This window comes from Alteromonas lipotrueae (assembly GCF_019249255.1).
GTDB classification, from domain to species: Bacteria; Pseudomonadota; Gammaproteobacteria; order Enterobacterales; family Alteromonadaceae; genus Alteromonas; species Alteromonas lipotrueae.
On the sequence record NZ_JAESDJ010000006.1, the window covers coordinates 230,686 to 288,356 of the forward strand.

A 57,671-nucleotide genomic window follows, 5' to 3' on the forward strand; every position below is an offset into this window, starting at 1 on the left:
GTTAAAAATGGCGATAAAGACGCCATTAATCAGTGGATGGAACAAGCGCAAGTAGTGGCTGAAGCAGGCCATCTAGCGCAAACCCAAATAGAATATTTAGATTCGCAGCAAGCCTACGATTATGTGGTGTTTAACGCCAAGCGCCAGCTATTTAATGAAGCCTTTGAGGCCCGTTATTATGCGCTTGAAGATATGGGTAACTTAAAAGATGAATATCCAGAGGCGTACGACTTGTTCGAACGTACTGAAGCTTTGCTTGAAAAACGCGATGCGATTATTGTTCAAATGGCACAAGCCTTATCGGGCACTAACCCACCAAGTGACGCGGCATTAAACGAAGCAAAACAGCGCTGGCTGGCACGTGCCGAAGGTGATTCGCTATCGCTAAGCATAGATGAGCCCCAGTAATCGTCTGACTCTGTTAGCCAGCAGCAATATCAGCGGTTTTGCCTTGCGTTAAGTTAATGATGCATTGCGGGGGGATTTCTAGCTCTAAACCCCGCTTACCTGCACTCACGTAAATAATGTCGTGTTCTAATGCACTCTCATGTAACACGGTTGCTAGGCGCTTTTTCTGCCCTAAAGGGCTCACTCCACCTAATAAATAGCCAGTGCTGGCGGTTACCGTGTCGTTTGGCGCCATGGTGATTTTCTTCACGCTTAGTACTTTGGCAAGCTTCTTTTCGCTTAACTTCGTGTTTACGGGTACTAAAGCAACGGCTAATTTGTTGGCTTCATCGCACACGACCAGCGTTTTAAATACTGTATTTGGGTTAAGGCTTAGTTTGTCGGCTGCTTCCAAGCCATAAGACGGCGCATTGCTGTCGTGCTCATACTTTAAAATAGTATGCGCAATGTGCTTTTTTCTTAATAAGGTAATAGCAGGTGTCATTACGTTATCCTTCGTCCTTCGGATACCACTGGCGCAAATGAATTGGCTTGCCAGGAAGCAATGGGGTAGCGGCTTGTGTGGCGTAGTCGCTAAAGCCTGCTTTAAAAAAGGGTGATAGAGGGTGACCAGACTGCGCCCCAGGCAAGGTTAGAATGGCATCATCTAAATGCCCTGGGCTAACAAAAAAGCGTTCTGACGCGCCGAACGTTGATGATTGAACCGCGGGCATATAGGTATCACCAAAGCCTTCAACGGTATCCATATTAAGCTTATGCCCTACGAAAGGAATTTGTGCGGCAAACGGATGCTTTACCGTAAGCGCGTTAACACGGCCCCAGCGTAAGTCTTCCATATTGGCTTCAATAGGGGAGTGCTCATCTAATAGTGCATGCTTGGCGCGGCGATAGGCATCAACAAGCAAATCATCAAACGATTCAGTACCTTCAGGCAGCCAGCTATCGGGCTGGGTGTGTATTAATTGCCATGTTGCTGGTTCTATACCGCGAAGTAGCGAGCGGCTTTGTACGCCTTGGTTGTCGATGCTAGACAGTATTTTACCAAACAGTTGGCTTACCACTTCTTTGCGAAAATGTTTTACTAGGGTGTAACCCACAGAGTCTTCGCACGCGCATTCACCCCATTTTCGTAGGTAAGCAAGGTCGGCTTTAAATTCAATGTTGTCGTTCAGTAACAAGCCAGAAAGTAACTGCTGCCATGGAAGTAGAAATTGTGCGTGATTGTCTAATTGAATAGCGTAGAAGTCGTTTTCGTTAAAGGTATCTTTTTCAAATAAGCGATCTCTTATTTGCTGGCCTCTGGCACCAAGGGCATAACCACCATCGCCCAATCTTGCTACGTCATTGGCGGAAATTACCCGCGCATTGGCTGTCCATATTCTGTCGCTGCTTGGGTTTTTCACTACCGGAAGGTTGGTGGTGCGTGAGGGCGCTATTGGCGCAACGGTGCTTTCGTCAACGGCGGTAAACGAAGCTTGCTCTCTATGCATTACTGCGCCGCCGGGTAACCATGCTGTGCTGCCAGAATCATCTACTATCACCATATTTTGGGTAGGAATAGCAATATCTTTACCTACGGCAATAGCATCGTCTACGGTATTCGCCGTGCCCATTTCAACAATAGCAAGGTTTACCGCAAAAGGATGATGTGCCACCCAATTTAACGCGTAGCGCTTACCGTTAACGAGTTTTACCGGACCGTATTCGCTTATTTCTAGCGTGTAGGTATGCGACACCGCTTTACTTACTATTACCTCATCTACCATTTTTGTCGGGGTATCGTCGGCAAGTGCTATCCAATCTAGGTTGTCTAAGTTGGCATTCGTGAAGCCCCACGCTACTTTGTTGTTGGTGCCAACTATCACGCCGGGTAATCCAGGGAGTGATACGCCGGTTACCGACACACTTGTAGCGGATGTACTTTTAGCCAATAAATCAGAGCTTGGGTAGGTGTCGCCTACCGAGCTTCGGTGTGTGTCTTTGTAATTAAGCTGTGTGCGATACCAAATAATAGGTACACGTAAACCTAGGTGCATATCATTAGCCAGTAAACCACTGCCAGTTGCCGTAAGGTTTCCGGTAACCGCCCAATTGTTACTGCCTATATCTGGTAGCTCTTCAGCGTTGTAAGACTGTAGTGATACTTCTGAAATAGTAGGGGGGCCAGAATTATAATTGCTGCCACTAGGTTTAGGTGCTTGCTCAGATGGGCTACTTTTAGATGGGCTAGGCTCAGGTGAAGGCTCAAATGTAGGTTCAGACAAAACCGGCTCAGATATTATAGGATAAGGCGGTACGTCGGCGTGGTAAAGCGCCAATTCACTGCCATCCAATGCGGCTTGATAACGGCTGGGCTGGGTAATGAAATTGTATAGCGGCGTGCCGTAGGTTTCTTTTAAGGCCGTGCGGGCTAAATCAATTTCAATTTGGCTGCCTTGTAAATCTAAATACATGCTGTAGGCCACCAAGATACTGTCGGTAGGCTGCCAGGGTGATAGTGTTAACCCAGCTGCAATGTATTCAAAGGGGGGCACGGTATATTCGTCTAGCGCAGCATTTACCCCATGAGAGTAACTCACAAGCAATTGTTTTTGTGTAAGTGGCAGACTATCGAAAACGGCTGCAGCGCGTTCTGAGAACTGGTGAAAACGGGCATTTTTATCAATATCTAGCGCCACATCACCTACCCATTCTGCCAACCGACCCGACGCGCTTCTGCGTTGTAAATCCATTTGAAAGAAACGGTCTTGGCCGTGGGCAAAGCCTAGGGCATAAGCCGCATCGAATTTATCTTGCGCATTAATCACCGCGTGACCCATAGAGTCGCGGGCAAGTGTTGCGGGCGCGGTAATGCGAGACGTGGCGTGATTACCGTCTAATGTGGGTAAACTTAGGTGCAACGCCATGTAAACGCCACCCAGTGCTAAAACGACTAATGCAATTGCACCAAAAACCAACCACTTAATCCAATTTAACACGTGTATTACTCCATTTTTTTCTCTATCCTAACCACACTACCCACAAATTTGAAGTGATGTTTTATGACACGTTTGCGAGAAACACGATGGGCCCGTTAATGCTTGACTGTCAGGCAGAACGTTTATTGCCTGAAGAGAGAGAGAAACTAGCACATCCTGTGGTGGGCGGCGTCATACTATTTAGCCGTAATTATTACGATTGCCAGCAACTTACGCAGTTGGTAAAAGAAATTCGAGAAAGTGCCCAAAGGCCTTTGTTAATAGCGGTCGATCACGAAGGGGGCAGGGTACAACGCTTTCGTGAAGGTTTTACAAAGCTACCTGCTATGGGTAAGTTAACGGGGTTGGTACAGGCGCAAGCAGCAGGTAAAGATATCGACTGGGCAGATTTACTGGAAATAGAGCCGGAAGCAGAAGAGACAATAGTCAACGAAGCCACGCTAGAACTAGCTAAAGCCTGCGGCACAATTATGGCCCATGAGCTAAAGCAGATAGACATCGATTTTAGTTTTGCCCCTGTACTTGATATTAACGGTGTATCGAAAGTGATTGGCGACAGAGCCTTCGCTGAAACCGCAGAAAAGGTGATTCCCTTAGCCACAGCACTTATAGAAGGCTTACAGGTTGCCAATATGCCAGCTATTGGAAAACATTTTCCTGGGCATGGCAGTGTGGCCCCCGATTCTCATGTGGCGTTACCGGTAGACGAAAGACCGCTTGAAGAAATTAAACAAACTGATATGGTTGTTTTTGAAAGACTAATTTCTAAACAGTTGCTAGATGGCGTAATGCCAGCACACGTTATTTATTCACAAGTTGATAGCAAGCCAGCCGGTTTTTCCGAGCACTGGTTACAAAAAATATTAAAGCAAGACTTGGGGTTTAATGGCGCAGTGTTCTCTGACGATCTGTCTATGCACGGTGCCAGTGTTGCCGGAAATTATGTCGATCGTGCTATGGCTGCATTATCGGCAGGTTGCCATATGGTATTGGCATGTAATAACCCGAAAGGGGCAGAGTCTATTTTAGATGCTCTGCCGCATTCAAATGATACTTTCGAGGCTTTAACCTCACTTTACGGGCGCAAACCAGCTGTGCATGCCAGTGCAGCTTATGAAAACGCATTAAAGGTGTTGTCGCGCTATGGAACCGGTTAAACCGAAACTAATAATAATATCCTTGGTTAGCGCAGTTGCTCTGTATGGAGTGCTGTTGTTTGTAGGTCTGTCACATATTATGGCCATTAGTGCCGCCATTACTGTGCTGGTGGCCATGCTGTGGGTTACCGAGGCATTGCATATCGCGTTGCCCGCACTCATTCCTTTCTTCGCCTTTCCTATGGCGGGGGTTATTAGCTATCAAGAAGCTGCATCGGCGTTAGGTAATCACGTTATCTTGTTGCTGATGGGCGCGTTTATGCTGTCTAAGTCGCTAGAAAAATCGGGCGTACATCAACGTTTAGCGGTTTACCTTATTCGGTTAACTGGGGCTAACAGTGCCCGCAGGCTGGTATTTGGCTTTATGTTTACTTCGGCCATTTTAAGTATGTGGATTTCAAACACCGCCACCACGCTTATGTTACTGCCCATAGCGCTAGCCATTATTCATGCATCTAATTCGCCCAAACTGGGTGTAGCTGTGTTGCTGGGTATTGCTTACGCTGCCAGTGTGGGCGGTGTGGGTACGCCTATTGGTACACCACCCAATATTATTTTTATGAGTGTGTATCAGCAAAGCACGGGCACAGAAATTAGTTTTATTAACTGGATGAAAACCGGAGTGCCTATTGTATTGGTAGCATTGCCCTTAATGGCGTTGTGGTTAACCCGGCATTTAAAAGGCGAGAAAACCGGTGGGTTACCCGATGTTGGCCCTTGGCGAAGTGCAGAAGCGAGGGTGCTATTGGTATTTAGTTTTGTGGCCATGGCGTGGGTATTTAGGCCATATTGGACAGCGTGGTTCGGTATGGATTTTGTGGGCGACAGCACCATAGCCTTAGCGGGTGTGGTACTAATGTGCGTTATTCCCAACGGAGAGCGCGAAGTTACGCCTTCTGGCAGCAAACAAGGCTACTTGCTTGACTGGAATACCGCGCAGCAAATTCCTTGGGGAATGCTGCTGGTGTTTGCTGGGGGCATTTGCTTGGCGCAAGCGTTTACCGCGTCGGGCTTAAGTGAATTACTGGGGCAGGGCTTAACGGGCTTAGCCGTATTACCTTTATTCTTATTGGTTTTAGTGCTGTGCTTGTCGGTAAGCTTTGTAACAGAAATCACATCAAATACGGCTACTGCTACCTTATTAATGCCAATATTGGCCAGCGCGGCGGTGGCTATAGAGGTCGATCCGCTTATTCTCATGATGCCAGCAGCCATCAGTGCAAGCTGCGCGTTTATGATGCCAGTGGCAACCCCCGTAAACGCCATTGTGTATAGCAGTGGTGAGCTTACGGTGAAAACCATGGTGCGCGAGGGCGTAGTACTGAATATTATTGTGGCGTTTGTGGTCACCGCTGGTGTGCTGTTAACGCGAACTTAAACGGCTACTTCATCGAACCCTGCTTCTGCATTTAAAAAGCGGGCGAAGGTAAACAAGTAATCAGACAGCCTGTTTAAATAAGCGGGCACTACGGCAGGTACATCGTAGTGCTTAGATAGCACTATTACGGCCCGTTCAGCACGTCGGCATACAGCACGGCATACATGGCTTTGCGCCGCCGCTTTGCTGCCACCAGGCAGTACAAACGTGGTTTGCGGCCCCAAGGTGGCCGTCATTTTATCAATATCACTTTCAAGCTTTACAACATCGTCTTGCGTTAGGGTAGAACTGGCTGAAATAGCAAAGCCAGCTTGAAACAAGTTTCGCTGAATAGTGTAAATATCTTCTTTTAAATGCAAGGCTACCATAGCGGCCAATAGCCCCAAGTGGCTGTTTAGTTCATCAATATCACCGTAGCTTTGTACTACCGCATCATCTTTTTCGACTCTTACTGGCTTGTCGGCATAAATCTGAGTACTGCCTTTGTCGCCCGAACGGGTATAAATTTTCATGCTGGTCTTTAATCCTTTTTCTTGCCTTTTAAAAGCCTAGTCTTCAAGAGCGTAGTCTATAAAAAAGCTTTGCTTCTAAAAGCTTACTCTTCAGGCGCGGTTGGGCGTTTGTAACGGCGAATTTGTACCACCATGCCAAATAAGGGGTGATCAAAATAATGAAGCTGGTTGCTTATTACGCGGCGCTGTTCACTAAAGGGTAACGACACTAATTGATACTCCGGCGTAGCGTTGGCGGAAACATGGCTAGCGCTGACATTTTCATTGTTGCTGTTTATGCTACTAATAGAGCTAGATGAGCTGGCTGCCGCTTGTCCTTCAACAGGAATAGGCTGGCGATAGAAAAGCTCGCTATCGATATGTAAATAGGGCACACGGTTTATGTATTTTAAAAATACCTTCATGTTGCCATCTACTTTCCAAATAGGCGCGCGAAATGCGGCGCTTATATTACTTTCATCGGCATCGTCGATAACATCGGCGTTATCTAACGCCAATAAATCTTTAAACAATATGGGCGCCGGGCTAGCAAGGCGTGCATCTAAATCGTAGAAGAAGTCGCTTGTTATAGTTTCGGTGCTGCTGGTATTCAACCCAAGTGGTTGGCTGTTACCTTGGTAATCATTTAACCCGCCAGTCGCACTAACACCACTGGTGGTAGAATCTAAACGTTGAATTTTTTCTTCTAAATTCTGATAGCTGTTTTCATCGAGGCCATTTTCATTGAAGCTGTTTGAACCAGAGGTGCCAGAGATTGACGCGGTGCTGCCAAAGCGCAAAGGTGGCTGCGGCGGGCGCTGTACGCCTTCTTGGTCAAACTCATCTGAAAAATTGTTACCGGCAAAAAGGCGAACGTTAAAGGCTTCGTCTTTACCAAATTTTACAGGTTGGCGCCACGTTACATGTAACAAACGCGTTAGGTCGCGGTTTTGCCTAATTTGACGTGACAACGACGTCATTTCTTGTGCGTTCTTAGTTAATAAATGGGCATGGCTAGCTAATGGCCAATCGCTGCCTTCAGGAGTGATTGGCAGCTCTTTGGGCGCTGGTAAACGGTTGTCGGGGCGATGAATATGCCATTTACTGTCGTAGTAACTTAACCAGGGTTTGTGCACCACGCAATACGGCTGGTTAGGTACAGTAACGGTTTCTGTTTCATCTAACCCCAGAAATTCTGCCCAATAACCGGCAATTTCTTCTGCCGATAAGCCATTTCCTGATAAATCGTCATTTGATAACGCGTCGGTTGAAGCCTGTGTGCCCATTAATGATTGGGAGCCCAGTTCATCGGCAAAGTTGGTTTGAGTAGATTGGGGGTGATTTGAATCGGTATCTTCAGATATTACCTTCGATGTCTGGTTTGTTGCTTGCGCAAGCGATTGCCCAGATACATAGTCTGAAGAACTTGATAGTGCATTCGCTTCACTTGAGGCATTGGCAAAATAATCGAATTCAGGCCACTCAAGGGTGTTAGTTTCACCACAAACCGCTATGCCTTGTTTTAGCATGTTAATGTCGGGGGTAATAACCGCGCCTATTACATCGGCATCGGTAGCAGGAACGGCTAATGAATCAGCTAAATCGAACTGTTCTTCAAGGGCAGACATTGCCACCTTTCTTTCAAAAACAATAACTTCAACATCGAACCACCAGTCGTCATTTGCCAACAACGGGGTAGAAGCCAATACAGCAAGTAGTGGGCTCCAACGAAAAAACCTCATGTTATCGCGACTCCTTTGCAAGGTCGGCAATGATATCGCTAATAAACGCAATACGCGCTTTTGCAGTATCAGTCTGTTTTACTAAACGCAGTTTCTGGCTGCCTTCAAATTTGAAAGTGTTTGGCTTGGTTTGTACAAGCTTAATAATATAGCCAGGGTCAACCTTGGTGGTATCTTTAAATTCTATGGTACCGCCTTGTGATGACAAGTCTACTTTAAGCACGCCAATGGCTTCTGCTTTTATTTTTATTTCGGCTACTTCTACTAAGTTTTTAGCGGGTTCCGGTAGTAAACCAAAACGATCGATACATTCTACTTGGAATTCGTCTATATCGTCTTGGTTTTTACAGCTGGCTAAACGTTTATACAGCGAAAGCCTGGTATTGACGTCGGCAATATAATCATCTGGCAGTAAAGCAGGAATGCGAAGCTCTACTTCGGTGTGGCCTGCCATGGCGTCGTCTAACGAAGGTTCTTTACCTTCTTTCAGTGATGTTACCGCTCTATCTAGCATGTCCATATACAGGCTGAAGCCTATGCTGGCAATTTGGCCAGATTGGTCGTCGCCCAATAATTCACCTGCACCACGAATTTCAAGGTCGTGGGTGGCTAACGCGAACCCTGCACCTAAATCTTCCAATTTCGATATGGCGTCTAATCGCTTCGCCGCATCTTTGGTCATGCGTTTAGGATGGGGTGTGAGTAAATACGCGTAAGCTTGATGGTGCGAGCGACCCACACGGCCACGTAGTTGGTGCAGTTGGGCTAGGCCTAAATGATCGGCTCTGTCCATAATAATGGTGTTGGCACTGGGCACATCAATACCGGTTTCAATAATGGTGGTACACACCAACACGTTGTAGCGCTGGTGGTAGAAGTCGCTCATTACGCTTTCCAGTTCCCGTTCGCGCATTTGGCCGTGACCCATTGCAATACGCGCTTCAGGTACAATTTCGGCAATTTCTTCAGCGGTTCTGGCAATAGTATCTACTTCGTTATGAAGGAAGTACACCTGTCCACCACGTAGAATTTCCCGCATTATCGCTTCACGAATAGTAGCTTTGTTGCGTTGTTGCACGAAGGTTTTAATGGATAAACGCCTTGCTGGCGCGGTAGCAATAATCGATAAATCGCGCATGCCAGACATGGCCATATTCAGCGTACGTGGTATAGGCGTGGCAGTAAGGGTCAGAATATCTACGTCGGCACGCAGCGATTTTAGCTTCTCTTTTTGACGTACCCCGAAACGGTGCTCTTCATCGATGATCACCAAGCCTAAATCACTGAATTTAATGTCGTTCGACAGCAGCTTGTGCGTACCTACTACAATGTCTACTTTGCCTTCGTCAAGGCGCTGCATGGTTTCTTTCTGGACTTTGGCGCTAACAAATCGGCTCATGACTTCAATTTCAAACGGCCATGCGGCAAAGCGATCTTTAAAGTTTTCGTGATGCTGTTGGGCAAGTAGGGTAGTGGGCACCAAAATAGCCACTTGTTTACCTTGGTTCGCAGCTAAAAACGCCGCGCGCATGGCCACTTCGGTTTTACCGAAGCCTACGTCGCCGCACACCAATCTGTCCATGGCTTGCGGGCTGCCCATGTCGTGAATAACCGCCGCAATGGCTTGTGCCTGATCGGGTGTTTCTTCGAACGGGAAGCTGTCGGCGAATTTTTGGTATTCGTCCCAGTCAATATTGTACGCAAAGCCTGGTTTAGCGGCACGACGTGCGTATACATCAAGCAGTTCTGCGGCCACGTCGCGTACTTTTTCAGCGGCTTTTTGTTTCGCTTTGCTCCATGCATCAGAGCCTAGTGAATTAAGCGGCGCATGATCGGCATCGCCGCCCGTATAACGAGAAATAAAGTGTAACGACGCCACTGGCACATACAGCTTGGCCTGTTTAGCGTATTCAATGCACAAGTATTCAGTGGTAACGCCACCGGCATCTAGGGTTTGCATGCCAATGTAACGGCCCACACCATGATCTAAATGCACAACTGGCTGGCCGGTGGTAAGCTCGGCCAAGTTGCGAATAATGGCGCTTTCGTCAGTGGCGGAGCGTTTGTCGCGGCGTCGGCGTTGGCTAACTTTGTGACCTAATAGCTCGGTTTCCGTGATAAATAGCAGTTCACCACTGTCACTTCGCCAGTTAAAGCTATTTTCAACCATTCCCACGGTAATGCCGATATTGTCGCTACCACTAACAAAAGTATTGAACGATTCCGCCGCTTTGGGCTTAATGCCCGCTTTTTGCAATACGGTAAGTAGCCCTTCACGGCGGCCTTGGGTTTCAGCGCAAAACAGTACCTTGGCACCGCGCTTTTTGGCGTTGTTTATCGTGGCAATTAATTGTTCAGCCGGTACTTTCTTTTGCGTGTTAATGGCAATGTCGTCAAGCTTGTTGCAGCCTAAATTCACGCTACCGGGTTTCTCTTCAATCACGTCTTGGGTTAGGGTTACCCGCGGCCACTGTTTAATTGCACCGAATAAGGTATTTATCGGTAAAAATAAATCTTCAGGTGGCAACAATGGCCTTGCTGGGTTGTATCTATGCTGTTCGTAACGTTCTTGAATATCGGCCCAGAAAAATTCGCTGGCATCTTGCACATCGCCGTGTAACAACAGCACACTTTTGGGGTGTAGGTAGTCGAAGAGCGTAGCCGTTTTATCGAAAAACAACGGCAAGTAGTACTCAACCCCGCTGGGCATAGTGCCTTTAGTGACTTGGGAAAATACCGATTCTGAGGCGTTGTTTGCGTCAAACTTTTCTAAAAAGCGCTGACGAAAAAGGGTGATAGATTCTTTATCGGTAGGGAATTCTCTTGCCGGCAGCAGTTTTATCTTTTCAACCGCATCACCAGAACGCTGGGTTTCGGTATCGAAAAAGCGGATAGAGTCTACTTCGTCATCGAACAAATCAATACGAAATGGCTTGTCGCTGCCCATGGGGAATAAGTCGATAATACTGCCGCGTACCGAAAATTCGCTATGGCTCATCACCTGGCTAACGTGCAAATAGCCTGCTTGTTCTAGGTTTCGCCTGAATTGGTCTCTATCAAGGGTGTCTCCCTTATTCAACATTAGCAAATATTTGGCGAGATAATCAGTAGGCGCCAAACGTTGCATTAACGTGTTTACCGGCACAATGAAAATGCCATTTACCTGCTGCGTGAAGCGGTATAAGGTTTCTAAACGCTGCGAGACAATATCTTGATGCGGTGAAAACGAATCGTAGGGTAGGGTTTCCCAATCGGGGAAAACCGTAATAGGTACGTTGCTTTGTTCTGCACTGGTTTTGGCGCCAGCATTGGGCATAAAGAACGCTAACTCTTTTTCTAATTTTAGCGCCGAAGGTGTGTCGGCAGTTACCAGCACAATGGGGCCGTTGTATTGAGCTTGTGCTTGCGTAATGCAAAGTGCCGCGCTGCTACCTTGTAATTGACCCCATTGCTTGTGGTCTTGTACAGAGGCAGATTTTTTCTGGGTCGGCAAAGGCAAAGATAAAAGAGTTGCTGTCATGTCGTCCTTTAAACTACATATTCGGTTTAAGTGTGTTGCTGGCTTTTTCTTTAGCGCTAGGCTCCGGTAGCCTTTTCTTGTGCTCGTTTTTTCAATTGCTGAGTTTGCAAATGCAAGCTGGCACGAACAAGCAATTCTTGATCTTGCTCTCGGATGCTATTGAAAATAAAAGCTATATGGTAGCTATCCTCGACGTTCTCGCAAGTAATAACTTCCCCGTAGCAAAATATTGCGGCCGCTTCAGTATCAAGAAATAATTTGAGTTCAGCTTGGCTGCCAATTTCCATGGCAGTTGGGCTTTTAATAATAACGCCACCGCCACCGAGCTTTATTGTGCTAAAACGATGATCTGGTTCATCTTGCTGGTGTAAAATAAATGACATCATTAAATCTATCTTGCGAGCTTGGTGATTTAAATATTCAGCTAAGGATTCAGCATGGTCGCTTAAATGACGTAACGGGCGAAGTGCTTGGGCTTCAATGCTGGCCATTTCGCTAGCTACACGAAATGCGTAGGGCATGGCTTGCTCTAAACCCGCTTCAGAAGGCACGGTTTCACCTTCAGCAAGTGGCTTCACGTTAATGTTAACGCTGTGCTGAATAGAGAAATATTCATCGAACTGGGCTTTTTTTTCTTCTAGGCTTAGGTTTTCCATCATATCTCCCGCCACTTATCTTGTACGGCCAGTAGCTTACACGTAGTATACGCACTTTACTATTTTGAGATTGCCCCGTCATCACACCTTTGGACTAAGCGCGCATTATGTACTTTCCTCTTCCCGCTTTTATCGCTTATCGGTATGCGAAATCTGGCCCGGCGCAGTCGTCTAGCCAAAATAGCTTTGTTTCCTTTATAAATCGCTTTTCGGTAGCAGGTATTGCCCTTGGCCTAACGGCGCTTATTATTGTGCTTTCTGTAATGAATGGCTTTGAAGCCCAATTGAAACAGCGCATTTTGGGTATAGTGCCGCATATTGAAATTAATGCGCCTATTGAAGAAAGCGTTGTAATGGGCTTGCCCAATGTGGTGGCAAGTATGCCGTTTCGAGAAGCCGAAGCGGTAGTGCAGTCTCGTTCAGATTTACGTGGTGTACAGTTACATGGTGTGCAAGCAGACAGCATGTTGCAGCACACTATGGTTGCTCACGAAATGCAGCAGGGTAATTTTGCAAGCCTAACTGACGGTAGCTACAACGCCATTATTGGCAGGGCGTTGTCTATGCAATTAAATGTGCGTGCTGGCGACAAACTTCGGGTAATGGTAGCTGGAGCCAGTGTTTACACGCCATTTGGTCGCATGCCAAGCCAACGGTTGGTGACTATTTCAGGCGTATTCGATATGGGCTCGCAAATGGATGACAAAGTTATTTATATGCAGCTTGATGATGTGAACCGTTTACTGCGAGATGTTTCAGGTAAAAACACGGCCACTCGATTATTTTTAGACGATGCGTTTTTGTATCAAGACACGCTGAAGCCTATTGTTGAGGCTGATTTGCCTGTACGTACATGGCGAGAGCGCCAAGGACCTTTGTTCGACGCTGTAAAAATGGAAAAGAACATGATGTTCCTAATGCTGCTGTTAATTATAGCCGTGGCAGCGTTTAATTTGGTTTCATCGTTAGTGATGGTGGTGTCGGAAAAGCAAGGCGACATTGCAGTACTTCAAACCCAAGGCATGTTGCCTAGCACCATTATGACGGTGTTTGTATTAAACGGGCTGTTCAATGGCGTAAAGGGCGCGGGTATAGGATTGGTGGCTGGTGTGGTGGTGACTTTACTACTAAACCCCGTCATGAGTTTTTTGAATGTACCTATTGCGCTATCGTCAGACGGGCAAGGGTTACCTATTGATATGCACTGGTTGCAGATAGTTTCTGTAACGCTATTTTCATTGCTACTTTGCATTGTTGCGAGTATTTACCCTGCTAGGCGTGCCATGAAAACGCAACCTTCGCAAGCTCTTCAAAACGAATAAGTTAGTGAATTTGCCGTGCAAATTGCGGCAGAATTCACTATAATCGCGGTCTTTAAATTTCGGCCAGTGAGACGTCATGAACAAGAATTTTATCACCTCGCAAGCGTTGCTTCAGGATTCCTTTCGTTTAGCAGCAAAGGTGTATGATGACGGGTTTCGCCCCGATTTCATCATTGGTATTTGGCGCGGTGGTGCACCTATCGGCATAGCGGTACAAGAATTTTTTGAGTTTAAAGACTATTCTACCGACCACATTGCGGTGCGTACTTCTTCTTACTATGGCATTAATAAGCAATCTAAAGAAATTCGTGTTCACGGTTTACACTACTTGGTGGAAAACGCAGACGCAGAACATAAGCTACTTATTGTTGATGATGTTTTCGATTCGGGCCGCAGTGTAGATGCGCTTATTCAGCAAATTCGCAAATTGATGCGTTTGAATATGCCAAAAGACATTCGTATTGCATGTCCATGGTACAAGCCTCAGAACAACACAACTGATATTGTGCCTGATTACTACGTAAACGAAAGTGATGAGTGGTTAGTATTCCCGCATGAAATCGCTGGGTTAAGCGAAGAAGAAATTCGCGAAGGCAAAGGTGAACTAGCCGACGTTATGGATATTTTGTTCGACAAAAAGTAAGCGCAACGCGCTAGCTATTACAAAGACACCCATTGTAAAACCGCCAACCAGGCGGTTTTTTTGTGCCTGTAATTATCAAGACACCCACGTTAATTCGACATTCTTCTTACTAAGACACCCACGTTATTTCGATATTCTTTTATCGAGACACCCATGTTATTTCGAAGCAATTTGGGGGGGACATCCATCGTTCATTTTATCAATATAGGGTGGGTGTCTTCGTAATTTTTAACGCTTTAAACGTGGGTGTCTCTATAAGGTGTTTATTAAATAGGGTGGATGTCCACATAATTCATTAACGTTTTGAGGTGGGTGTCTTCGTAACGTTCTTCGTAACGTTCTTTCATAACGCTCAGGCGAAAAACGTGGATGTCCATGTAATTTTGTTGAGTTTAATGATGGGTGTCTCGTTAATGGTGAGACGAAAAAACATGGGTGTCTTATTTAGTTTGGGTGTCTTGTTTAGTTATTGCTTAGTTATCGAAATAAAACTTATCGTGGAAGGTGTAAACCCACGTGGGTTGATAGATGACGAGCAGAGTAATTGCCATACCGTTCAGCAAGGCTTCTGGAAACACTAAAAGTGGAATGAGTAGTACAAAATTATCGTAAATAACATCCCACGTATAAATGCCTTCAATGAAGTAATAACCTGCAAGTGCGCCGGTTTTAAGAGCAATGCTGAGTGCGCCTGGAAAGAAAGCGCACACAAAAATATAAACGAACAGTTGGCGGGGGAGATGGTGAAACGACACTAAATACACAAAGTAGGTTACCGCGACAGGGAGCATAACACCTAATACGCCGTTTACGCCTATGGTGTGCCACTGTGCAAAACCAGCGGCGGTAGCACCCAATAAAGCAAGGGTGCCGGCCAGAATGGCGTAACGAAATCCGAGCATGAGTGTAACCACACTTAAACCAACAAAATGAACATCTAGCCCTTCAAAAATGCCCACTTTGAAGATCCAAAACGCGAACAACGCGGCAGCGCTACCAAACAACAGGTGCTGTTGGTGCTTGTCGCCCATTAGGCCTATAACAGAAATTTGTTTAATAACCCCAACTAGGGTTAAACAATATAAAGTAAGGCCAAGCCACTGTAGCGTTGTCACACACTCTCCGATACTTATCTACTGTAGATTTCTTATTGACTATACGTCGCCCAAATAGGTGCATGATCAGACGGTTTTTCAATACCGCGAAGTTCATAATCTATTCCGGCATCACTCAATCGTTTATGCATAGAAGGGGTAGCCAAAATAAGATCAATACGAAGACCACGATTATCATTAAAACCTTTCGAACGATAATCGAACCACGAGTACCTGTCGGTAGTGTCTGGGTTCAATGTTCTAAAGCTGTCTTCAAAGCCCCAATCCATCAGTGTGTTCAACCACACTCTTTCTTCGGGTAAAAAGCTACATTTGCCCGTACGCAACCAACGTTTTTTATTCTCTTCGCCAATGCCAATATCTGAATCGGTATGTGAGATGTTCACATCGCCCATCACAATGACATTTTCATCAGGAGTATGGTGGGTGTCTAGATAGGTCATTAGATCTTTATAGAACTTACGTTTTGCTGGGTATTTAGTTTCGTGCTTTTCGTTTTCGCCTTGCGGGAAATAACCATTTAATACGGTTACTGGCTGGCCGTCGTGGTCTGTGGTTTTCAATATAATCATGCGACGCTGCGCATCTTCTTCATCAGTAGGGAAGCCCATAAGCACAGACTCAGGCTCTTTTTTCGCTAAAAATGCCACCCCATAGTGACTCTTTTGACCATGAAAATAAACGTGATAACCCATCGCTTCAACGGCTTCAACAGGAAACTGTTCGTTATGAACTTTTATTTCCTGTAGGCCAATAATGTCGGGCTGATGCGCATCTATTAATGCTTGGAGCTGGTGAAGGCGGGCGCGAATGCCATTGATATTAAATGAGATTACTTTCATAAGGGCTTCTTAAAAAACGGAATTGATGAATTCTAACAGAATGCTTGGTTTAACTTAATGTCTGTGGGGGCAAAGTTGTGCTTTTTCCTAACAAAATAAGATGATCAAACCAAAGATTAGCATCATTAATGATAGCCACACTTAACGTTTCGCAATTCTGGCTTTCAACCTGGTTACCCTCAATCATTGCGGGTAATAAACGTGCTACTTCTTGCTTGAATTCGGGCCAAGCCTTGGCCTGTTTTGCCATAGTTTGATAGTAATGCGTAGGAAAACCGTAGTCTGCCTTTTCAAGTCTACGGCTAATAATATTGGCGCCCATCGATGAACCTAACCACACATACATTGCAGAAATTGTGGCAGATAGTGATGTTTCAAAACTGGGGAAGCTTACCGTTTCTAATTCTGTGGTTCGCTTAGCGTCGGTTGAACTTAACCGTGCCAAATCGTTATCAAGTGCTGTTAGCACTTGTTGGGCTTCAAACTGCTCTGCAAGTGGCTTAAGTGTAGGGTACTTTTCAATAGCGTGGTTAATGACTAACTTGCAGTGCTGATGAAATTCTCGCATTACATAAAGTACGCGGTGGTAATTTTCTGAATGATTTTCGTGTTTTTCACTGCCATTTAGCCCCATCATATTATGAAAAAGTGCAAAGGGTACGCTGTGCTCTAGTTCGTCATGTTTACTGTGGGTTTTTATCTTTAAATCGCTAAATAGGTTTTGCATGAAGTTTTAAGCTTTGCGTTTTTTAATAAAAGGCAGATGTAATTTACTACCGTGAATATAGATTGCTAATGTACAAGAAGCATGTGGAGTGCATTATGAAACCCAGCTTAAAACTCAAGATAAGGTGACATATATTTGCTCGCAATAATATTAGTCGCAGGAGATGTTTTCAACTTGAATTTATAAGATTAAAGAGACTTTGGTATTTGGCGGGGCTGCTTGCAAAGGGTATACTTGGCGCCTCTTAACTATAAGGTAATTTTTTGTGTTTCCAGATACTGTAACCGCGACACTAAACGATACTGTGCTAGCACAAGCGAAAAGTTTGTCTGCTGAAGACCGACAAATGCTAGTGATCAGCTACGTACCCAAAGCGAAAGAAATTTGGCTAATCCAAGGTACAGAAGGCTTTGTCATGCTGGAAGACAACGACATTACTCGATTGCCAGTATTTCCTCACAATAACTTAGCGCAGGCATGGTTAGACGACAACCACATTACGGGTACTTGCGTGGCAGTGCCGTTTAATGAGTTTACCGAGACTTGGTTACCTGGCCTCACTAAAAATGGGGTGGAATTGGTAATGTTTCCTACTTCTGCCGATGCCGAAAACTTAGTAATGACAGCAGAAGAGCTAAGCGCCGAATTTAGCGCAGATGCTAGTGCCTAGCTGTTGGACTCAGCTTTCTGAAGATGTTGATATGAATTACAACGCTGTAACCCCACAACGATGACAGAATCTACGCAACTGTTGCCGCTAGGGCAAACCGTGGCTGCGGCAAAAGGGTGGGATGGCGCCACTCGCGCCATTATGCTGGCTGGCAAGCAGCTGTTGGCTTTACCAGAGTCGGCACGCACTGAAGACTCATTGGTACCGGGTTGTGAAAGTAAAGTATGGGTAGCGTGTACGCCTGCACAAAACACGGGCGACCTTGTAATTGCGGCTTACTCACCCAGTAAAATTATTCGCGGCGTGCTGGCGGTACTACTAGAAAAAGCAAATAGCCTTTCAGATGAACAAAGAAAGGCGTACGATTTTGAGCAATACATGAACGCGTGTAATTTGCAGCGCCATTTAAGCCAGTCTAGAGGCAATGGTATTTTAAGTGTATTGCGCCGCTTAAATACGCTATAAGTTTTGGTTTTTAGCTTCAATCCACTGCGACATGTATTTACTCGCATTCAAGGTTTGATGCCATAGCAGCCCTTGCAGAAACAAGGTCTTGCGATGTGCATCTACATCTGTAGCTATAATGGCAACCCGTTCGCTTAAGGTTTCATTCTCTTTGGCACCTTCAAAAGCGTTAAACAACGTTAGCCCTAACTTACTTGCTGACGACCAGTCCTCTTCGCTGCTGTAAAGTCTAGCGGCGTGTTTCGCGAACTCTTCTGGGGTATTGCAAATTGCCCCTCCCCATGTAGCATGGTGTGCTGTTTCGGCAATACCCTCCGCACCTACCCAAGTTGTCAGGGTAGGGGTTTCACATCGCATGGCTTCTAGTATTTTACCTTTAATACCAGCACCAAAGCGCAGCGGTGCAATGAGCAGCCGTGCGTTAGCAATAACATCGTGTGCATTTTCAGCCCAGCCATCAAGGTAAAACCCATTCTTGGGGTTATGCAACTGCGTGGCTTTTTTGGGCGGATAGGCACCATAAATATGTAAATTTGCTTGAGGGAGCACCTTTTTTATAGCAGGCCAAACGGTTTGCTTGAGCTGTAATACTGCATCCCAATTTGGCGCATGACGAAAATTACCAATGGTGACAATGTCGGTGCGTTCATCAAAGTTTGGTGATTTATCATTTATTGGCGCTACATTAAGAGGATGGTAATAAAGCTGTTTTTTGGGAACCTGATAATGGTCGGTAAGTAGTGCGTACTCGGTGCGAGAAATGACCAAAGTAAGGTCGCAACGTAATATGGCGGCAATTTCCCGCTGAGCCAAAGGCGAATTGTAGTCGGCCTCTTTCGCGGCACTGGCTATGTGCGCTAAAAGAGGAGACCCGGAAGCTTCTTTGGATGCCCTTAGTGTCTTATCTTGTGCTTTAACGGCGTCGTGTCTGGCTTGCCGCAAACTGTGTAAATCTTCGGTGTTTAAAATACGAATAGCAGAAGGGCATGTGTCTTTTACTCGCCAAGAAAATTGCTCTTCGGTCATGTATCGGTCGAAAATAACGATATCAGGCGATAGTTTGGCAATTCGTTCATTAAAGCTACTGCAATTGAGTGCAACCGCTTCACTGCTTACGCCTAGGTTATCTAGATCAGCTTTATGAATACTGTCTGTTGCCGCGGTCATAAAAGTAACGTTATGGCCGTAGCTTAGAAACTGTTTAATTAAGGCCAGCATATTTTGACCAGCGGCGGAGGAATTGGGTTCAGGCCACACGTAGCCAATGACTAAAACCTGCATTATGCCTTGTGACATTCCTCCTGACATTCCCTCTGACATTAGTTACCTGTGCTTAAATGTGTAAAGCGCGAAATAGTAGCACAGCAGGAAATAAAGAAAATGAAACTCTATCGCGGATAAAAGTGCTTAAAACCTTCTGCTTTTAAGGGGGAACCCCTATTGGGACTGAATAAAATGTAAGGTAATTTATCGCATACTATACGAAAGTTAATGAATTCTGATTAGCTAGGCTAAATAATCGCGCTATAATGAAGCTAGTAGTGAAAAAGCCAATCATGTTTTATAGTTACCGTTTTTATTTTAAGGCTTGATTGCGAAATACCCTCTTCTAAATAGAGTAGGTTATATCAGGAGCGTATACCTAAATGACCCTACAAGATATTATTAGTAACGCGAGTACGTTGTTCGTGCTACCTGACTCTGTGACGCGTTTAAAAGCTTGCATGGATGACGGAGCATCTAATATTGATGATATCGCTGATATCATCTCTTTTGACCCTTCGTTAGCCACACAGCTTTTAAGAGTGGCAAATTCAGCGTTATACCGTTTCCCTAATAAAATAGATACCATCACTAAAGCGCTACAAGTAGTAGGTACGCGCTCTACTTACGACCTAGCACTTGCTTTTGGTGTTAGCCAAGCTTTCAAAGAGGTAGATGGCCAAGTTATCGACTTAGATAAATTTTGGGAGCAAAGTGTTTCTTGTGGTCTATTAGCAAAATACTTTGCTGAAATGCGAAATATCAGAGAGCCGGAACGCTTATTTGTTGCGGGCTTACTTCATAATATTGGTGAGTTGGTTGTATTGGCTATGTTGCCAGATAGCGCGAAACGTTGTCAGGCGTTTAACGCAAGAGTAAGCCCTGCTGAACTGCAAGCTGGGGTGATGGGGTACACATTTACGAACGTGTCTGCGGGGATCATCAAAGAGTGGGGTATCCCTGAAACAATTTATAAGCCTATTTCAAATATACACGGCGACAACAGCAACACTTCTGATGTTGAAGAGCAGATTTTGCAGTTGTCATACGTGTTGGCTTTAGATAACGTGAATTCAGAAATTTATCCTAGCTACAATAACTTAAAACCTGAGTTACATGAGAGTTTATCGCTAAATCGCGACGACTTAGAAGATGCATTGGATATTACTAACCTGCAGTGTATTTCAGTTATTTCCTTGTTCAACCCTAACGCGTTTATGCTTTATTAACGAAAAAGGGCGTACTCTTTTATGCAGTACGCCCTTTTTATGCTCTCGTTTTTTCAGTGCCTTTTAGCTAAAAACTTCTCTGCCAAGCACCTTGTTTAAATGCTCATTGCCTAATTAGTCAAAAATTGCCACGGTTTGGCGACTGATCGCAATAACTTCATTGTCTTTATCCCAAATAGTCGCTTCAGTATGCCCATAGCCATCTTCTGCCTGACGGGTATGTGCTTGGTAAGCAAACCAGTCTGTAGGGTCTACCTGCTTATGCGGATGGATAAACTCCAGATTCCAACTAACGGTACTGGCAGGGGCAGGTAACTTCATCATTTGTAACAGCGTGGGCGGCCAAGCATCAATCATGGTAATGATGTGTGCATCGGTTATCTGCGCGGGTGGTTTTTTAAAACGCATGTGCCCATGGTAAAAACTGCTCTTTTTACGGGTGAAAGGGATGCCACCCTTATCGATAGCTAAATCGAAATGACGTAAAAACTTAGGGGTTACCTTTGGAATTTGTGGTATGAATTTACCTTTGGTGGGGGCAGGCATGTCATGGATGTCTTGGTTTTCTACCTTAATGCCTGATTTTCTGCCAATACCAAAGCAGGCTTGCACGAACACGCAACTTTTCCCATTTTGCTTTGCATGGGCGGTATATTGAGATACGTTTTTGCCCTCACGCAATAAGGTCACTTCAATCGAAAATGGCGTATCTGGCGAAAGGGGGCCCACAAAGTTCGTTGTGAATGAACGTAGCACCCGTTCGTCACTGACTTTTTGACGAATAGCGCTGTACGCCATGCCTGCTGAGATGCCGCCGAATGCTGTACGCCCTTGCGCCCAAATACTGGGAATAATGAGGTTATCTACTTTCCAGTGATTTTCAGAAAGTGCCTCTAAAGAAGAAAGAGTTAAAAGCTCGTCTACCGTCATGCTGTTTGTCTGGTCTGATGAGTAAGGGTGCTGATATCCTACCTTAAGCTCAAGCTAACAGAAAGCCTAGGCTAACATTCCTTTTTATATTTACAAATAACTAACAATAAGTTGTCAATCTTTTAACCTGCCGCGTAGACTGAGTTTTCATTGAATTTAAAGGGAATGATATGGCCCATAGTCAGGTTCAAACGGCACCAGTAGAGAAAGCGGATACATCCCGCGCCTACAGAAACTACGTGTTAGTGATACTAACGCTGGTTTATGCATTTAATTTTATTGATAGACAGATCATAGGTATCCTTTCTCCATTCATTAAAGCTGATTTGGGTTTAGATGACGCACAGTTAGGCTTATTAAAGGGCGTTTATTTCGCCATTCTTTATACTGTGGTGGGCATCCCTATAGCGTGGCTTGCCGATCGGTATAGTCGTGTGAATATCATTGCTATCTCGCTTACCCTATGGAGTGGCTTTACCGCCGCCTCAGGGCTTGCCATGAACTACACTCAGCTGGCACTGGCCAGAATTGGTGTAGGTATTGGTGAAGCAGGGGGCAGCCCACCTTCACACAGTATTATTTCCGACCTATTTCCTAAAGAAAAGCGTGCGGGCGCATTGGCGGTGTACTCATTGGGTATTCCATTTGGCGTGATGTTGGCATTCTTTGCTTCTGCATTTTTCTTACAAGGCGGTTCTGCTGATTGGCGTACCGTAATGATAAGTGTGGGTTTACCGGGTGTAATATTAGCACTATTGCTGAAGTTTACGGTGAAAGAGCCAAAACGTACCGAGTCAGTACAAACGGATGACGCTGAAAAGCCCAGTGTTTCAGCTTCACTTAAAACCTTATTGAAGATTCCAACGTGGTGGGGTATGGCGTTAGGTATTTCCTTTGGCTCGTTCGGTAACTACGCCATTTCGACTTGGATCATCGATTATTATGTACGTGCCTTTGCAGGGCTAGATATTACCCAGTTGCTTATTGCGTTCGGTATTATCAATGGTTCTGCTTATGCATTAGGCGTGTGGCTTGGTGGTTATATTGCCGATAGGTGGGGTAAACAAAATAAGAAAGCGTATGCGTTGTTACCTGCTATTGCGCTAATTATAGGTGTACCAGCGTTGTATTTCTCGCTTCAAGTTAACGACTTATGGTTGTCGGTAGGGTTAATGACATTCTTGTTGTTTACCAGTGGTTCCTATTTAGGCCCAAGCTTTGCCATGGCGCAAACCCTTGCACCTATTAACGTTCGTGCAATGTCTACTGCATTGTTTTTCTTTGTATTGAACATAATTGCATTGGGCGGCGGGCCAACGATTACCGGTATTATTAGCCAGGCGTTAGTGCCTTCATTGGGCGAAGTTGAAGCCCTTCGTCAGTCTTTACTGTATTTGATTGTGCCTTATGCGCTTTCTATTATCGTGTTCTTATGGACCAGTACTAAAATTGTTAAAGATTGGGAGATGGCAGAGTCGAGAGGGCTGTAGTACTATCTTCTTCATAAATAACATGTTGTTTTGATAAAGGGCTGGTTTACCAGCCCTTACTTTTCTCTCTTTGCTATTGCTAATTGTAGCTTTGACATCGCTTTTCATGAAGGAGTATTTCATTGTCGAAAACCGATATTAGTTTTCACTTTGCGCATGCAAATGGATTTCCTGCAGGTAGTTATAACGCGCTTTTTTCTTCATTACCTGAGAATTTTCACCGTCTTCATGTCGACAGGTTTGGTCACGACCCTCAATTGCCAGTAAATGCGAATTGGCGCAATCAAGTTAATGAGCTTATTAAACACGTAAAAGCCGAAAACACCGACAGTAGAGGTGTTTATGCGGTAGGGCATTCTTTTGGTGCGGTGATTTCATACATGGCAGCCTGCGAGGAGCCCAGCTTGTTCCGAGGGCTTATCATGCTTGACCCTCCGTTAGTGATGGGGCCCATGAGTTACTTTTTTCGCTTTGCAAAGAAGACGCCGTTAATTAATAAATTAACCCCAGCAAAGCTAGCTGAAACGCGAAATACGCAATGGCCATCTCATATTGATATGGAAGCGTATTTTCAAGGAAAAGCGTTGTTTCGTAATATGGATAAGCGGTGTATTCGTGATTATGTAAAGCATGTAACCCACACTAAAGGTGAGCTGACATCGCTAACATTTAAAGCCGAGGTTGAAGCATCGCTATTTCGCAATGTACCGCATAATTTAGGTAAGTATAAAGGCAAGTTGAAGTGCCCAGCTTTGCTGGTAACGGCTAAAGATGGCGAGGTGTGCAGACCGGCTATGTACGAAAGGTTAATTCAACATAACAACATTGATCATACTGAATTCAATGGTGGGCATATGTTCCCTTTAGAACACCCAGAAGCAGTGGCTGAATTGATTTCAACCACCATTTCAAAATGGAATAACTAACCTTTAGTTCGGGGATAGGCCGCCAACAGGTTGGCCTAGCATTTCTCGTGTAACTAACACCACGCCTTTTTCAGAAACACGGAATCCTCGTGCTCTATCATCATCATGGTTGTAGCCGATGACGGTACCTTCTGGAATAACGCAACCTCTATCAAGCAACACTTTTCTTAGCTTACAATTACGCATAATTTCAACATCAGGCAAAATTACGGCATCTTCTATAAGCCCGTACGAGTGCACTCTTACGTTCGAGAAGCAAATTGTGCCGCGAAGGGTTGAACCAGAAATAATACAGCCGCCAGACACAACCGAATTAATCGCTTCACCGCGTCTGTCGTGGTCTTCCCACACAAATTTTGCAGGTGGCAATTGTTCTTGGTAGGTCCAGATGGGCCACTTTTGATCGTACAAATTAAGCTGTGGAACGGGCGCCACCATCTCCATATTGGCTTCCCAAAATGAATCAATGGTACCTACATCGCGCCAATAGGCATCGCCACCACCGGTGCTTTCAAATTCAAACGCATACACGGGGTGATCTTTGATTATTGACGGAATAATGTCTTTACCAAAATCACGCTGTGAGCCAGAGGTTTCAGCGTCTCTTCGTAATTGTTCGAAAAGAAACTCAGTATCGAAAACATAGTTACCCATTGACGCTAGGCATCGGCTATCATCGCCAGGCAATGGAGCAGGGTTTTCAGGTTTCTCTGCAAAACCGTTAATACGGAAATTTTCATCTACCGACATCACGCCAAATGCCCCAGCCGCTTCTTCGATAGGGACCGACATACATGACACCGTCATTTTAGCGCCACTTTCAACATGACGAGCTAGCATAGTACCGTAATCCATACGATAGATATGGTCGCCAGATAAAATCATTACGTACTTGGGGAGTTCGTCTCGAATAATGTCGATATTTTGGAATACTGCATCGGCGGTACCTTCGTACCAACTATCTGAGAATCGCTGAGAAGCGGGTAGTATTTCTACTGACTCGCCAAGTTCCTTTTTGAAGTGCCCCCAACCGCGTACTAAATGTCTTATCAATGAATGCGACTTGTATTGGGTTACTACACCAACACGTCTAATGCCTGAATTAATACAATTCGACAGCGGGAAATCAATAATCCTAAACTTACCGCCAAAATAGAGTGCAGGTTTTGCACGCCATGTTGTTAGTTCATGCAAACGTGAGCCTCGTCCTCCAGCTAATATCAGTGCATAGGTATCGCGAGTCAGATTACTAATATAGCGTGAACTGTTATCTGCCATGTCCTCGTTCTCCATTTTTTGAGACACAATCTTCCGGTGTCGATGAATGTGTAAAAACCATAATTCATACCGATTGCACTAGGGCGTTGTAAGTAGAATATTGCCCTTGAAAATTAGGTTTTATGATAACCTAACTTCATATTACACAAGAATAAATATAAAGCCACGGCGTTTTACTGAACAATGTAAAAAAAACGTTATAATTATCTTAAGGGATTTTTTATGTCTTCTACTACCCCAGTTATTTTTGACCACGATGGTGGTATCGACGATTTATTATCGCTATTACTTTTGCTGCGTTTGCCTAATATAAATGTGGTAGGTGTCACCATTACGCCAGCCGACTGCTACCCCGATGATGCATTACTGAGTACTCGCAAAATTCTTACGTTAACGGGCAATACCCATATTCCCGTGAGTGTAGGGCAGTTAACTGGTCCAAATCCATTTCCGCCTGAATGGCGCGCTCAGCCTAAAATGTGCCATGCTACACCTACGATGTTGCGTACCCCTCACGATGAAGTGAAGGTGGAAAGCAAGGCCGCTCATGAATGGATACAAAGTGCGTTAACAAATGCTGCGTCGCCAGTTACTGTATTAATGACAGGCCCAGCTACCAATTTAGCCGCCGCGTTTACCCAAAATCCAGACCTAGTCGATAAGGTGCGGAAGGCAGTGTGGATGGGAGGTGCCGTGAAGGTTAAAGGTAATGTGGCTATGCATGATCATGACGGCTCTGCAGAATGGAATGCATATTGGGATCCTAAAGCCACCAAAGTACTGGTAGATAGTGGCGTTAACCTGATATTGGTACCTTTAGATGCCACCAACGATTTGCCAGTTAGTTGGGATTTTTTACAGCAACTTGCTGTAAAAAATACGCCAGTCTCAGACCTGTCTGGTCAATTCTGGGCGTCTACGGTAACGTCTATTCCATCTTATGAGTTTACGTATTTTTTATGGGATATTCTTTCTACCTGTATTTTAGCATTGCCAGAAGACAAGCTAAGTATTGAAACCGGTCAGGTTGCGGTAAGTACAACGACGCCGAATGCTGGTCAAACCTTCCCGTGTGAGAATGCAGGGAGTCGAATTTCTTGGGTGGCTAGTGTTGATGCTGATTACGTCCGGGAAATGGTGCTGTATTATTTGAGCGGAGAATTTTGTCAATCACCAGTGCCATTTGTTAAATAATTGTTATATATTTCTAGTCCTATGTGATTATCATGGAGTTTTAGATGGCAGTTTTAAAGAAGATAGTTTTAGGTGTGGGCGTACTGATTGCTTTGGTTGTCGTGGTTGGGCTATTCCTTCCAAAGCAATACAAAGTTGAAAGAAGTATTTTAATCAATGCGCAACCTGAAGAAATTTATCCCGATGTCGTCGATTTACGGGCGTGGCAAAACTGGGGCGTTTGGTTTCAACGCGACCCTAGTATGGAAATTGATTACTCTGGGCCAGATAGAGCTATTGGAATGATGTCATCTTGGAAAAGCGTGACGGAAGGCAATGGGGAAATGAAAATTACCGATTTAGAACACAATAAAAAGGTCGTTTACTCATTGGCTTTTCCTGATTGGGAAATGGGTTCGACAGGTTCATTGGTAATATCGCCTGCAGGTGAGGCTACCAAAGTGACGTGGGTTGACTCTGGTGATGTAGGTAACAATATCATCAATCGCTATTTTGTACTCATGATGGACGGCATGATAGGCCCAGATTTTGAAATGGGATTAGAAAATTTGAAAACCGTTGTTGAGAATAAAGGCTAAAAACTAGCCACGCTTTTGCTTAGTGCAGAAGCGGCAATGATTTTCACTACAGACCAAGCCGAGTTTGCTTTTATGGATATGTTCCAAAGCGAACTTGGCTTTTTTCATTTTGGGCGATATAAATTCAAAATACTTCTCTGGTGTTGCTAGATGGTGTTATTGGCGTTATCGATACACCCATGTTAAGAAGCATTTATTGTTTACAAAGACACCCATGTTTACAAAGACACCCATGTTTAGGTTGTCTTAAAAGAATTAAAGAGACACCCATGATTATGACGTTATCGAGACACCCATGGTAGTGTTATGAATAGGATATGAAGCGCTGATGGAAACCTAGCGATCTTACTTAAACAGGTTGGTGGGACAGTTAGTTTACGATGGGTGTCTCGATAAGCTTTTAGGTTTTAAATTGGCCTAATTGTTAAGATTGTTCAGTGTGTTAGTAAGATATAGTGCGCTTAATTGCTGCATGATCGAGTTCTGAGGGTTTTTAGTATAAAGTCCATTAAGTAACTCTTAAATGAGCTGTGGCAGGCTTGCTGGTTAGAAGCGTTTGTGATTTTGTAAAATTACCTTAGGGAAGGACATGCTGGGAAATAAACGTCGTCTAATTGTCGGCCTAGCTTTCAATAAATTGGCCGACTTACTGGCGTCTGCAAAAACTACACTACCTGCACTACTAATCTCTTTGGGGGCTCCTAGCTGGATGGTGATGTGGTTGGTGCCAATTCGCGAATCTGGCGCATTGTTACCACAAGCCCTAATTGGTGTGTATCTACGTAATAAAAGCGCTAGGCACCACGTTTGGCGGTTGGGTATGGCCGTACAGATATCGGCCATATGTACCATGTTAGCTGCTGCACTTGTCACCGAAGGTTCTTTGGCTGGGCTAATAATACTCGCTTCACTTGTATTTCTAAGTTTAGGCCGCTCTGCGAGCTCTCTTACCGTAAAAGACATGGAAGCAGATGTCAGTCAAAAAGGGGAACGAGGCAGGTTGGTAGGGTTAGCATCCACAGCGTCTGGTGTGATGACATTGTGCGCAGCAGTGCCTTTGGTGTATTTTGAAAAAGAGCTTGAAGGCTATTCACTTTACATTTTGCTAGCGTCATCAGCGCTTGCATTTTGTGTCACGCTATTTTTAATGTTTTCAATAAAAACCCATGTTGAAATAGAAGAATCTAAAAATAAGTCGTTGTTTAATTGGCGTTTTGACAACACAGTATATCGGTTCGTTTTTGTGAGGGGACTGTTTGTTCACTCTGCGCTAGTCGCGCCGTACTTCATGTTGGAAAGTGTACAAAGCGCAAAATCTTTGCTTCCGTTTTATCTTGCTGCACAAGCCTTAGCATCTATGCTTTCTTCGTTTCTTTGGGGAAAAATTGCAGATAAAAGCGCTCGATTCACCCTTCAATTGTCAGGAGCCTTGGCATTAATTGCCTGTGTTGGCTTACTTGCTATGAAGCCTGAAAATTTGTGGATGTCTGCAGGGTTGTTTTTTATTCTTTCTATTGCTCATGCAGGCGTGCGAACAGGGCGAAAAACTTACAGTTTAGATATTAAAGATGGGCAAGACAGGACTGAATTAGTCGGTTTTTCAAACACAGCTATAGGCCTTATTTTACTTGGCTTTGGTGGTTTCTACGCGATTATATCGTCATTTATAGACTTTTCAGTGGTGTACATTATGGCTGCAATGCTCACTATGGCGATTTGTACTACGCTTATGTTACCAAAAGAAAAATAAGACAATAGGAGGTCGAAGCCGTGCAAATTACCGTGATTACATTTCTGAAACCCAATTCATATATCAGTCGATATTGGGCGAACGTGGCTCTAGTAATCAAGTTTGGTTTCAAATATGTCTTATAAACAACAAGAAAATAATGGCCCGGCAGTATTGCCAGTAAAAGATCCTGAGGAATTGGAGGGTTATCTTAATGCGTTTTTGGACATATCAGTTGACCCTGTATTTATTAAAGACGGGGAGGGTAAGCTTTTAGTTGCTAACAACGCCTTTTGTGAGCTTGTAAACGTTTCTCGAAAAAAACTCATTGGAAAAACCTTCTCAGATACAATCTACCCACAAGAATTGGTGAAGTTGGCGCACAGCGATCAGCATGTAATTGATACCGGAGAAGATAAAGTCATTGAGCAAACCCTGCAGGGCAAGGGTGACAAAGCAAGGGTAGTACTTGCTAAACTGAGCCGATTTGTAGACCGCAATAATAGACGATTTATTGTTGGTGTTATCCGAGACGTTACCAAACGCAGGCAGAATGAGTTAAGGGAAACAACGCGCAGTGAAGTATTAGAACTCATTACCAGCGGAGAACCTCTAAAAAAGGTGCTAGATGCCATTGTCAGCGTGGTTGAGCTTAATAACCCAGAAATGATGTGCAGCATCTTAATCCTCGAGGATTCAGGGGGGCATCTGCGCAACGGAACCGGAAATAGTCTTCCTAAATTTTATACCGATGCTATTGATGGCATAGAGATAGGTATGGGCGTGGGTTCTTGTGGCACAGCGGCGTTTACTAACGAACGTGTTATTGTTGCAGATATACAAACCCATCCTTATTGGAAAGATTTTAAAGACTTAGCGTTTAGCGCTAATTTAGGCGCTTGTTGGTCTGAACCCATTCGTTCTACTCAAGGCGCAGTACTTGGTACTTTCGCTATTTATCACTCCAGTATTAATTGCCCATCTGATTCTGATCTTGCGTTAATTGAACAAACTGCCAGTTTAGCGAGTATTGCCATCGAAAAAAATCGTTCCGAAGAGACATTAAAGCGTGCTGCCAGCGTTTTCACTCATGCGAACGAAGGCATTATTATCACAGACGCTTCCGCCATCATTATTGAAGTGAACGATACACTTTGCCGCATTACAGGCTACAGTAAATCGGAAGTGCTAGGGAAGAACCCTAAAATTCTTCAGTCTGGACGCCACAGCGCGCAGTTTTATAAAAACATGTGGAATACGCTTAATACTGATGGGCACTGGAGAGGTGAGATTTGGAATTGTCGTAAGGATGGTGAAGTTTATCCTGAAATGGTCACAATCAGCGCCGTCAAAGACTCGGAAGGGCAGGTGCAACATTATGTGTCACTCTCAACTGACATATCAGAAATTAAGCTCAATGAAGGTAAGTTAGAACGAATAGCGCATTATGATCTGTTGACCAACTTACCTAACAGAGTGTTACTTGCCAAGCGCCTTAATCAAGCCATTAAGCACAGTCAGTTACAACAAAATTCACTGGCCGTCGCATTTATGGATTTAGATGGATTTAAAGCGATTAATGATAATTACGGGCACAATATCGGTGATCAGTTTTTGGTTGAAGTCTCCAATGGCTTAAAAGCTAGTTTAAGAGCGGGAGATACAATTGCACGTATTGGCGGTGACGAATTCATTATTATTATGGTTAACTTGGATGAGTTTAGTGATTGTGAGCATGTCTTAAATCGACTTCTTAAATCTGCCTCTGCACCAGTCAATATTGCCGATGCGGTTATGCAAGTGTCGGCCAGTATTGGTGTGACTGTTTTCCCTCAAGATAACGTCGATGCGGATCAGTTAATACGCCACGCAGACCATGCCATGTATATTGCAAAACAGGGGGGTAAGAACCGATATCACCAGTTCGATTTAGAGCAAGATAACGCGATTAATACCTATAACAAGAGCATTGATAATGTACGCGTTGCGTTGGATCGCAAAGAGTTTGTTTTACACTACCAACCGAAGGTGAATATGAGCTCTGGTGAAGTGATTGGTGTAGAAGCTTTGCTCCGCTGGGAGCACCCTGAAAGCGGCTTAATTCCACCGCTCGAATTTTTGCCAGTTATTGAAGGGCACGGTATCAGCTTGGAAGTTGGAGAGTGGGTTATTGATGCCGCTTTAACACAAATATCGCACTGGCAGAAACGCGGTATTTCATTACCCGTAAGTGTGAATATTAGTGCACATCAATTGCAGCAGGACAACTTCACTTCTCGACTAGAAACACTTTTAGCGGCACATCCTGACGTAGACCCAGGCTATTTAGAGCTAGAAATTCTGGAAACCAGTGCACTGCAAGATACCTTTCAGGTATCTTCAACAATGAATGCGTGTCACGATTTAGGGGTGAGCTTTGCTTTAGATGATTTTGGTACTGGTTACTCATCACTTACTTATCTAAAACGTTTGCCAGCTTACTTAATTAAAATTGACCAAAGCTTTGTGCGAGACATGTTAGATGACACTGATGACTTAGCGATTGTTGAAGGTGTGGTGGGATTAGCAAAAGCATTTAAACGAGAAGTGATTGCGGAAGGCGTAGAGTCAGTTGAGCACGGCGTTGCCCTTATCCGCTTGGGGTGTGTGTTAGCGCAAGGCTATGGCATTGCCAAGCCTATGGCCGCTAATCAAGTTTCTCTATGGCTAACTACCTGGGAAGCTAATGAGTCGTGGTTGGCTTTAAGTGATAATCGAGAACCTGCTTGAATCCAGAATTCTCAGGCATTATAAGAGTTATCAAGACACCCACCTTAAGAAGGTTATCAGGGCAACCTTAGCTTATAAGACTACCTAATTTTACGAAGACACCCATGTTTACATTTAAACAGGAGTTGTGGTGAAAATATAAAAGATATGAGGACACCCACCCTAATACAGGTTTAATCTCAACCCTGCTCAAGGAAATACAGTGGGTGTCTCGTTAGTTCTGTTAGCCGAGCAGAAGTTTAAAATCTACCAAGCATTTAGCTTGGCGATTATTTATAGATGCGATGAGGTTACTTAGACAGTTTGAAAAGGAATAATAAGGCCGTAGTGTAACAACTAAGGTAGGGCTACGAATTAACTTTTGACGATAAAGGGCTGCTGAGTCAACAAAGGGGATTTTTTGCCATTTAACTCATATCCGCGGACAAAAGATGGTAACTAGCTTGCGTTGGAAAGCAATTTTGCGTTCTTTATTCCTCTTGCTCGCTGCCGATTGGTATTTTGCTTAAACCTCCTCATTGTGACTTCACACCCAGCTGCATAACTAAATAACTTTTCGAAGCTAGTGGTAAGCGTCTGCCAGTGAATTTGTTTTATCCCTAATCTAGACAATATCGGGGCGTAATTGCTATTGATGTAACCTGGTTTGTCATCACGAATGATTCTTCCCATTGTATCGACGAGTTCAAGGTAATCGGTTAGGCCAATGGGTAATAGTTTGGAGTCGTGTTGTTTACACTCCCCTGTAAACGGTAGCAATTCAGAAGTATTCGAATTGCACTTCATTGCCTGTATTCGTGAGTAAATACTGGTGTACCTAGCGTTTTCAGGCGTGGTCGCAACCTTGGCTCTAACGGGGTTTAAGTCTACATAGGCCATACAGGAAAGGAGGGCGCTTTCATTCAACAAAGCTTGAGATTTAAATCTTCCCTCCCAAAATCGCCCCGTGCACTCGTCTTCTGTATTTGCCGCCCTAGCAATAAACTCATTTAGATTTCGCATAAACCAACTAATGTCATACAGACGCCCACGGTAAATTTCAGCAGTATCGGTTACTGCTTGTATTTCGGCTTCCGAGAGGGGCTCACCTTTAAGGAACCTTTGAGTGAGCAGGGTGCCTTTATGAATACGGTGCCACTTGGTTAGTACTTCTTCCTGGCTCCAGGTATGTGCGCTTTTTTTGTCAACATGCAGGACTACATGGACGTGATTACTCATTACCGCATAAGCACAAATATCAATGGAATACACCGATACTAACTCTAATAATCGGCGCTCTACCCAGCCTCTTCGATGTTCGAAACTTTTGCCAGAATGCTGATCAATGCCGCACAGGTAGCATTGTCTAACGCAGCGAGAAACACAATGATAGTAAGGAGTATCTGCAAGACTGATTTGGCTGCTTCTTGATTGCTGCACGGTCAATATCCAGTAAATTCGTATATCACCATGCTAGCAATCAATGAAAATTGATGAACCTGTATTTTAGGCGTGAATTAATTGAATTGCCCCTTTATTTTACGAAGGATGGCTTGCTGGTAGTGACGTTGCCAGCGATGGGTGTCTTGGTAGCGCTAAATGCCGAAGAAAGTGAATCTAATTTATCTTGGCAAGCAATGCATTAGCTACCTTAGACACTGGTTTTCTGCCTAATAAAGAAGAGATGAATTCAGTAGCAACAAGCAGCTTATCCATACTCACATCAGTTTCGATTCCAAGTCCATTAAGCATATATAGAACGTCTTCCGTCGCCACGTTTCCGCTCGCGCCTTTAGCATAAGGACATCCCCCAAGTCCTGCCACAGCGCTATCTATGCTCGCTATACCGTACTGCAATGCGGTGTAGATATTAACTAGTGCTTGACCATAGGTGTCGTGAAAGTGAACGGCTAAGTCGGCAACAGGCACGTGTTGGCAAACTTGCTCGAGTAAACGAGTTGTAGACGCAGGAGTACCGGTTCCTATGGTGTCACCAAGTGAAATTTCATAGCAACCCATATCTCGTAATGCCTTGGATACCAGTGCTACCGCCTCGCTAGAAATTTCTCCTTCATAAGGGCAGCCCATCACACAAGATACGTAGCCCCTGACTGGGATTTTATGCGTGTTTGCGGCCGCAATGACAGGCTCAAATCTTTTCAAGCTTTCACTGATTGAGCAGTTTATATTTTTTTGAGAAAAAGATTCGGACGCAGCACCAAATATAGCAACTTCATCAGCGCCAACAGACAATGCTGCTTCGAATCCCTTCAGGTTAGGAGTTAACGCAGAATAGATAACTTCTTTAGCTCGGCTAATTCCATTGAAAACTGCGTCAGAATCTGCCATTTGAGGAACCCATTTTGGGGAAACGAAGCTGCCCGCTTCAATACGTTTTAATCCACTTGCGCTAAGCAAATTAACGAGGTGTATTTTGTCTTTAGCGCTAAGAGTCGCCTTTTCGTTTTGTAACCCGTCACGGGCACCAACTTCCACGATACTCACTTTCGAGGGAAAGTGAGTCGTTTGCTTAGTTGTCGAATTTGCAATGGGTGTCTTCATAACGGTTTCCACACTCATTCACCTTTCGGCTCAGGATCAAAATCAATCAACACTGAGCCGCCATCTACTAACTCACCAGGTTGATAAAAATAGCCACGTACCACACCGTCGCAAGGTGCAGCAATACTGTGTTCCATCTTCATTGCTTCCATAATAAGTAGCGGCGCATCTTTTGTAACGCTAGCACCAACCTCAACCAAATGAGCCACCACGGTACCATTCATTGGTGCATCTAAACTCGCACCATTTTGATTGTCATCGTCATCTCCTATATCAGGCGTTACCACCTTGAAATGACAGTTCGAATCTTGACCAAATAAGCCAAATTGCCCTTCATTGTTCGAGAAATGATAGGTACGCCCTACACCATCTACAGAGGCAATTAACTTATCACCAACAAGATAACCAGTTGCTTCAAAGCTTTCGCTATCCGTGCTCACCTTAAGAAAAGTACCCTTTTGATTCAGTGTGTTACCTGATTTGGTAATGTGCCTTATTGTGAGCGAGTGGAGTGCATCATTCACTATAACGGAGAGGGATTCTTGATATTCCATGTTGGGGCGCCATGCGCCAACAACCCCCCAAGGTGAGGGGAGTCCATCGTTCGCCGCATCTTGATTGCGTGAAAGTACAGTTAGTAGTGCAATAGCAGGAAGCTCAGCAACAGCTGATTTACTCTGGCTGCTGAACAGGATGTCAGCGTGTTTATCAATAAAAGTTGTGGTTAGTTCTGCGTTACTGAACGGTGTACTCGACGCCACGTCGATAAGGAAATCAATATTCGTGGTTACGCCGTCAATATGGTATTGCTTTAGTGCGCTAACTAATTGTTTTAATGCAGATTCCCTGTCCTCACCCCATACAACGAGTTTAGATATCATCGGGTCGTAATAAACACTAATGTCGTCACCTTGCTGCACGCCGGTATCGATACGGACTTTACTTGCTGAGCCTTGGCTAGATAACGTGGGTGTCTTGTTTAGCGACTGGCTGTTTTGATAGGAAGCCGGGCTTGCTAACATGGGTGTCTTGATAAGCGAGAGCGTGCCGCTGGCGGGCAGAAAATCATTGTTGGGATCTTCCGCGTAGATGCGCGCTTCGAATGCGTGTCCCGTTAGCGTTAATTCTGATTGGGTCTTGGGCAGGGTTTTTCCTTCTGCGACATCAAGCTGCCAGCGAACCAAGTCTTCACCGGTAATCATTTCCGTAACAGGGTGCTCTACTTGCAAGCGGGTATTCATTTCCATGAAATAGAACGAGCCGTCTTCGTCATACAAGAACTCAACGGTTCCCGCACCTACATAATTAATCGCTTTTGCTGCTTGAAGGGCCGCTTCGCCCATTTGCTGCCGAATATTGGCAGGAAAATTAGGAGCAGGTGCTTCTTCTATGACTTTTTGATGACGACGCTGTACAGAGCAGTCACGTTCAAATAGATACACGCCGTTACCATGGGTGTCACAGAAAACTTGTATCTCAACATGGCGAGGGCGAGTGAGGTACTTTTCAACTAGCATATGCTCATCGCCAAAGCTTGCCATCGACTCTCTTTTCGCTGCACTTAGCGCCGCCGAAAACTCGCTTTCTTTCCACACCTGACGCATACCTTTACCACCACCACCGGCAGCAGCTTTAAGCAACACAGGATAGCCCATAGCATCACTGGCTTGCTTTAAGGTAGCCTCATCTTGATCATCTCCGTGATAACCTGGCACCAAAGGCACGCCAGCACCTTCCATAATTTTCTTGGCCGCAGATTTAGATCCCATGGCTTCTATGGCAGACGCGGGTGGGCCTACAAATATAATATCGTGCGCGGCACATGCCTTAGCAAAATCGGCATTCTCAGATAAAAAACCATAGCCAGGATGAATGGCATCTACATCAAGCTTTTTGGCGTATTCAATAATTGCGGTACCGCGCAAATAGCTATCTTTAGAGGGGGCAGGGCCTAAATAAACCGCTTCATCCGCCTGTAAAACGTGTAAGGCATTTGCATCAGCGTCTGAATAAACCGCCACTGTTTGAATACCCATAGCTTTAGCTGTACGCATCACGCGACATGCAATTTCGCCGCGATTAGCAATAAGTAGTTTTTTAATCATGATCGTTTCTCCTGCCACGCTGGGGGGCGTTTTTCGATGAAAGCCCCTAAGCCTTCTTGTCCTTCTTGCGAGGTTCTTATTTTGGCAATTTGCTTGCTTGTTTCATCAAGCAATTCGGCATTAATAGGAGCATTGGCAACTTGTTGCACTAAGGCTTTGGCTTGCGATACCGCCACGGGTCCGTTTTTTAAAATTTGGGTGACAATATCGTCTATTGTGCTATCAAGTTCATCTTCGGTCACAGCCTCGCTAAGCAGTCCTAGCCTCCGGGCTCGGCGAGCAGAAAAGACTTCTGCGGTTTGAAAATAACGTCTGCATACCCGTGCGCCCATGGCTTCTATCACGTAAGGGCTGATAGTGGCGGGAATAAGACCGATTTTTACTTCGCTTAAACAAAACTTACTTAACTTGCTACCAATGGCAATATCGCAGCAAGCGATAAGACCTACCGCACCGCCAAATGCAGCCCCTTGCACGCGAGCAATTGTGGGCTTCGGCAAGGTGTACAAAGTGTGCAACATGGTGGCTAGCGCCATCGCATCGGTGTGATTTTTAGCTTCATCGTACTGCGCCATGCGCTTCATCCACTCTAAGTCGGCACCAGCACTGAAGCTCTTTCCTTCGCCTTGTAAAACAACGGCGCGAACGCTGCTGTCGTTGCCAGCGCGCGTAAATAGGTTGGTTAACGTGGCAATCATGTCATCGTTGAATGCATTGTGCTTGTCAGCGCGGTTTAGCGTAATAAGGGCAACGTTTCTTTCGTCTACATGATAAGTAACTGCTTGTTCCATAATAAATTCCCCTCAAACTACATGCGAAAGACACCGAAGCGGGTGTCGGGTATAGGTTGATTTAATGCTGCAGATAACGATAGGCCTAACACTGTGCGGGTATCAGCAGGGTCGATAACGCCGTCATCCCATAATCTGGCTGAAGCATAATATGGATGTCCTTGTTTCTCGTAGGTGTCGATAACCGGTTGTTTGATGGCGTGCTCTTGTTCGTCGGTCCAGGCTTCACCTGCACGTTCTTTTTGATCCCGCTTTACTTGAGCTAGTACGCCAGCGGCTTGTTCGCCGCCCATTACCGATATGCGAGCATTTGGCCACATAAATAAGAACCTGGGATCGTATCCACGGCCGCACATCCCGTAGTTTCCTGCACCAAAACTACCGCCAATTAATACGGTAATTTTAGGGACTTGGGCACACGCAACGGCAGTAACCATCTTGGCGCCGTGTTTAGCTATCCCGCCATGTTCGTACTGTTTACCCACCATGAAACCAGTGATGTTTTGTAAAAATACGAGGGGAATTTTACGCATTGCACACAACTCAACAAAGTGTGCGCCTTTTAGCGCGCTTTCGCCGAATAAAATGCCGTTATTGCCGATGATGCCCACCGGATAGCCGAAGATGCGCGCAAATCCACACACTAACGTAGTGCCGTATAAGGGTTTAAATTCATCAAAGTCTGAATCATCTACTACCCGAGCGATAATTTCTCGCACATCGTAAGTTTGCTTTGAATCGGCAGGCACAATGCCGTAAATTTCTTTGGCATCAAAACGAGGGGGGGTTGGCTCTGCCACATCTAAAGCGACGTTTTTAGTTCGGTTAAGTCTAGAAACTGCATTTCTTGCAAGAGATAGTGCGTGATGATCGTTATTGGCTAATTGGTCTGCCACCCCTGAAATACGGGTATGCACGTCGCCGCCGCCAAGCGCTTCGGCACTAACCACTTCACCTGTAGCCGCTTTCACCAGTGGCGGCCCACCTAAAAAGATGGTGGCCTGTTCTTTTACAATAATGCTTTCGTCAGCCATGGCGGGTACGTAAGCACCGCCCGCTGTGCATGAACCCATCACCACAGCAATTTGTGGAATATTCTTTGCCGACATATTGGCTTGGTTAAAGAAAATACGGCCAAAGTGTTCTTTGTCGGGAAACACTTCATCTTGATAGGGCAAGTTCGCACCGCCTGAGTCTACCAAGTAAATACAGGGCAAGTTATTTTCTTCGGCAATGGTTTGTGCGCGTAAGTGCTTTTTCACGGTAAGCGGATAGTAACTGCCACCTTTTACTGTGGCATCGTTCGCCACTATCATGCACTCAATACCTTCCACGCAACCTATCCCCGCTACTACGCCCGCGCAGGGTACATAATCGTCATACACATCCCATGCCGCCAATTGGCCTATTTCCAAAAAGGGCGTGTTGTCGTCAATTAAGGCGTTAATTCTGTCTCGGGGAAGTAATTTTCCGCGAGATTGATGGCGTTGGGCAGCTTGTGCCCCGCCACCTAATGAAACTTGTTCTATTTTTGCAATCAAGTCGTTTACTTGTGCTTGCATATGCTGCGCATTGGCAACAAAGGTGTCTGATTTTGTATTTATCTTTGAACGTAGAACGGGCATACCCCCTCCTGATTGTTCAGTGCAGCCTTATAAGCCGCACAGTCTTTCGTTAAGAGCAAAAAAAGCTGAACTGACACGTTATAATTATTATTTTGATTCGTTAAACAGTTCGCGGCCAATTAGCATCCGGCGAATTTCTGAGGTACCCGCACCAATTTCATATAACTTGGCATCTCTTAATAATCTGCCAGTGGAATACTCGTTGATGTAACCATTACCACCTAAAAGCTGAATAGCGTCTAAGGCCATCTTGGTGGCTAATTCTGCAGAATACAAAATGGCACCAGCGGCGTCTTTACGGGTGGTATCACCGCGATCGCAAGATTTTGCAACGGTGTACACATACGCTCTTGCCGCGTTCATTTGGGTATACATATCGGCAACTTTGCCCTGAACAAGTTGAAATTGACCAATAGACTGACCGAATTGCTCTCTGTCATGAATATAGGGGACAACCACATCCATACAGGCTTGCATAATGCCCAAGGGGCCTCCAGACAGTACCAATCGCTCGTAATCTAGCCCGCTCATGAGCACCCGTACGCCTTCACCTTCTTTACCCAGAATATTTGCCTCAGGTACTTCACAGTCTTGGAACACAAGTTCACAGGTGTTTGATGAACGCATGCCTAATTTGTCGAGCTTTTGTGCACGGGTAAACCCAGGGAAATCACGTTCTACAATGAATGCGGTGATCCCTTTGGGTCCGGCTTGTGGGTCTGTCTTTGCGTAAATCACAAAGGTATGGGCGTCTGGACCATTGGTGATCCACATTTTATTGCCGTTTAAGATGTACTTATCACCGCGCTTTTGTGCACGTAGTTTCATACTCACCACATCTGAACCTGCATTGGGCTCACTCATGGCCAACGCACCAATGTGCTCACCAGACACTAATTTAGGCAGATATTTCTCTCGCTGTTCGTCGTTGCCGTTTCTAAAAATCTGGTTTACGCATAAGTTAGAATGCGCGCCATAACTCAGGCCAATACCCGCTGATGCGCGGCTCACTTCTTCCATTGCTATGGTATGGGCTAAATAACCCATATCGGCGCCGCCAAATTGCTCTGAAACCGTAACCCCCAACAAACCCATTTCACCCAGCTTGGGCCATAATGCGTTAGGGAATTGGTTGTTAGCGTCGGCTTCTTCTGCTAACGGGGCAATTTCATTTTGTGCAAATTGGAAGACTTGATCGCGTAACAAATCAATATCTTCGCCAAGATCAAAATTTAATGTAGGGTAGGAGGTATTCATGCAATTTTTCCTTGTTCTAATTCCGCTAGCTCTTCACGGCATCGTGCTTCTACTTCATCGAGTTCTTGCATCAGGCTTTGAATATCTTCAAGTTGCTGATGAAGTACAGCTCGTTTTTGTGCGGTCATTTCCAACATAGTACCTAGCTGAACAGCGGAGTTGGCGTTGGTGTCGTACATTTCAAATAGGGTTTTTACTTCTGCTAAGGAAAATCCCAGTCGTTTCCCTCTAAGAATGAGCATTAATCTCACTCTATCTTTATTGTCATACACACGGTTTTGCCCGGTACGCTTGGGGCTAAGTAGCCCTTGCTCTTCATAAAAGCGAATGGATCGGTGAGTTATATCGAACTCTCTTGCCAGTTCACCTATGGCGAATACCGACTCTTTCTCGTTGTTATTCATAACACGTACCTTTGGACTGATGTCGTTGTCTTATGCTGTTTACAAAAAGACTATCCCTGAATGAAAAGGGATTCTTGACACTATATATATTGAGGTTTACGTTAACGTTAATTACCTTTTACGTTAAGGTAAAGTAACATTTTGCTAACGTCAATTTTTCATATGTGAGATAGTTCGCTTATCTAAACATGGGTGTCTACATTTTTATACGAAAGTAAAGTTAGTTGAATATTATTCCATAAATTACAGATGGTTAGGAGTTCAAGTGATGAGTAGTGAAACAGTAGTGATCGTAGCAGCGAAGCGCACACCAATGGGGGGCTTCAATGGAAGTCTGTCTGGGGTGGCCGCCACCGAACTAGGTGCCACTGCCATTAAGTCGGTATGTGATACATTCGATATTAGCCAAGTTGATGAAGTTATAATGGGGTGCGTTTTACCCGCAGGCTTAGGTCAAGCACCCGCTCGTCAGGCATCGTTAGGCGCAGGCCTTCCTCTTAGTGCTGGCGTAACAACCATTAATAAGGTGTGTGGTTCTGGTTTGAAAGCGGTAATGCTGGCTCATGATTTAATTAAGGCGGGTAGTGCTGAAGTGGTTGTAGCTGGTGGGTTCGAAAGTATGAGCAATGCGCCGTATATGTTGCCAAAAGCAAGAACAGGCTATCGCATGGGGCACGGACAAGTACTCGACCATATGATGTTAGATGGTCTTGAGAATGCTTATGATGGCAAGGCGATGGGATGTTTTGCTCAAGATACTGCCGATGCTGAAAACATTACCAGAACTGAAATGGATGAATTCGCGCTTAGTTCGCTTTCAAAAGCCCATGAAGCGATTAACAGTGGTAGTTTTAAAGATGAAATCGTGAACGTGACTATTTCTGGCCGCAAAGGCGATGTAGTGGTTGATACTGACGAAGGTCCAGGTTCTGCGCGGCCAGAAAAGATACCATCCCTTCGCCCTGCGTTTAAAAAGGATGGTACGGTAACCGCGGCAAACTCTAGTTCTATATCCGATGGTGCGGCGGCGTTACTAGTTATGAGTGAATCTAAAGCGCACGCGCTGGGATTAACTCCGCTTGCTAAAGTGGTAGCGCATGCCACACATTCTATTGAGCCAGAAAATTTCACGGTAGCACCTGTTGGAGCGATGGAAAATGTGCTCTTAAAAGCTGGCTGGTCTAAAGATGAGGTCGACCTATTCGAAATTAATGAAGCTTTTGCCATGGTAACGATGTTGGCTATCCAAAAGCTGGGATTAGACGAGCGTAAAGTGAATGTAAAAGGCGGGGCATGTGCGCTTGGTCACCCTATTGGTGCGTCGGGTGCGCGGATTTTGGTCACCTTGCTGCATGCACTTAACCAAAAGAAAGCGAAAAAGGGCATTGCCTCTTTATGTATTGGTGGCGGGGAAGGCGTAGCGCTTGCTGTTGAAATGCTATAAGCATGCTTGATTGACGTCAAAAAAAAGCATAATTTTTAGAAAATGGCACCGCAAACCGGTGCCATTTGTGTTTTAATTATTCTAATAACGCGTTCATTATCCGTCGTTGAATAGGTTCACTTTATTATTGAAAAGTGTCTATTTATTAAACTGTTATTTTGACACTTAGCAACTATGAAACGAAATGGCAGGTAAATTGCCTAAATTTTGGCTGAATGTGCTGGTATCGTGATTTTTTAGTTTAGACCGATGTTGCATTTGCAGGCGCTAAGTTAGATACTCTGGTGTGCGATTTTTCGCATTTTACGTATTTGTATTTAGGTGGTCTTTTTGATTTCTTTCAGGTGTTTACGCCTTGTCTTCTTAGCAATGTTGCTTACGCTTTCTTACTCAGTGAAAATAGCAGCACAAGCGCTTCAACAGAACGTCTCTCAAACGCAATCGACCAATAACACGGCTCCTCGTGAAGTGACGTACTGTGTCGATCCCGACTGGGCACCTTACGAAGCCATACGAAATAATAACCATGTTGGTATTTCTGCCGATTATATTCACACTATTTCAGAGCTGTCTGGCTTAAACTTTAAGCTAGTGCCAACTCAATCATGGGAACAAAGTTTAGCGTTCGTACAGCAAGGGAACTGCCAAATACTCTCTATGCTGAATGTTTCTGACTTTAGAAAACAATTTCTCGATTTCTCCACGCCTTACTTCGAAGCACCCAATATTTTGGTTGCCCGTTCAGGAACACCTATTTTGCAAGGTTACGCAGGTATTGGTCATAGAACAGTTGGGGTAGTGAAGGGTTACAGGCAAGTAGAGTACATATCTAGGCATTATCCAGAGCTAAGGCTGAAGTTAGTGCAAACGGAAAGTGAAGGGCTTGCCGAGCTGGCAAGAGGTGAGATCGACGTTATGGTAGGCTCATTATTAAGCGTAAATACACATATCAATAATCAAAAGATAGATAACGTGAGTATTGTGGGTTATGCCGAGCCGTTCGACTCACTTGCGTTTGGTGTTAATAAGTCTTCCAGCGATATTATTCCTATTTTAAATACTGCGATAGCCACTATCTCAGAGAAGAGAAAGGTTGATATTTATAAGCAGTGGAATAACGTACAGGTTCGCTATGAGCAGGATTATTTCAAATTATTGGTAACTACATGTTTCGTATTGATGGCTATTGTTTGCTTGGTGTGGCGCAATAGAACAGTGTCACAATTTAGGCGTTTAACAAAGCAGAAAAATGACGAAATAGAGTCGTTGCAAACTACGTTGTTAGACAGGAATCGTACCCTAGAGTTTTTGTCAGCCCACGATACACTGACAGGGCTGTATAACCGCAACCATATGATTCAGAAGGCAGAAGAGGAAATCTCCCGCTTCCACCGCTTTCATACCACCGCATCATTAATTGTTGTGGAGATTGGGGGTAAGCGTGATTGTCGGGGCGAATTAAATGAATTCGACAGGGAAAATATTCTAAAGCAGGTGGCGTCTCAATGTCTTGCAACCGTAAGAGAAGTAGATGTTGTGTCACGCTTCACAGGCGAGCAGTTCATCATTTTATGCCCCCAAACTGCCCTAGAAGCCGGACGGGTTCTTGCTAATCGCCTGGTGGAATGTATCGACCAAGATGTGCTTACCGACAATGCCGATATGCAAGTTAGTGCGGGTTTATCTGAACTAAAAGAGAGTGAAAACTTCACCGATTGGTTTGAGCGCACAACAAAAGCGTTGTATCACTCAAAAAGACTGGGCAAGGCGAAAGTTTCAGTCGCAGACTAGCGTGCGATGAAAGCGTTGCTGAGCCCGCTGCGGTTTTAACTAGTAGTGATTAGAGCTTATTTTAACGGTTTAAATGATGGGCTCGTAATGCCATTGATGAGAATCATAATGAATGTGGGCTCTTTCATACTCTCGCTCTGAACGCCAATTACGATTGTTCAATTTTGCTGTTACACCAGGATAGAGTTTCTTATTGGCAATAAGCTTAATATCTTGTTGGTACTGAACTTTCGCATCGCTTATTTCCAGCACTTTCGTTTCAATCCAATCAAGCAACGCGTTTTCGTTATTGAACATTTCAAGCGCTTCTGTCACTTTTGCTTTAAGTTCTTTCGGCACTTTTTTACTTTTCAAAATATCAATTTTTTCTTTGTGCTTGCTGTTGTTTTCACGAAGTTGGCGCACAAGTTCGTCTAGCGCCTCTTTACGTTCAAGTAGCTGTGCAAAACCGGGGCTAAAATCGACTTTGAGCATGCTGCCAGACACTGCACCAAGGGTACCGGCTTCTATCCTATCTTGACTCACAATGTCGCAAGCAAACAAGTTGCCCATAGGTTTGTCTATTTGGCCCACAATAACGGCGCCACCACAGTGAAGTTTGCTATAAGCCAATTGGCGGCCAACGGTAATATTTCCCGAGCACTGAATTTCAATACCTTGACCGTGCTGAACGTGAATGCTGCCTTTCGCTATAAGGTGGCAGTTGAATTCACCTGCATTGTCATTTACTTTCCCCATAGCGCCTTCGGTAATAATGATATCGCCACCAGATTCAATGTGAGCAGACTCTACGAAACCATTTATGGTAACGTCACCTTCTGCTTTTATTTGCATTTTTTCTGTTACGTCACCATTAACCAGCACTGCACCTTCATAATTCACGTGACCCGTACCCACATTAACTCCGTTACAAATATAGGTGTCGTCGATATTCATGGTTTGGTCTTGGTATTTGGGCATACCTGCAATTGATGACACTAATAAATTTTGATCGTCATCGGCCTGAACAGTTCCGGTGCCTTTGCGAAATTCAACCCACTCACCAGGAATTGGAGGTAGCTTGCTACCGCGTACATCGAAACCACTTCTGCCTGAGGTTGGTTCTGTGCGACGAAGAACAGGGGTGTCTACTTTAACGCAGATAACTTCACCTAAGTTTCGCATATCAACCCGCTCACCTTCGTTGGTTTGCGGCTTCAAGATACGTTCAAGAGCATTAGGGACTAAAGGGATAAATCGAGATGAACGGCCATTCCTAGCCGGTAGGCCTTTTGCTACTGTGCGCTCGATAATGGCGCCCGGTGGTGATTTTCGTGCTTCCAGTAACATGGCCTCAATGGCTCTTGTTCCAAGACCGCGATGTACATTGTTTTTCGCTGCTAAAGATTTAATGGTATTTAATGCGGGTAATTTACCACCGTAGGGCGACGTGATCACAAGATTGGCCGCCATTGCATCTTCGGGAATACGAAACTCTATTTCGGCGTTTCTTCGTTCACCAACTCGCTCTTGAACAACAGTATTATCGCCGGTTTTGAAGTAATGATTGGCGGTATCACAGGCCGATTTTAAAGCCGTATCAGAAATGTATAACCGTTTGGTTTCACCGGTTGCTAACTCCGCTTTTACTTGGCGTATGTCTATTTCTTTAGAAAACTCAGACGGGTTTAGCGTCAGGTTTATATAGGTTCTTGTTTTATCTAAGCTTATGGTTACGCCGTTCATTACTACATTCATCCTTTGAGCAGTCTTACTTTCTTTTCTATAGTCAATATCGACCTTAACGCTGCAGACTTAAGCATGTTTATGCATTATCGTAGGAACAATAATGCATTAGACATAAGTTTAATGTAATGCGATTCATTGCGTCTCGTCAAAGGTTTTCGGCATATTGAAATAATGCTCTTAAGATCGCTTGTTTCTCGGGGTCATCAACATGTTCATGAGCAAGGCGTTCTAGCGTGCTCATATAATGCTCGAGCGTAATCGAAGCAGACGAGGTAGAGTCGGTTAAACGCGCTTGTCTATGTCTTTGCCATTTAAGGGTTTCGTCGTAGGTAAGGGTAGACGGGTAATTTCTTGCTCTGTATCTAAACAAAAGAGTCCTAAGCCCTACATGTTGAGTCTCTTCAGCTAATGCGCCAAGCTGTTCTGGGCTTGATTCCAGCACTTTGTCACACCAGTGGCGATCTTCGGTACTTAAAAAACCACCGCTATAAAGGGCGTGGTCGATATCTTGTTCTTTCTCGTCTGCGTCATTTTCGTACACTTTTGACAACTTCATGCCTAATTCACGCTCTTGCGTCAAAATGCGGTAGTTTTCAAGGCAGGTGTCTCTGTCTAATCCTAATCTATGCGCATTATCTTCAGTCATCGCTTTAGCGGTCGTTACAAAAGGAGAGCGGTTAATATGAATAAGCTTCAAGCCTGGGCGCAAGGTATTGGCATCATTGCCAGGCTCTTGGCGCGCGTAAAGTTTAGCTTTTATTTCTTCAGGGGAGTCGTTAAGTAAGCTATCGATAGGCTTTGACAAGTCTACGGCAATAATCGCATTGCTGTTTGTAGGGTGTTTAGCGATAGGCATGATCCAAGTGCAACACCCTTGGCTTGCGGGCAACTTAGCTGAAATATGCAACAGTACGGAAGGCTTAGTTAAATCGAACTGGTTAGCGACATTATGCTTACTGCGAAGCGAATAAGCGTATTCAAACAACCTAGGCTGCTTTTCTTTGATCAACTTTGCTAAGGCAATAGTGGCATGCACATCACTTAATGCATCGTGTGCGTTTTCGTGGCTTATGCCGTTTTCTTTGGTCAGGTGTTCTAGTTTGAAACTAGGCGTACCATCTTCGCGAGTTGGCCAGTTAATGCCATCAGGACGCAGTGCGTAGCATGCTCGCGCTAAATCTATAATATCCCACCGGCTATTTCCGTTTCGCCATTCTCTGGAATAAGGGTCATAGAAGTTTCGGTAAAATAAGAATCTAGCGACTTCATCATCGAAGCGTATGTTATTAAACCCCAAGCTACAGGTGTTGGGTGTCGACATTTCTTGGTAAATTCGCTGCGCAAAGTCAGCTTCGTTAGAGCCATCACGTAAGGTTTGTTGGGGCGTAATACCGGTAACCAAACAGGCTTCAGGATTGGGCAAGTAATCGTTGGCAATTGCGCTCATAATATTAATGGGCTTACCCATAATATTGAAATCCAGATCGGTTCTAATGGCAGCGAACTGACAGGGTAAGTCTTTTTGACCACTGGTACCGAAAGTTTCGAAATCGTACCAAAGAAAGCTAGGTTCGTGCATGTTCTAGGTTACATTATTTGAATAAGTGACATCATGTTGGCAGTGTACACTGCGTGGGTTTGAATACCAAACCTAGCTAATGTAAACGTATTTAATCCATAACTTGCGAATCTGTAAATGTGAAACTAGTTTTTAATGTATATCAGATAATTGGAATGTATTTTACCTTGGCAGCGGTTATAAAACAGAAACTGGGAGCAAAGTATTCCCGACAAATGCTGGGCTTCGCTGTTGTAGGGGCAATCTTGGTTACTGTGATACTGGCTTTTTTATTCGAAAGCAATCTTTCGAAAAGCGTTTTAGATGATGTGTCATCAGAGTTAAATCATCGAACGAGTGAGATAGAGGGGTTTACACAACGTCAAGCGGCACAATATGCTGATGATTTAAAATTTCTACACGCCACGCCGCCTGTTTCTGGCATTCCCCGTGCAACTGAAAACGCCGGGGTAGATCCTGAAGAAAATACCAGCTTTGACCTTTGGAAAAAACGTTTAGAGACAATTTTTATCGCCTTTATAGAAAATAACGAAGAAGTTGATCAATTACGAATTATCAGCATAGATGATGATGGCAAGGAGATACTACGTGTAGAACGATCGGGCGGCAAAATATCAGCCTTAGCTGATAGGGATCTTCAAGTAAAAAGTACCAGAGATTACTACAAAGAAAGTGCCCAATTATCTCGCAATGAACTGTATATGTCTGGTATCAGCCTTAACCGCGAATACGGCAAAGTGGAGTACCCTTACAAGCCTGTATTGCGCTTATCATTGCCCATTTTTAGCGAAAGCGGCCGAAGGTATGGCTTTATCATCATGAACATCGATACCTCCATTGCGTTAGCTGGCATGGTTCAATTCGTATCTTCTCCCCAGCAGCTGTATCTCACCGATGACGAAGGCTTCTTCATTTTACACCCTCAAAAACGTTTCAGTTTCAGTAAAGACCTTGCGCCAGAATCCACCTGGGAAACGCAATTTGCTTCCCCTGTTTTTGAAGGTGCTAGGCACGCAAATAAACGAGTGGATGGTGTCGTCAGTGAAGTGTTCATTGCGAGTCGCAAAGTGGTGGTAAGCAACTCCCCGGGCAAGAAATTTGTTTACGTGCATATTGCCCTACCGGCTAACATCATTATCGGTTTAATGAATGAAAGGCGATTGGCTGTTTACGGTTTTCTTTTGGCAATGTCTATTTTGTTCGTAGCGGTATTGCTATTCTTTCACCGAAGTGCCAAAAAGAGCTTTGAACTGGCGGAAGCTCGCGGAGAATCGGCAGCCATTGTGGCAGGGTCTAGCGACGCCATAGTCAGTATGGATATTGCTGGCATAGTGAAAAGCTGGAATATGGCCGCTGAGCGATTGTTTAGACTACCCAGCTCGACAATTTTGAACCATCACTACAGTGCTTTTGCATCTATAAGATCAATATCTTGGGACAAATACCTTAATGCTGAAGTGGCGCTTACTGGCTATTTTCAGGATGAAATTTTATATAAACAATCATCAGGAGTTCAGAATTGCCTAGCCGTTACAGTTTCCCCGATATGGGGTGAGCAGGGGCAATATTCAGGCGTGGCAGTGGTGTTAAGGGACATCACTGAAGAAAGAAATACTCAGCATGCGATTAAAAAAATTAATTTTGAGCTTGAAGAAAAGGTGCAGAGCCGCACTAAGCAACTGGCAGAAGCTCGCGATGAAGCGCAACAGGCTAGCCAGGTAAAAAGCGCGTTTATCTCCAACATAAGCCATGAAATGCGAACACCTTTAAACGGTATAGTCGGCTCACTTAATTTGTTAAAACGTCAGCCTCTTTCTGCTAAGGCGGAACAGCTTGCGGCCATGATGGATGTGAGTTGTAACAACTTGAGTGTTTTAATTAATGACATATTAGATATGTCGAAAATTGAAGCGGGGAAATTAGACTTGAACGTGCAAGCGTTTAATCCTGTGCACTTAATTGAAACCTTATCTTCATCACTGGCTGTAAGAGCCCACAACAAAGGTTTGGAGTTTCTTGTAGATACAACAGGATTAAAAACTGAAACTTTGGTGTCAGATCCACATCGACTCTCTCAAATTATTAGCAACTTGGTGAACAATGCCATCAAATTTACAGAACGGGGACATGTGGCTCTCACCGCGTCACTTCAAAGCAATGATAAGTTTACAGTTCAGCTCCATGTATCGATATCCGATACAGGCATTGGCATTGCAAAAGAGCACCAGTCAAAGCTTTTCTCTGCCTTTACTCAAGCAGACGCCTCAGTCGCTACACGTTTTGGCGGCACAGGGCTCGGCTTATCTATCTGTAAACAGCTCAGTGTGTTATTGGGCGGCGATATTGATTTTTCTTCCACGCAAGGCCAAGGAAGTTCCTTTTCGTTTTGGGTTGCAGTAGATGATGTGTCCTCGAATGATAGTCAGCAAAATTCGGAATTACCTAATAAAATGGATGGGTTACGTTTAGCTGTGTTTGCCCAGTATCCACCGCTTGCAGAAAATATTAAAACCCTAATCACTAGTGAAGGTGCTAGCATTGTAGAGACATATACCGACATCGTCTCATTCGAGGAGGTTTCTTGGGATACCATTGATGTAATAGTCACTGATTACAACAACCCCGTATTGTCGGTAGTAGACGAACATTGGGAAAACTTGGAAAAGCAAATATCCATTCCACACATCTGTATGTTGCAAAGTATTGGAAAGCAAGCCACGTATTACGCCAATTTTACACCCGCTATTTTAACAAAGCCCTTATTGAAATCTGAATTCTTAAAAGTCGTTGATAGCTCCTCTTCTGAGCTAATAGAAAATCAACCTGCACATCAAGTTGAATCGAATGCGACGAATATCGAAAAAGAGAGTATAGCTGGCGCTCATGTGCTGATAGTCGATGATAACGCTATCAATATAGAGGTGGCGAGAGGGGTGCTTGATAATTTGCCCGTTTCGGTGAAAATTGCCAGTAACGGTGAACAGGCGTTAGATATTGTAAAGCAGTGTGAAAAAGAGGGGCATTATCTTCACTGTATTTTGATGGATTGCCAAATGCCCATTATGGATGGGTATGCGAGTACTCAAGCTATTCGAGATGGCCGCGCGGGGCAAGTGCACCAGCAAATCCCCATTATTGCGATGACAGCCAATGCGATGTTAGGGGAAAAGGAAAAGTGTATTGCGGCAGGCATGAGTGACTACGTCACTAAACCTATAGTGGCGAGCATGGTAGAACCTAAAATTATCAATTGGATCCAGTCTACTTACAGCCCGCAATTTTTAGGTAAATCAGTACTGGGCGAAACACACGCAGTACATGGCGAATCCGCAAGTGAAAGTCCCGCTTTGGCAGCGTCATCGAGCGTTACTGAGCCTTCGACATCCTCTTCGATACTCGCTCCATCCACATCACAAGGAAGCGACACGCCCGTTTGGGATAAGTCACGCGCCTTGTCTCGACTTGCTAATAACCAGGTTCTGTTCGATAAAATATGTGAAATGTTTATTGAAAGTGCACCTCGAAAATGTGACGAAATCAAAGCTGCTGTAAAAGACAAAGATGTACCCACCATCAAGTTGTTGTCTCATACTATTAAAGGTATGGCGGGAGATATTGGCGCTGTGCTTGTGCAAAGTCGTTTTAGTCATATTGAGCGATTAGCCAAGGATGAAAAAATGCTAGAAATAGACAATGCATTGCCCGACGCTATTAACGAGGTTTCCGCGATTTTGAATGCGTTAAAGCCAGCCTAGGCGAGTGTGCCGTGCGACATTTGTGGTAAGTGCGCAATTTGCTTTAAGCAGCGAGTTAAAATCAAACTTTAGTGAGTGAAATTGAATAGAAAAAGTAGCTGTCAGAGGCATAGTCTACTAGGCTTAAAGCGTGACAAAATAATTTGATTACAAAAACATAACATTGCGTTACATCATTACTATAACAAGCAGTGCCGTTTCGTCTTCACGCTGTATAAATCTAATAAAGACGCCGCGGCTGGGAGAGAAATATGGAATCGTTGCTAGTCAGTGATTATATGAATACTCACCCCGTTAAATTAAATGGGGATATGACGGTGGCCGAAGCCGTAGAGGCTTTGTTGGCATGCGGGCAAAGTGGAGGCCCAGTGATTGATATTAAAGGTAAGGTAATTGGCTTTTTGTCTGAGCAAGATTGCATTGCCCAAATGATAGCGTCAAGTTACTACCGAGAGCAGATTTGCCGGGTGGCTGAAATAATGAAAGCACCGGTTGTGGTTATTAAACCGTATCTGTCGGTAATAGAACTTGCCCAATTACTTATCAAAGATAAGCCTCGCGTTTACCCTGTGGTTGATGACGATGGCGTGTTGGTTGGAAGTATTAACCGAACGGCAGTACTTAGAGCAATAGACGTACAACTTCGATCGGGTTATCAGCGCGCCAGCTAGCATGTGGTGTGTAATTAAGCAGTCCGAGAGTAAAAAAGGGTAAGCCAATTCGCTTACCCTTTTTTTATAGTTTAACTTATTGTTCCTATGGGATTTATCAAAAGTTGGTTACCGAGTACGAGTGATCACAAAAGTACGAATAGCACCTGCTACGTCATCTCCCGCCACTAACTTAAAGTTCTGCCGCTGGCTAGGCATTACGTTTCTTCCATCTTGTACTACAAATAGCCCATTTTTAAATAGCCCACCCAGATTGACGTTTGTGGTTTCAAGCCCATCGGTTTCCGACACGCCATCAATGCCGTTATCATAATTTGCACCAATGCTTACCATACCCATCAAACGGTAAGGTGCCTTGCTTTCATACACGGCGTACTGATTATTGCCTTGGCTAGAAGCAATAAGATAGCGTACACCGTCTACATCAAACAACGACAAGCCTTCGATGTCAGCGGTAACCGGTGCTTCAATCGGAATAATAAGCGTGGGTGTCTGGTTAATCGTTTTATTAAGCATTGATGAGGACTTTGCTTTTACCTCAGAAACATCCAACGCCCATATGCCTGCACTTTCTTCTCCCAAGTAGGCAATTTGCGTATCAGTGTCGACAACGCAACCTTCCGGCTGAGACGGTAAGTGGAAGTCGTGAATCAAGGTGGCAGAAACCAGAGAAGGGCTTGCTCTGTCAGTTTTGCTCGCAATGATGTCATGGGTGTCTCTGTTAGCTTTGCTGTTAGTTTTCGCACTGGCCTTACTATTCACATCTGTGAGAGGGTTCAACTGATAGCGTAAGTACCGGCCATCAGTACTGTTTACTAATACCTGAGTGTGGTTATTTGTTGTAAAGACGCACAGCCCATATATATCGGTTAGTGGGGTAGGGAGGTTGGTGTTAAAGGTTAGCTCACCAGTTTTTTTATCGATGAAAAAGACCGACATGCTATTACTGCTTCGGTTGCTTGCCACCGCAATATCGTGTTCTGGTGCCCAGTCGTATGCCACGCCCACGTTGTTTACGCGTCCTACCTTGTGAGATGCCACTAACTCGCCTTCTAAGTTGTAGGTATTTAGGCTGCCTTTTTTATTAGTGCCAATCACCAAACTTTTTGACGGGTGACTTTTGTTTACCCAAATAGCCGGATCATCTGCTGCATCACCATAATTTTCCACCACATCGGTTTCATAAATAGGCTGCAGTTCTATAGTGGAAAGCATGGGTGTCTTGTTAGTAGGTACGTCATCGTTTGTGATGGGTGTCTCGATAGTGAGATTTTCGTTTATTACTATGGGTGTCTTGTTAAGCGTTCTTTTATCTAGAGATGGGGCGCTTTCGTGGCAAGTATTGAGCCTTGCTATAGCTTGGGTGATGTCGGTGGTGAACGTGCTGCCTGAGTTGTCATCGTAAATGTTGGCGTAAACCGTATCGCTTTTTACCGACAGCGCGATATCTTCTGGGGCGATGTTCACATCAAAACCAAAGAAAGTTGTGGCGCAAGTGTTGTGTAGCCACATCCCCTTGTGTTCTGGGCTTACCCATGCGGTAACTTGGCCCTGTAAAACTGGGTTTTCTGACGCTGGCTTGCCCATAATCAAGGTGTGTGCGTCCAGCCCGTTAAGCGTAGCAACACCTTCTACAGGCGTATCGGCTTGGTTGAAAATAAGCGAACGCTCAACCTCAGCTTCTGCATTTGCAGGCATGGCCCATACTCCGGCATACTCGTCAGCCAAGTAAATGGTTTGTTCAACGTGACGTTTATCTCTTTGCGCTGCTCCTTCTTGATCTGCTCCGTAACTAACCCCAAGCGCGCAACTTTTTATACCTGGCCCAATAGCCAGAGTTCGTAAATGATAAACGGTGTGTGTGCTATCGCTTTTATCGGGGAGCGCCAAATATTGGGTGAGCATGCCCAAAGCATCTATATTGATGAACTGCAATTTGCCGCCTATATTTGCGCTACACAACGCTTCTGAATCTTTCACTTCAGTCGCTGATGTTTGGGTAATACTCACAGTGTGGTTTTGGCTATTTTCAGTACCTATTCTGTAGCTGCGAATTTGTTGGCTATTTATATCAAACACCAAGGTGTGAATATAGGCGTTGTTAGTGTGCCCTGATTCGTCAACAGCTAGGTAACTTCCTGCGTCAACAAAGTGGCCTTTTTGCGTCGCGAGCAAATTTTTGTTGTCAGAAACGGTTAAGCCATTGGTTTCGCTTATTGTTATGTTTATTGTTCTGCCGTTTACCTCGAATGTCGCCACCGAACCCATGCCAACAACAGCGGTATTTTCTACTAGCGTGAGGTCGGCCGCAGTTAATACCGCCACATTGTGTTCTTTCAAAGGGGCTGTGTTACTGCTCGCATAATCTAGCAAAGTGCTAGCGATTGTATTTAGCTGCGCGGCAGCAGGGGCACTAACACTTGCCATAGCAGCAAAGCAAAAAGCTAACTGTCGTGTTCGTAAGGTAATCCTTGTAAGTTTGCTTTGCGTGTTATTCATTGCCAGTTCCTATTATTTCAGCGCTAGGCTTTTGTACTTTATGTCGATAAATCACGCCCCCTTTGTGGTTAATAAAGGTAAACCCAAGTTCGTTATTAGTCATACTTACCGCCACAAAGCCCCCCGTCGATTCAGCAAAACGAGTAAAGTCGTAATGTCCTACTGGGCGTACTTCTGAACCTCCACCAGATACAATATGTACCAATGCGTCGTCAGGTAACTGGTTATGCTGCAAATCATGTTCGTGACCCGCTATGTAGGCGTCAACACCGTGCTGGTGTAACAAAGGCTCGAGTACATCTTTAATAGCGCTGGTATTACCGTAGCGCTTTCCACTTGAATACATCGGGTGGTGTCCTATCACAACATTCCATTTAGCGGTGCTCGCTGATAGCATTTTATTTATCCACGCTAATTGCTTTGTTGAGCCTTGTTTATAAGCTTCTTGGTATTTTGCTTCTGTGGCGTAATCTGGATTTAGCGGGTTGGTGTCAATAAATAAAATAAGCGCGGTGGTACCGTCTTTTAGTTCGACGGTTTTACTATAATACTGCGCTGGCATTTCCCAGCGTCGACTTATTTTGCTGTAGTCGATTTGTGCTTGCCAGTTGCCGCGGTAATCATGGTTACCTAACACAGGGTGCCAATCTACGAATAAATGAGGTTGATGGTAAATGTCTTCAAATGAGGTACGCCAGTAAGGGTCTTCAACAGACGCCACTCCGTTGTCATAAAAGTTGTCGCCTGTTGTGGCGATGAATTCTGCATCTAGTTGGTAGCTGGCAATGTCCATCCATTTGGCGACATCGCGCTGATAAAAATGGCCATTGCGGCCCCAGTCACCTACAACCAAAAAGGTATAAGCATCGTCTTGTGCAGTTAGGTTGCTAATTTGGTGTTGATGGTAATAATCGTGTGATGTGATTTGCCCTTGGCACGCGAGTGACAAAAAGGCAGCAAGAAGCAGTAATACGCGCATGAATATATCTCTGATGAGGGCGCGCTGTTGCGCGCCCAATGTGTTGTGTTTAATAGCTTTAGTGTTAAACGTATATCTTATTTAAAAACAAAATATACGTGGTGTTTCTTAGCGCATTTGCCATGTGAAACCTAGCTCAAACGTGCGGCCATATTCTTCAAATTGTGCATTGTTAGTGCGCGAGTCGAAGTAGTTATAAAACGGCTCATTATTGATATTGATAGCGTTGAAATAGACTTGCATGTCATCATTAATATAGTACTTAGCAGTAAAGTCTAACTGAGCGTGCTCGTCTTCGTAGCGCAACATATCGCCATCAATTTCCTCGAAGTTTTCACTTTTGTAGGTCATGGCTAAACGTAAACTAAAGTCGTTGGCTTCGTAACCAAAGGTAAGGTTGCCGATAGTATCTGACTGGTTGGGTAATTGGGTTTCAAACTTTTCACCGTCTAAGAATGTGGTGGCGTCTGAATCGGTAAAGGTGGCATTGGCCGACATAATAAAACCGTTATTAAAAGCTTTAACCCATGAAAGCTCTAGCCCGTGTAAGCTGGCACTTTCACCGTTAATTGCTTGAATAGCTTCATCGTAATCTTCCCAGCCTTCAGTGCCTGCTACGTCGGCGTACACTACAAAGTTATCAATATCTTTATAGAAATAGCCTGCTGAAAGTACGCCGATATCACCTGGGTAATATTCTAAAGAAAGATCAATGTTTTGTGCTTCATAGGGCTGGAGCTCAGGATTGCCCACTTCAGCTTCACGCTCGGTCACAAACACGCCGTCGTCTTCTTCGGTTTTACTTTCAATGATTTGAAACGCTGCAACATCTTCAAATTTAGGGCGTGAAATGGTTTGGGTGTAAGCGGCGCGAAGTTGAAGTTTGTCTGAAAACGCGTAGCGGGCGTTAATGCTGGGCAACCAGTGATCGTAGTCACGTTCAGCTTCCCATACCGTGTTTACCACATCTTCAACATCGGTTTCTTCATTTTCAATAAGTTCAACACGCATGCCTGATGTACTGAATTCGGTACGCTCGTAGCGCACACCGGCAACAATATGAAGTTTATCTATATTAACGCTACCCATTACGTAAGCGGCAAAAATATCTTCTTCGTTCACATAGGTGGCGCCGTTAGATTCAATCTCTGAATCAAGTTCAGCGAGCTCTAGTGCACTGCGATTAGTGTTAAAGTAATCACGCATAGAGGAACGAGACAAACCCGGACCAAAATCACCTAGTGTGTATTCTGGTGAATCATCACCGAAATCAGCAGGGTTTATTTCATCGAAATCGCCATCGTAAATAAAAATACTGCTGTCTCTGTCTTTCTCACGACTACGGTATTTAGTCCCTAATTTTAACTCACCTAAATAGCTGCCAAAGTTTACAGGGCGCGCTAAGTCAAGCTTGAAGCTGGTTTCGGTGTCTTTGGTGTAGTTATCTTCAAATGCAATTTCATCTAGCTCGTACGTTGATAAGTCCATGGCGTCTGCATCTTGTGTAATAGCAGGGCGAATGGTGCTTAGGTTTGCATCGATGCTGTCGTTTTCAGTGACAAAGTTATAGTAAAGCGCGTCTGGCTCATCTTCATCAGATTTGGCATAGCCTAATTGCCAGTCGGCTTTCCAAGTTTGCAATTGATGTTCACCGCCAAGGGCTACCGTAAAAATACTTTGGGTTTCTTTTCTGTCTTTACTGCCACGCTCAATTTCTGAATCTTCGCCGTCTAGGGTGAAAGTATTGCTTAAACGGTACTCTTCATCTGAAAATTCGCTGTACAGAGTACGAAGGTAGTATTGATTGTTAAAGTCTGGGCGGTAATCAAGGTTTACAGCACCACCTAAGCGCTTACGGGTAATGGTGTACTGACGTTGTTCAACCTCGTCATCGCCATTGCTTTCAACGTTATCTGAGCCGAAATCACGGTCAAAGTACGACAAAGCGGCAGCAATACCCCAATCGGGCGTTAGTTTTTTTGTAATGGTGCCTGATACTTTTGGGCTTACTTCGTCTCGTAAGTCATTTTGGCTACCTTGCACAGTAATACTCGCGGTGTCTTGCTGCTTATCAAAAGCGCTGACACTGGTCACTTCCACTGAGCCACCAATAGCATCACCATCCATATCAGGGGTAACCGATTTAGACACTTCAAGGGTTTGAATTAGCTCAGAGGGAATAACATCTAAGGCGACAGAGCGAACACCAGATTCTGGTGAAGGAATGTTTAAGCCATTAATGGTTACGTTGTTTAAGTTAGGATCGATACCACGAATGCCTACAAAACGACCTTCACCTTGGTCACGTTCAATCGACAAGCCAGGTAAACGTTGCAATGATTCAGCGGCATTTTGATCGGGGAATTGCCCTATAGCATCGGCAGATACCACATTTGATATACGGTCTGATACCCGTTGTTGGTTTATGGCACTGGCCTGGCTACTACGCTGCCCCAATACTAATAGTTCTTCAAGTTCGTCACCTTGCCCCAACTCTATGGCCGGTCGCACCGTGGCGTCGTCATTAACGGTAACTTTTTGCGTAACGGTGTCTTCACCTAGGTACGACACCTCTAATGTATAGGTTCCCGCTGGTACACCAGAAAAGCGAAAGCTGCCGTCGCGTCGAGATTCTGTGATGAGGTTCAGCTCTACCAATCTTACCTTAGCACCTACATAAACTCGCGCCTCTGCAGCGTCGTTTAGGGTTCCGGTAATAGCGCCATTCGCGGCCAGAGCGTGATGAGAAAAAGTAAGGCCAAGCGCGGCAATACAGGCAATGCGTAACGTGGAATAACGGGTTTTAATTTTCATTCTTAATCCATAAGTTAAGTGTGCGATGCCCACGTACGGTAAAAAGCTGATATGACAGTTACATGACGAGAACGCTATCTACACTGGCATAAATAGCGAATATGAACTAAATGAAAGAAGAGTGAGCTAAATTGACCTGTTGGTAACATACTAATAAATTTAGTTATTTTGTTAATATTTTTAAATTC

Annotated in this window: 42 protein-coding genes (1 of these 42 running past the window's edge); 18 read left to right on the plus strand and 24 right to left on the minus strand. The window is 44.6% G+C overall.

Going from position 1 to position 57,671, the window contains the following annotated elements:
* Positions 1 to 408, plus strand: the 3' portion of a protein-coding gene (locus KYS23_RS10840) for a hypothetical protein (RefSeq protein WP_218418625.1). 183 nt of this gene lie to the left of the window's left edge; 408 of the gene's 591 nt are visible here — the last part of the coding sequence; the start codon falls outside the window, past its left edge; it ends in the stop codon at positions 406 to 408.
* A 13-nt stretch (positions 409 to 421) separates the two neighbouring features.
* Here KYS23_RS10840 and ybaK read toward each other — a convergent pair whose 3' ends face one another.
* A complete protein-coding gene (ybaK, locus tag KYS23_RS10845) occupies positions 422 to 892 on the minus strand; it encodes a Cys-tRNA(Pro) deacylase (protein ID WP_159530977.1) in 471 nt (156 codons plus the stop codon).
* 4 nt (positions 893 to 896) lie between these two features.
* Positions 897 to 3,386, minus strand: coding sequence for a penicillin acylase family protein (locus KYS23_RS10850; protein ID WP_218418627.1), 2,490 nt, complete (start codon positions 3,384 to 3,386; stop codon positions 897 to 899).
* A gap of 98 nt (positions 3,387 to 3,484) precedes the next feature.
* Between KYS23_RS10850 and nagZ the strand changes: the two genes are divergently transcribed.
* On the plus strand, positions 3,485 to 4,543 hold the full coding sequence (gene nagZ, locus KYS23_RS10855) for a beta-N-acetylhexosaminidase (protein WP_232370624.1): 1,059 nt from the start codon (positions 3,485 to 3,487) through the stop codon (positions 4,541 to 4,543).
* Entirely contained in the window at positions 4,530 to 5,921 is a 1,392-nt protein-coding gene (locus KYS23_RS10860; RefSeq protein ID WP_159530971.1) for an SLC13 family permease, read from the plus strand. Before nagZ ends, KYS23_RS10860 begins: the two co-directional genes overlap by 14 nt.
* Here KYS23_RS10860 and KYS23_RS10865 read toward each other — a convergent pair.
* From KYS23_RS10865 to KYS23_RS10880, 4 genes are all read right to left on the minus strand, one after another.
* Positions 5,918 to 6,433 (minus strand): cob(I)yrinic acid a,c-diamide adenosyltransferase, encoded by a 516-nt coding sequence (locus KYS23_RS10865; protein WP_218397018.1) that lies wholly within the window; start codon positions 6,431 to 6,433, stop codon positions 5,918 to 5,920. The genes KYS23_RS10860 and KYS23_RS10865 overlap by 4 nt on opposite strands.
* Before the next feature lie 83 nt (positions 6,434 to 6,516).
* Positions 6,517 to 8,154 carry a CsiV family protein gene (locus tag KYS23_RS10870; RefSeq protein WP_218418630.1) on the minus strand — a complete coding sequence of 546 codons (1,638 nt, stop codon included), beginning with the start codon at positions 8,152 to 8,154 and terminating at the stop codon, positions 6,517 to 6,519.
* A 1-nt stretch (position 8,155) separates the two neighbouring features.
* Positions 8,156 to 11,674 (minus strand): transcription-repair coupling factor, encoded by a 3,519-nt coding sequence (gene mfd / locus KYS23_RS10875; RefSeq protein WP_218418631.1) that lies wholly within the window; start codon positions 11,672 to 11,674, stop codon positions 8,156 to 8,158.
* Between the two features lie 56 nt (positions 11,675 to 11,730).
* Positions 11,731 to 12,330 (minus strand): PilZ domain-containing protein, encoded by a 600-nt coding sequence (locus tag KYS23_RS10880; RefSeq protein WP_159534551.1) that lies wholly within the window; start codon positions 12,328 to 12,330, stop codon positions 11,731 to 11,733.
* A 107-nt stretch (positions 12,331 to 12,437) separates the two neighbouring features.
* Between KYS23_RS10880 and KYS23_RS10885 the strand changes: the two genes are divergently transcribed.
* Both KYS23_RS10885 and KYS23_RS10890 read left to right on the plus strand, forming a co-directional pair.
* On the plus strand, positions 12,438 to 13,652 hold the full coding sequence (locus KYS23_RS10885; RefSeq protein WP_218418633.1) for a lipoprotein-releasing ABC transporter permease subunit: 1,215 nt from the start codon (positions 12,438 to 12,440) through the stop codon (positions 13,650 to 13,652).
* 76 nt (positions 13,653 to 13,728) lie between these two features.
* A complete protein-coding gene (locus KYS23_RS10890; RefSeq protein ID WP_013784537.1) occupies positions 13,729 to 14,295 on the plus strand; it encodes a phosphoribosyltransferase in 567 nt (188 codons plus the stop codon).
* A gap of 473 nt (positions 14,296 to 14,768) precedes the next feature.
* On the opposite strand, the gene KYS23_RS10895 is transcribed toward KYS23_RS10890, so the two are convergent.
* Genes KYS23_RS10895 through KYS23_RS10905 form a run of 3 tightly spaced genes read right to left on the minus strand, consistent with a single transcriptional unit; the run spans position 14,769 to position 16,979 of the window.
* Positions 14,769 to 15,410: an energy-coupling factor ABC transporter permease gene (locus KYS23_RS10895; protein ID WP_159530961.1), complete on the minus strand. Its 642-nt coding sequence runs from the start codon at positions 15,408 to 15,410 to the stop codon at positions 14,769 to 14,771.
* Between the two features lie 32 nt (positions 15,411 to 15,442).
* Positions 15,443 to 16,252 carry an exodeoxyribonuclease III gene (gene xthA, locus KYS23_RS10900; RefSeq protein ID WP_159530959.1) on the minus strand — a complete coding sequence of 270 codons (810 nt, stop codon included), beginning with the start codon at positions 16,250 to 16,252 and terminating at the stop codon, positions 15,443 to 15,445.
* A 49-nt stretch (positions 16,253 to 16,301) separates the two neighbouring features.
* Complete coding sequence (locus KYS23_RS10905; protein ID WP_218397015.1) at positions 16,302 to 16,979, minus strand: heme oxygenase-like domain-containing protein; 678 nt, start codon at positions 16,977 to 16,979, stop codon at positions 16,302 to 16,304.
* Positions 16,980 to 17,244: 265 nt separating this feature from the next.
* Here KYS23_RS10905 and KYS23_RS10910 point away from each other — a divergent pair, with 265 nt between their 5' ends.
* Positions 17,245 to 17,649, plus strand: coding sequence for a DUF2750 domain-containing protein (locus KYS23_RS10910; protein WP_159530955.1), 405 nt, complete (start codon positions 17,245 to 17,247; stop codon positions 17,647 to 17,649).
* Between the two features lie 60 nt (positions 17,650 to 17,709).
* Positions 17,710 to 18,114 (plus strand): SufE family protein, encoded by a 405-nt coding sequence (locus KYS23_RS10915; protein ID WP_159530953.1) that lies wholly within the window; start codon positions 17,710 to 17,712, stop codon positions 18,112 to 18,114.
* Here KYS23_RS10915 and KYS23_RS10920 read toward each other — a convergent pair.
* Positions 18,109 to 19,398: a glycosyltransferase gene (locus KYS23_RS10920; RefSeq protein WP_201299298.1), complete on the minus strand. Its 1,290-nt coding sequence runs from the start codon at positions 19,396 to 19,398 to the stop codon at positions 18,109 to 18,111. The two genes, KYS23_RS10915 and KYS23_RS10920, sit on opposite strands and share 6 nt — an antisense overlap.
* A gap of 362 nt (positions 19,399 to 19,760) precedes the next feature.
* Here KYS23_RS10920 and KYS23_RS10925 point away from each other — a divergent pair, with 362 nt between their 5' ends.
* Positions 19,761 to 20,606 (plus strand): HDOD domain-containing protein, encoded by an 846-nt coding sequence (locus KYS23_RS10925; protein ID WP_159530951.1) that lies wholly within the window; start codon positions 19,761 to 19,763, stop codon positions 20,604 to 20,606.
* Positions 20,607 to 20,720: 114 nt separating this feature from the next.
* Here KYS23_RS10925 and KYS23_RS10930 read toward each other — a convergent pair whose 3' ends face one another.
* The gene (locus KYS23_RS10930) at positions 20,721 to 21,536 is read right to left on the minus strand and encodes an acyl-CoA thioesterase (protein WP_218418635.1); all 816 of its coding nucleotides are present in this window, start codon (positions 21,534 to 21,536) and stop codon (positions 20,721 to 20,723) included.
* 170 nt (positions 21,537 to 21,706) lie between these two features.
* Between KYS23_RS10930 and KYS23_RS10935 the strand changes: the two genes are divergently transcribed.
* The gene (locus tag KYS23_RS10935) at positions 21,707 to 23,026 is read left to right on the plus strand and encodes a spinster family MFS transporter (protein WP_126873697.1); all 1,320 of its coding nucleotides are present in this window, start codon (positions 21,707 to 21,709) and stop codon (positions 23,024 to 23,026) included.
* 122 nt (positions 23,027 to 23,148) lie between these two features.
* A complete protein-coding gene (locus KYS23_RS10940; RefSeq protein WP_159530947.1) occupies positions 23,149 to 23,952 on the plus strand; it encodes an alpha/beta fold hydrolase in 804 nt (267 codons plus the stop codon).
* 3 nt (positions 23,953 to 23,955) lie between these two features.
* Here KYS23_RS10940 and glgC read toward each other — a convergent pair whose 3' ends face one another.
* Entirely contained in the window at positions 23,956 to 25,230 is a 1,275-nt protein-coding gene (gene glgC / locus KYS23_RS10945; RefSeq protein ID WP_159530945.1) for a glucose-1-phosphate adenylyltransferase, read from the minus strand.
* A 222-nt stretch (positions 25,231 to 25,452) separates the two neighbouring features.
* Here glgC and KYS23_RS10950 point away from each other — a divergent pair, with 222 nt between their 5' ends.
* The 4 genes from KYS23_RS10950 to KYS23_RS10965 all read left to right on the plus strand — a co-directional run bounded on the left by KYS23_RS10950 (position 25,453) and on the right by KYS23_RS10965 (position 31,500).
* Positions 25,453 to 26,424: a nucleoside hydrolase gene (locus tag KYS23_RS10950; RefSeq protein WP_159530943.1), complete on the plus strand. Its 972-nt coding sequence runs from the start codon at positions 25,453 to 25,455 to the stop codon at positions 26,422 to 26,424.
* Positions 26,425 to 26,468: 44 nt separating this feature from the next.
* Positions 26,469 to 27,002 (plus strand): SRPBCC family protein, encoded by a 534-nt coding sequence (locus tag KYS23_RS10955; protein ID WP_159530941.1) that lies wholly within the window; start codon positions 26,469 to 26,471, stop codon positions 27,000 to 27,002.
* Positions 27,003 to 27,591: 589 nt separating this feature from the next.
* Positions 27,592 to 28,752: an MFS transporter gene (locus KYS23_RS10960; protein ID WP_218397008.1), complete on the plus strand. Its 1,161-nt coding sequence runs from the start codon at positions 27,592 to 27,594 to the stop codon at positions 28,750 to 28,752.
* Positions 28,753 to 28,866: 114 nt separating this feature from the next.
* A complete protein-coding gene (locus KYS23_RS10965; protein WP_218418637.1) occupies positions 28,867 to 31,500 on the plus strand; it encodes an EAL domain-containing protein in 2,634 nt (877 codons plus the stop codon).
* Positions 31,501 to 31,938: 438 nt separating this feature from the next.
* Here the strand turns inward: KYS23_RS10965 and KYS23_RS10970 are convergent, their stop codons facing one another.
* The 7 genes from KYS23_RS10970 to KYS23_RS11000 all read right to left on the minus strand — a co-directional run bounded on the left by KYS23_RS10970 (position 31,939) and on the right by KYS23_RS11000 (position 40,223).
* Entirely contained in the window at positions 31,939 to 32,919 is a 981-nt protein-coding gene (locus KYS23_RS10970) for a transposase (RefSeq protein ID WP_218418639.1), read from the minus strand.
* A 177-nt stretch (positions 32,920 to 33,096) separates the two neighbouring features.
* The gene (locus KYS23_RS10975) at positions 33,097 to 34,041 is read right to left on the minus strand and encodes a hydroxymethylglutaryl-CoA lyase (protein ID WP_218418640.1); all 945 of its coding nucleotides are present in this window, start codon (positions 34,039 to 34,041) and stop codon (positions 33,097 to 33,099) included.
* Between the two features lie 14 nt (positions 34,042 to 34,055).
* On the minus strand, positions 34,056 to 36,146 hold the full coding sequence (locus KYS23_RS10980; protein ID WP_218418642.1) for an acetyl/propionyl/methylcrotonyl-CoA carboxylase subunit alpha: 2,091 nt from the start codon (positions 36,144 to 36,146) through the stop codon (positions 34,056 to 34,058).
* The gene (locus tag KYS23_RS10985; RefSeq protein WP_159530930.1) at positions 36,143 to 36,937 is read right to left on the minus strand and encodes an enoyl-CoA hydratase/isomerase family protein; all 795 of its coding nucleotides are present in this window, start codon (positions 36,935 to 36,937) and stop codon (positions 36,143 to 36,145) included. The genes KYS23_RS10980 and KYS23_RS10985 overlap by 4 nt, the downstream gene beginning before the upstream one ends.
* A 17-nt stretch (positions 36,938 to 36,954) precedes the next feature.
* Entirely contained in the window at positions 36,955 to 38,562 is a 1,608-nt protein-coding gene (locus KYS23_RS10990; protein WP_218418644.1) for a carboxyl transferase domain-containing protein, read from the minus strand.
* An 87-nt stretch (positions 38,563 to 38,649) separates the two neighbouring features.
* A complete protein-coding gene (locus KYS23_RS10995) occupies positions 38,650 to 39,819 on the minus strand; it encodes an isovaleryl-CoA dehydrogenase (RefSeq protein WP_159530926.1) in 1,170 nt (389 codons plus the stop codon).
* A complete protein-coding gene (locus KYS23_RS11000) occupies positions 39,816 to 40,223 on the minus strand; it encodes a MerR family transcriptional regulator (RefSeq protein WP_057792458.1) in 408 nt (135 codons plus the stop codon). Before KYS23_RS11000 ends, KYS23_RS10995 begins: the two co-directional genes overlap by 4 nt.
* Before the next feature lie 268 nt (positions 40,224 to 40,491).
* Here KYS23_RS11000 and KYS23_RS11005 point away from each other — a divergent pair, with 268 nt between their 5' ends.
* Both KYS23_RS11005 and KYS23_RS11010 read left to right on the plus strand, forming a co-directional pair.
* On the plus strand, positions 40,492 to 41,667 hold the full coding sequence (locus tag KYS23_RS11005) for a thiolase family protein (RefSeq protein WP_159530924.1): 1,176 nt from the start codon (positions 40,492 to 40,494) through the stop codon (positions 41,665 to 41,667).
* Between the two features lie 321 nt (positions 41,668 to 41,988).
* Positions 41,989 to 43,458, plus strand: coding sequence for a diguanylate cyclase (locus KYS23_RS11010; RefSeq protein ID WP_338081878.1), 1,470 nt, complete (start codon positions 41,989 to 41,991; stop codon positions 43,456 to 43,458).
* 69 nt (positions 43,459 to 43,527) lie between these two features.
* Here the strand turns inward: KYS23_RS11010 and KYS23_RS11015 are convergent, their stop codons facing one another.
* Together KYS23_RS11015 and sbcB are read right to left on the minus strand one after the other, a co-directional pair.
* Positions 43,528 to 45,183, minus strand: a complete 1,656-nt coding sequence (locus tag KYS23_RS11015) for a FapA family protein (RefSeq protein ID WP_218418646.1) — start codon at positions 45,181 to 45,183, stop codon at positions 43,528 to 43,530.
* Between the two features lie 148 nt (positions 45,184 to 45,331).
* Positions 45,332 to 46,765, minus strand: coding sequence for an exodeoxyribonuclease I (gene sbcB, locus KYS23_RS11020; protein ID WP_218418647.1), 1,434 nt, complete (start codon positions 46,763 to 46,765; stop codon positions 45,332 to 45,334).
* A gap of 167 nt (positions 46,766 to 46,932) precedes the next feature.
* Between sbcB and KYS23_RS11025 the strand changes: the two genes are divergently transcribed.
* Positions 46,933 to 50,520 carry an ATP-binding protein gene (locus tag KYS23_RS11025; RefSeq protein WP_218418649.1) on the plus strand — a complete coding sequence of 1,196 codons (3,588 nt, stop codon included), beginning with the start codon at positions 46,933 to 46,935 and terminating at the stop codon, positions 50,518 to 50,520.
* Positions 50,521 to 50,771: 251 nt separating this feature from the next.
* Positions 50,772 to 51,191, plus strand: coding sequence for a CBS domain-containing protein (locus KYS23_RS11030; RefSeq protein WP_159530916.1), 420 nt, complete (start codon positions 50,772 to 50,774; stop codon positions 51,189 to 51,191).
* Between the two features lie 108 nt (positions 51,192 to 51,299).
* On the opposite strand, the gene KYS23_RS11035 is transcribed toward KYS23_RS11030, so the two are convergent.
* The 3 genes from KYS23_RS11035 to KYS23_RS11045 all read right to left on the minus strand — a co-directional run bounded on the left by KYS23_RS11035 (position 51,300) and on the right by KYS23_RS11045 (position 57,483).
* Positions 51,300 to 53,690: a phytase gene (locus KYS23_RS11035; RefSeq protein WP_218418651.1), complete on the minus strand. Its 2,391-nt coding sequence runs from the start codon at positions 53,688 to 53,690 to the stop codon at positions 51,300 to 51,302.
* On the minus strand, positions 53,683 to 54,669 hold the full coding sequence (locus tag KYS23_RS11040; RefSeq protein ID WP_159530912.1) for a purple acid phosphatase family protein: 987 nt from the start codon (positions 54,667 to 54,669) through the stop codon (positions 53,683 to 53,685). The genes KYS23_RS11035 and KYS23_RS11040 overlap by 8 nt, the downstream gene beginning before the upstream one ends.
* Positions 54,670 to 54,777: 108 nt before the next feature.
* Positions 54,778 to 57,483: a TonB-dependent receptor gene (locus KYS23_RS11045; RefSeq protein ID WP_218418653.1), complete on the minus strand. Its 2,706-nt coding sequence runs from the start codon at positions 57,481 to 57,483 to the stop codon at positions 54,778 to 54,780.
* Between the last annotated feature and the right edge of the window lie 188 nt (positions 57,484 to 57,671).

What these genes read in the sequence shown, in the direction of transcription:
- KYS23_RS11035 (WP_218418651.1), bottom strand. Translation starts at nt 53,690, where the DNA reads ATGAATAACACGCAAAGCAAACTTACAAGGATTACCTTACGAACACGA.
- glgC (WP_159530945.1), bottom strand. Translation starts at nt 25,230, where the DNA reads ATGGCAGATAACAGTTCACGCTATATTAGTAATCTGACTCGCGATACC.
- KYS23_RS11005 (WP_159530924.1), top strand. Translation starts at nt 40,492, where the DNA reads ATGAGTAGTGAAACAGTAGTGATCGTAGCAGCGAAGCGCACACCAATG.
- KYS23_RS10985 (WP_159530930.1), bottom strand. Translation starts at nt 36,937, where the DNA reads ATGGAACAAGCAGTTACTTATCATGTAGACGAAAGAAACGTTGCCCTT.
- KYS23_RS10880 (WP_159534551.1), bottom strand. Translation starts at nt 12,330, where the DNA reads ATGGAAAACCTAAGCCTAGAAGAAAAAAAAGCCCAGTTCGATGAATAT.
- ybaK (WP_159530977.1), bottom strand. Translation starts at nt 892, where the DNA reads ATGACACCTGCTATTACCTTATTAAGAAAAAAGCACATTGCGCATACT.
- KYS23_RS10905 (WP_218397015.1), bottom strand. Translation starts at nt 16,979, where the DNA reads ATGCAAAACCTATTTAGCGATTTAAAGATAAAAACCCACAGTAAACAT.
- KYS23_RS10930 (WP_218418635.1), bottom strand. Translation starts at nt 21,536, where the DNA reads ATGACGGTAGACGAGCTTTTAACTCTTTCTTCTTTAGAGGCACTTTCT.
- KYS23_RS10915 (WP_159530953.1), top strand. Translation starts at nt 17,710, where the DNA reads ATGACAGAATCTACGCAACTGTTGCCGCTAGGGCAAACCGTGGCTGCG.
- xthA (WP_159530959.1), bottom strand. Translation starts at nt 16,252, where the DNA reads ATGAAAGTAATCTCATTTAATATCAATGGCATTCGCGCCCGCCTTCAC.
- sbcB (WP_218418647.1), bottom strand. Translation starts at nt 46,765, where the DNA reads ATGCACGAACCTAGCTTTCTTTGGTACGATTTCGAAACTTTCGGTACC.
- KYS23_RS11040 (WP_159530912.1), bottom strand. Translation starts at nt 54,669, where the DNA reads ATGCGCGTATTACTGCTTCTTGCTGCCTTTTTGTCACTCGCGTGCCAA.
- KYS23_RS10980 (WP_218418642.1), bottom strand. Translation starts at nt 36,146, where the DNA reads ATGATTAAAAAACTACTTATTGCTAATCGCGGCGAAATTGCATGTCGC.
- KYS23_RS10865 (WP_218397018.1), bottom strand. Translation starts at nt 6,433, where the DNA reads ATGAAAATTTATACCCGTTCGGGCGACAAAGGCAGTACTCAGATTTAT.
- KYS23_RS10885 (WP_218418633.1), top strand. Translation starts at nt 12,438, where the DNA reads ATGTACTTTCCTCTTCCCGCTTTTATCGCTTATCGGTATGCGAAATCT.
- mfd (WP_218418631.1), bottom strand. Translation starts at nt 11,674, where the DNA reads ATGACAGCAACTCTTTTATCTTTGCCTTTGCCGACCCAGAAAAAATCT.
- KYS23_RS10890 (WP_013784537.1), top strand. Translation starts at nt 13,729, where the DNA reads ATGAACAAGAATTTTATCACCTCGCAAGCGTTGCTTCAGGATTCCTTT.
- KYS23_RS10950 (WP_159530943.1), top strand. Translation starts at nt 25,453, where the DNA reads ATGTCTTCTACTACCCCAGTTATTTTTGACCACGATGGTGGTATCGAC.
- KYS23_RS10960 (WP_218397008.1), top strand. Translation starts at nt 27,592, where the DNA reads ATGCTGGGAAATAAACGTCGTCTAATTGTCGGCCTAGCTTTCAATAAA.
- KYS23_RS11030 (WP_159530916.1), top strand. Translation starts at nt 50,772, where the DNA reads ATGGAATCGTTGCTAGTCAGTGATTATATGAATACTCACCCCGTTAAA.
- KYS23_RS11015 (WP_218418646.1), bottom strand. Translation starts at nt 45,183, where the DNA reads ATGAACGGCGTAACCATAAGCTTAGATAAAACAAGAACCTATATAAAC.
- KYS23_RS11045 (WP_218418653.1), bottom strand. Translation starts at nt 57,483, where the DNA reads ATGAAAATTAAAACCCGTTATTCCACGTTACGCATTGCCTGTATTGCC.
- KYS23_RS10860 (WP_159530971.1), top strand. Translation starts at nt 4,530, where the DNA reads ATGGAACCGGTTAAACCGAAACTAATAATAATATCCTTGGTTAGCGCA.
- KYS23_RS10925 (WP_159530951.1), top strand. Translation starts at nt 19,761, where the DNA reads ATGACCCTACAAGATATTATTAGTAACGCGAGTACGTTGTTCGTGCTA.
- KYS23_RS10995 (WP_159530926.1), bottom strand. Translation starts at nt 39,819, where the DNA reads ATGAATACCTCCTACCCTACATTAAATTTTGATCTTGGCGAAGATATT.
- KYS23_RS10990 (WP_218418644.1), bottom strand. Translation starts at nt 38,562, where the DNA reads ATGCCCGTTCTACGTTCAAAGATAAATACAAAATCAGACACCTTTGTT.
- KYS23_RS10870 (WP_218418630.1), bottom strand. Translation starts at nt 8,154, where the DNA reads ATGAGGTTTTTTCGTTGGAGCCCACTACTTGCTGTATTGGCTTCTACC.
- nagZ (WP_232370624.1), top strand. Translation starts at nt 3,485, where the DNA reads ATGCTTGACTGTCAGGCAGAACGTTTATTGCCTGAAGAGAGAGAGAAA.
- KYS23_RS11000 (WP_057792458.1), bottom strand. Translation starts at nt 40,223, where the DNA reads ATGAATAACAACGAGAAAGAGTCGGTATTCGCCATAGGTGAACTGGCA.
- KYS23_RS10975 (WP_218418640.1), bottom strand. Translation starts at nt 34,041, where the DNA reads ATGAAGACACCCATTGCAAATTCGACAACTAAGCAAACGACTCACTTT.
- KYS23_RS10935 (WP_126873697.1), top strand. Translation starts at nt 21,707, where the DNA reads ATGGCCCATAGTCAGGTTCAAACGGCACCAGTAGAGAAAGCGGATACA.
- KYS23_RS10955 (WP_159530941.1), top strand. Translation starts at nt 26,469, where the DNA reads ATGGCAGTTTTAAAGAAGATAGTTTTAGGTGTGGGCGTACTGATTGCT.
- KYS23_RS10965 (WP_218418637.1), top strand. Translation starts at nt 28,867, where the DNA reads ATGTCTTATAAACAACAAGAAAATAATGGCCCGGCAGTATTGCCAGTA.